General features: G+C 70.7%; 57 protein-coding genes and 1 pseudogene (2 of these 58 cut by a window edge). 38 read left to right on the forward strand and 20 right to left on the reverse strand.

Annotation, left to right across the window (positions count from 1 at the left end):
• Together AB0M73_RS17970 and AB0M73_RS17975 are read right to left on the reverse strand one after the other, a co-directional pair.
• Nucleotides 1-599 carry the 5' portion of a glutamate ABC transporter substrate-binding protein gene (locus AB0M73_RS17970; protein ID WP_052395844.1) on the reverse strand. The gene continues 253 nt to the left of window position 1, outside the view, so 599 of the gene's 852 nt are visible here — the first part of the coding sequence; it begins with the start codon at nt 597-599; its stop codon lies off the left edge, out of view.
• A gap of 29 nt (nt 600-628) precedes the next feature.
• Complete coding sequence (locus tag AB0M73_RS17975; protein ID WP_198047845.1) at nt 629-1,357, reverse strand: amino acid ABC transporter ATP-binding protein; 729 nt, start codon at nt 1,355-1,357, stop codon at nt 629-631.
• 405 nt (nt 1,358-1,762) lie between these two features.
• Between AB0M73_RS17975 and AB0M73_RS17980 the strand changes: the two genes are divergently transcribed.
• Both AB0M73_RS17980 and AB0M73_RS17985 read left to right on the forward strand, forming a co-directional pair.
• Entirely contained in the window at nt 1,763-2,455 is a 693-nt protein-coding gene (locus tag AB0M73_RS17980) for a response regulator transcription factor (RefSeq protein WP_363891725.1), read from the forward strand.
• Between the two features lies 1 nt (nt 2,456).
• The gene (locus tag AB0M73_RS17985) at nt 2,457-3,860 is read left to right on the forward strand and encodes a HAMP domain-containing sensor histidine kinase (protein WP_363891726.1); all 1,404 of its coding nucleotides are present in this window, start codon (nt 2,457-2,459) and stop codon (nt 3,858-3,860) included.
• A 47-nt stretch (nt 3,861-3,907) separates the two neighbouring features.
• On the opposite strand, the gene AB0M73_RS17990 is transcribed toward AB0M73_RS17985, so the two are convergent.
• The gene (locus AB0M73_RS17990; RefSeq protein WP_363891727.1) at nt 3,908-4,879 is read right to left on the reverse strand and encodes a TAXI family TRAP transporter solute-binding subunit; all 972 of its coding nucleotides are present in this window, start codon (nt 4,877-4,879) and stop codon (nt 3,908-3,910) included.
• A 66-nt stretch (nt 4,880-4,945) separates the two neighbouring features.
• On the opposite strand from AB0M73_RS17990, the gene miaB reads away from it, so the two are divergent.
• Nucleotides 4,946-6,409: a tRNA (N6-isopentenyl adenosine(37)-C2)-methylthiotransferase MiaB gene (miaB, locus tag AB0M73_RS17995; RefSeq protein ID WP_363891728.1), complete on the forward strand. Its 1,464-nt coding sequence runs from the start codon at nt 4,946-4,948 to the stop codon at nt 6,407-6,409.
• Nucleotides 6,406-6,879, forward strand: a complete 474-nt coding sequence (locus AB0M73_RS18000) for a hypothetical protein (RefSeq protein ID WP_157495040.1) — start codon at nt 6,406-6,408, stop codon at nt 6,877-6,879. Before miaB ends, AB0M73_RS18000 begins: the two co-directional genes overlap by 4 nt.
• A 131-nt stretch (nt 6,880-7,010) precedes the next feature.
• Here the strand turns inward: AB0M73_RS18000 and AB0M73_RS18005 are convergent, their stop codons facing one another.
• Nucleotides 7,011-8,417: a DUF349 domain-containing protein gene (locus AB0M73_RS18005; RefSeq protein WP_363891729.1), complete on the reverse strand. Its 1,407-nt coding sequence runs from the start codon at nt 8,415-8,417 to the stop codon at nt 7,011-7,013.
• 177 nt (nt 8,418-8,594) lie between these two features.
• Between AB0M73_RS18005 and AB0M73_RS18010 the strand changes: the two genes are divergently transcribed.
• From AB0M73_RS18010 to AB0M73_RS18030, 5 genes are read left to right on the forward strand one after another with little or no spacing between them, the layout of a single operon-like run.
• Nucleotides 8,595-9,302 (forward strand): hypothetical protein, encoded by a 708-nt coding sequence (locus tag AB0M73_RS18010; protein WP_363891730.1) that lies wholly within the window; start codon nt 8,595-8,597, stop codon nt 9,300-9,302.
• A gap of 2 nt (nt 9,303-9,304) precedes the next feature.
• Nucleotides 9,305-10,198 carry a tRNA (adenosine(37)-N6)-dimethylallyltransferase MiaA gene (gene miaA, locus AB0M73_RS18015; RefSeq protein ID WP_363891807.1) on the forward strand — a complete coding sequence of 298 codons (894 nt, stop codon included), beginning with the start codon at nt 9,305-9,307 and terminating at the stop codon, nt 10,196-10,198.
• Between the two features lie 4 nt (nt 10,199-10,202).
• Nucleotides 10,203-11,018: a diaminopimelate epimerase gene (gene dapF, locus AB0M73_RS18020; protein WP_363891731.1), complete on the forward strand. Its 816-nt coding sequence runs from the start codon at nt 10,203-10,205 to the stop codon at nt 11,016-11,018.
• Nucleotides 11,019-11,045: 27 nt separating this feature from the next.
• The gene (locus AB0M73_RS18025; protein WP_363891732.1) at nt 11,046-12,047 is read left to right on the forward strand and encodes a hypothetical protein; all 1,002 of its coding nucleotides are present in this window, start codon (nt 11,046-11,048) and stop codon (nt 12,045-12,047) included.
• 53 nt (nt 12,048-12,100) lie between these two features.
• Entirely contained in the window at nt 12,101-12,982 is an 882-nt protein-coding gene (locus AB0M73_RS18030) for a hypothetical protein (RefSeq protein WP_363891733.1), read from the forward strand.
• Nucleotides 12,983-13,042: 60 nt separating this feature from the next.
• On the opposite strand, the gene AB0M73_RS18035 is transcribed toward AB0M73_RS18030, so the two are convergent.
• Nucleotides 13,043-14,281: an MFS transporter gene (locus AB0M73_RS18035; RefSeq protein WP_363891808.1), complete on the reverse strand. Its 1,239-nt coding sequence runs from the start codon at nt 14,279-14,281 to the stop codon at nt 13,043-13,045.
• Nucleotides 14,282-14,325: 44 nt separating this feature from the next.
• Here AB0M73_RS18035 and AB0M73_RS18040 point away from each other — a divergent pair, with 44 nt between their 5' ends.
• The 3 genes from AB0M73_RS18040 (at nt 14,326) to tatA (ending at nt 16,675) form a co-directional block, all read left to right on the forward strand.
• A complete protein-coding gene (locus AB0M73_RS18040) occupies nt 14,326-14,841 on the forward strand; it encodes a winged helix-turn-helix domain-containing protein (RefSeq protein WP_363891734.1) in 516 nt (171 codons plus the stop codon).
• Nucleotides 14,842-14,884: 43 nt separating this feature from the next.
• Nucleotides 14,885-16,330 (forward strand): GTPase HflX, encoded by a 1,446-nt coding sequence (gene hflX / locus AB0M73_RS18045; protein WP_363891735.1) that lies wholly within the window; start codon nt 14,885-14,887, stop codon nt 16,328-16,330.
• Nucleotides 16,331-16,396: 66 nt separating this feature from the next.
• The gene (gene tatA / locus AB0M73_RS18050; RefSeq protein WP_363891736.1) at nt 16,397-16,675 is read left to right on the forward strand and encodes a Sec-independent protein translocase subunit TatA; all 279 of its coding nucleotides are present in this window, start codon (nt 16,397-16,399) and stop codon (nt 16,673-16,675) included.
• Between the two features lie 73 nt (nt 16,676-16,748).
• Here the strand turns inward: tatA and lexA are convergent, their stop codons facing one another.
• Nucleotides 16,749-17,408 carry a transcriptional repressor LexA gene (gene lexA / locus AB0M73_RS18055; protein WP_363891809.1) on the reverse strand — a complete coding sequence of 220 codons (660 nt, stop codon included), beginning with the start codon at nt 17,406-17,408 and terminating at the stop codon, nt 16,749-16,751.
• Nucleotides 17,409-17,663: 255 nt separating this feature from the next.
• Between lexA and AB0M73_RS18060 the strand changes: the two genes are divergently transcribed.
• From AB0M73_RS18060 to AB0M73_RS18075, 4 genes are all read left to right on the forward strand, one after another.
• A complete protein-coding gene (locus tag AB0M73_RS18060; RefSeq protein WP_363891737.1) occupies nt 17,664-18,089 on the forward strand; it encodes a LysM peptidoglycan-binding domain-containing protein in 426 nt (141 codons plus the stop codon).
• A 232-nt stretch (nt 18,090-18,321) separates the two neighbouring features.
• Entirely contained in the window at nt 18,322-18,816 is a 495-nt protein-coding gene (gene nrdR, locus AB0M73_RS18065) for a transcriptional regulator NrdR (protein ID WP_363891738.1), read from the forward strand.
• A 42-nt stretch (nt 18,817-18,858) separates the two neighbouring features.
• Nucleotides 18,859-21,672 (forward strand): vitamin B12-dependent ribonucleotide reductase, encoded by a 2,814-nt coding sequence (locus tag AB0M73_RS18070; protein WP_363891810.1) that lies wholly within the window; start codon nt 18,859-18,861, stop codon nt 21,670-21,672.
• Between the two features lie 249 nt (nt 21,673-21,921).
• The gene (locus AB0M73_RS18075) at nt 21,922-22,893 is read left to right on the forward strand and encodes a Fic family protein (RefSeq protein ID WP_363891739.1); all 972 of its coding nucleotides are present in this window, start codon (nt 21,922-21,924) and stop codon (nt 22,891-22,893) included.
• A 39-nt stretch (nt 22,894-22,932) separates the two neighbouring features.
• Here AB0M73_RS18075 and AB0M73_RS18080 read toward each other — a convergent pair whose 3' ends face one another.
• Nucleotides 22,933-23,661, reverse strand: coding sequence for a GNAT family N-acetyltransferase (locus tag AB0M73_RS18080; protein ID WP_363891740.1), 729 nt, complete (start codon nt 23,659-23,661; stop codon nt 22,933-22,935).
• Between the two features lie 10 nt (nt 23,662-23,671).
• A complete protein-coding gene (locus tag AB0M73_RS18085) occupies nt 23,672-24,136 on the reverse strand; it encodes a cupin domain-containing protein (protein ID WP_363891741.1) in 465 nt (154 codons plus the stop codon).
• Nucleotides 24,137-24,204: 68 nt separating this feature from the next.
• Between AB0M73_RS18085 and AB0M73_RS18090 the strand changes: the two genes are divergently transcribed.
• From AB0M73_RS18090 to AB0M73_RS18100, 3 genes are read left to right on the forward strand one after another with little or no spacing between them, the layout of a single operon-like run.
• Complete coding sequence (locus tag AB0M73_RS18090) at nt 24,205-24,687, forward strand: MarR family transcriptional regulator (protein ID WP_043723714.1); 483 nt, start codon at nt 24,205-24,207, stop codon at nt 24,685-24,687.
• A 39-nt stretch (nt 24,688-24,726) separates the two neighbouring features.
• Nucleotides 24,727-25,713, forward strand: coding sequence for an ADP-ribosylglycohydrolase family protein (locus AB0M73_RS18095; protein ID WP_363891742.1), 987 nt, complete (start codon nt 24,727-24,729; stop codon nt 25,711-25,713).
• Between the two features lie 4 nt (nt 25,714-25,717).
• The gene (locus tag AB0M73_RS18100; protein ID WP_363891743.1) at nt 25,718-26,833 is read left to right on the forward strand and encodes an aminoglycoside phosphotransferase family protein; all 1,116 of its coding nucleotides are present in this window, start codon (nt 25,718-25,720) and stop codon (nt 26,831-26,833) included.
• On the opposite strand, the gene AB0M73_RS18105 is transcribed toward AB0M73_RS18100, so the two are convergent.
• Both AB0M73_RS18105 and AB0M73_RS18110 read right to left on the reverse strand, forming a co-directional pair.
• Nucleotides 26,830-27,552 carry an oxidoreductase gene (locus AB0M73_RS18105; protein ID WP_363891744.1) on the reverse strand — a complete coding sequence of 241 codons (723 nt, stop codon included), beginning with the start codon at nt 27,550-27,552 and terminating at the stop codon, nt 26,830-26,832. The two genes, AB0M73_RS18100 and AB0M73_RS18105, sit on opposite strands and share 4 nt — an antisense overlap.
• 69 nt (nt 27,553-27,621) lie before the next feature.
• Nucleotides 27,622-28,476: a LysR family transcriptional regulator gene (locus tag AB0M73_RS18110; protein WP_363891745.1), complete on the reverse strand. Its 855-nt coding sequence runs from the start codon at nt 28,474-28,476 to the stop codon at nt 27,622-27,624.
• Between the two features lie 51 nt (nt 28,477-28,527).
• On the opposite strand from AB0M73_RS18110, the gene AB0M73_RS18115 reads away from it, so the two are divergent.
• Nucleotides 28,528-28,962 carry an Rrf2 family transcriptional regulator gene (locus AB0M73_RS18115; RefSeq protein WP_363891746.1) on the forward strand — a complete coding sequence of 145 codons (435 nt, stop codon included), beginning with the start codon at nt 28,528-28,530 and terminating at the stop codon, nt 28,960-28,962.
• 59 nt (nt 28,963-29,021) lie between these two features.
• Here AB0M73_RS18115 and AB0M73_RS18120 read toward each other — a convergent pair whose 3' ends face one another.
• Entirely contained in the window at nt 29,022-30,014 is a 993-nt protein-coding gene (locus tag AB0M73_RS18120) for a glutathione S-transferase C-terminal domain-containing protein (RefSeq protein WP_363891747.1), read from the reverse strand.
• Between the two features lie 73 nt (nt 30,015-30,087).
• Complete coding sequence (locus AB0M73_RS18125; RefSeq protein WP_363891748.1) at nt 30,088-31,068, reverse strand: aldo/keto reductase; 981 nt, start codon at nt 31,066-31,068, stop codon at nt 30,088-30,090.
• 133 nt (nt 31,069-31,201) lie between these two features.
• Here AB0M73_RS18125 and AB0M73_RS18130 point away from each other — a divergent pair.
• From AB0M73_RS18130 to AB0M73_RS18140, 3 genes and pseudogenes are all read left to right on the forward strand, one after another.
• Nucleotides 31,202-31,393, forward strand: a pseudogene (locus tag AB0M73_RS18130) (LysR substrate-binding domain-containing protein); the annotation flags it as partial.
• A gap of 158 nt (nt 31,394-31,551) precedes the next feature.
• Entirely contained in the window at nt 31,552-32,202 is a 651-nt protein-coding gene (locus AB0M73_RS18135) for an aldehyde dehydrogenase family protein (protein ID WP_363891749.1), read from the forward strand.
• Nucleotides 32,166-32,303, forward strand: a complete 138-nt coding sequence (locus AB0M73_RS18140; protein WP_363891750.1) for a hypothetical protein — start codon at nt 32,166-32,168, stop codon at nt 32,301-32,303. Before AB0M73_RS18135 ends, AB0M73_RS18140 begins: the two co-directional genes overlap by 37 nt.
• On the opposite strand, the gene AB0M73_RS18145 is transcribed toward AB0M73_RS18140, so the two are convergent.
• The gene (locus AB0M73_RS18145; protein ID WP_363891751.1) at nt 32,289-32,663 is read right to left on the reverse strand and encodes a DUF4267 domain-containing protein; all 375 of its coding nucleotides are present in this window, start codon (nt 32,661-32,663) and stop codon (nt 32,289-32,291) included. The two genes, AB0M73_RS18140 and AB0M73_RS18145, sit on opposite strands and share 15 nt — an antisense overlap.
• A 95-nt stretch (nt 32,664-32,758) precedes the next feature.
• On the opposite strand from AB0M73_RS18145, the gene AB0M73_RS18150 reads away from it, so the two are divergent.
• The 7 genes from AB0M73_RS18150 to AB0M73_RS18180 all read left to right on the forward strand — a co-directional run bounded on the left by AB0M73_RS18150 (nt 32,759) and on the right by AB0M73_RS18180 (nt 37,932).
• Nucleotides 32,759-33,337 carry a TetR/AcrR family transcriptional regulator gene (locus AB0M73_RS18150; protein WP_363891752.1) on the forward strand — a complete coding sequence of 193 codons (579 nt, stop codon included), beginning with the start codon at nt 32,759-32,761 and terminating at the stop codon, nt 33,335-33,337.
• A gap of 167 nt (nt 33,338-33,504) precedes the next feature.
• Complete coding sequence (locus tag AB0M73_RS18155) at nt 33,505-34,257, forward strand: NAD(P)H-binding protein (protein WP_363891753.1); 753 nt, start codon at nt 33,505-33,507, stop codon at nt 34,255-34,257.
• A gap of 111 nt (nt 34,258-34,368) precedes the next feature.
• Entirely contained in the window at nt 34,369-34,581 is a 213-nt protein-coding gene (locus tag AB0M73_RS18160; RefSeq protein WP_043723743.1) for a hypothetical protein, read from the forward strand.
• Nucleotides 34,578-35,441, forward strand: coding sequence for an ADP-ribosylglycohydrolase family protein (locus AB0M73_RS18165; RefSeq protein WP_363891754.1), 864 nt, complete (start codon nt 34,578-34,580; stop codon nt 35,439-35,441). Before AB0M73_RS18160 ends, AB0M73_RS18165 begins: the two co-directional genes overlap by 4 nt.
• Nucleotides 35,442-35,564: 123 nt before the next feature.
• A complete protein-coding gene (locus tag AB0M73_RS18170; RefSeq protein ID WP_363891755.1) occupies nt 35,565-36,635 on the forward strand; it encodes a macrolide family glycosyltransferase in 1,071 nt (356 codons plus the stop codon).
• Nucleotides 36,636-37,124, forward strand: a complete 489-nt coding sequence (locus tag AB0M73_RS18175; RefSeq protein WP_363891756.1) for a GNAT family N-acetyltransferase — start codon at nt 36,636-36,638, stop codon at nt 37,122-37,124.
• Between the two features lie 10 nt (nt 37,125-37,134).
• Nucleotides 37,135-37,932, forward strand: a complete 798-nt coding sequence (locus tag AB0M73_RS18180; protein ID WP_363891757.1) for a helix-turn-helix transcriptional regulator — start codon at nt 37,135-37,137, stop codon at nt 37,930-37,932.
• Here the strand turns inward: AB0M73_RS18180 and AB0M73_RS18185 are convergent.
• The gene (locus AB0M73_RS18185) at nt 37,916-38,920 is read right to left on the reverse strand and encodes a DUF2293 domain-containing protein (protein WP_363891758.1); all 1,005 of its coding nucleotides are present in this window, start codon (nt 38,918-38,920) and stop codon (nt 37,916-37,918) included. The genes AB0M73_RS18180 and AB0M73_RS18185 overlap by 17 nt on opposite strands.
• A 24-nt stretch (nt 38,921-38,944) precedes the next feature.
• Here AB0M73_RS18185 and nudC point away from each other — a divergent pair, with 24 nt between their 5' ends.
• Together nudC and AB0M73_RS18195 are read left to right on the forward strand one after the other, a co-directional pair.
• Nucleotides 38,945-39,739, forward strand: coding sequence for an NAD(+) diphosphatase (gene nudC, locus AB0M73_RS18190; protein ID WP_363891759.1), 795 nt, complete (start codon nt 38,945-38,947; stop codon nt 39,737-39,739).
• Between the two features lie 58 nt (nt 39,740-39,797).
• Nucleotides 39,798-40,226, forward strand: coding sequence for a CBS domain-containing protein (locus AB0M73_RS18195; protein WP_043723748.1), 429 nt, complete (start codon nt 39,798-39,800; stop codon nt 40,224-40,226).
• A gap of 81 nt (nt 40,227-40,307) precedes the next feature.
• On the opposite strand, the gene AB0M73_RS18200 is transcribed toward AB0M73_RS18195, so the two are convergent.
• Nucleotides 40,308-42,521, reverse strand: a complete 2,214-nt coding sequence (locus AB0M73_RS18200) for a hypothetical protein (protein ID WP_363891760.1) — start codon at nt 42,519-42,521, stop codon at nt 40,308-40,310.
• Between the two features lie 55 nt (nt 42,522-42,576).
• Nucleotides 42,577-43,134, reverse strand: coding sequence for a TetR/AcrR family transcriptional regulator (locus AB0M73_RS18205; RefSeq protein ID WP_363891761.1), 558 nt, complete (start codon nt 43,132-43,134; stop codon nt 42,577-42,579).
• A 91-nt stretch (nt 43,135-43,225) separates the two neighbouring features.
• On the opposite strand from AB0M73_RS18205, the gene AB0M73_RS18210 reads away from it, so the two are divergent.
• From AB0M73_RS18210 to AB0M73_RS18225, 4 genes are read left to right on the forward strand one after another with little or no spacing between them, the layout of a single operon-like run.
• Entirely contained in the window at nt 43,226-44,269 is a 1,044-nt protein-coding gene (locus AB0M73_RS18210) for an aldo/keto reductase (protein ID WP_363891762.1), read from the forward strand.
• A 37-nt stretch (nt 44,270-44,306) separates the two neighbouring features.
• The gene (locus tag AB0M73_RS18215; RefSeq protein WP_363891763.1) at nt 44,307-45,362 is read left to right on the forward strand and encodes a DUF917 domain-containing protein; all 1,056 of its coding nucleotides are present in this window, start codon (nt 44,307-44,309) and stop codon (nt 45,360-45,362) included.
• Nucleotides 45,359-46,822, forward strand: coding sequence for a hypothetical protein (locus tag AB0M73_RS18220; protein WP_363891764.1), 1,464 nt, complete (start codon nt 45,359-45,361; stop codon nt 46,820-46,822). Before AB0M73_RS18215 ends, AB0M73_RS18220 begins: the two co-directional genes overlap by 4 nt.
• A gap of 34 nt (nt 46,823-46,856) precedes the next feature.
• Nucleotides 46,857-48,059 (forward strand): serine hydrolase, encoded by a 1,203-nt coding sequence (locus AB0M73_RS18225; protein WP_363891765.1) that lies wholly within the window; start codon nt 46,857-46,859, stop codon nt 48,057-48,059.
• A gap of 119 nt (nt 48,060-48,178) precedes the next feature.
• On the opposite strand, the gene AB0M73_RS18230 is transcribed toward AB0M73_RS18225, so the two are convergent.
• Nucleotides 48,179-49,720, reverse strand: coding sequence for a PP2C family protein-serine/threonine phosphatase (locus AB0M73_RS18230; RefSeq protein ID WP_363891766.1), 1,542 nt, complete (start codon nt 49,718-49,720; stop codon nt 48,179-48,181).
• Between the two features lie 219 nt (nt 49,721-49,939).
• Between AB0M73_RS18230 and AB0M73_RS18235 the strand changes: the two genes are divergently transcribed.
• Entirely contained in the window at nt 49,940-54,031 is a 4,092-nt protein-coding gene (locus AB0M73_RS18235; protein WP_363891767.1) for a HAMP domain-containing protein, read from the forward strand.
• A 31-nt stretch (nt 54,032-54,062) separates the two neighbouring features.
• Nucleotides 54,063-54,593, forward strand: a complete 531-nt coding sequence (locus AB0M73_RS18240; protein WP_043723764.1) for a hypothetical protein — start codon at nt 54,063-54,065, stop codon at nt 54,591-54,593.
• A gap of 81 nt (nt 54,594-54,674) precedes the next feature.
• Here the strand turns inward: AB0M73_RS18240 and AB0M73_RS18245 are convergent, their stop codons facing one another.
• The 3 genes from AB0M73_RS18245 to AB0M73_RS18255 all read right to left on the reverse strand — a co-directional run.
• Nucleotides 54,675-55,049, reverse strand: a complete 375-nt coding sequence (locus AB0M73_RS18245) for an FKBP-type peptidyl-prolyl cis-trans isomerase (RefSeq protein ID WP_363891768.1) — start codon at nt 55,047-55,049, stop codon at nt 54,675-54,677.
• A 45-nt stretch (nt 55,050-55,094) separates the two neighbouring features.
• Nucleotides 55,095-55,496 carry a hypothetical protein gene (locus AB0M73_RS18250; RefSeq protein WP_363891769.1) on the reverse strand — a complete coding sequence of 134 codons (402 nt, stop codon included), beginning with the start codon at nt 55,494-55,496 and terminating at the stop codon, nt 55,095-55,097.
• A 76-nt stretch (nt 55,497-55,572) separates the two neighbouring features.
• On the reverse strand, nt 55,573-55,863 hold the final stretch of the coding sequence (locus tag AB0M73_RS18255; protein WP_043723768.1) for a response regulator transcription factor. It continues 339 nt past the right edge of the window; 291 of the gene's 630 nt are visible here — the last part of the coding sequence; the start codon falls outside the window, past its right edge; its stop codon occupies nt 55,573-55,575.

The following is a 55,863-nucleotide window of genomic DNA, read 5'->3' on the forward strand; positions in this document are numbered from 1 at the left end:
AGGGCGTCGATGGCCCCGTTGAGCAGGCCCGTGACGCACTCCGAGTAGCCGCCGTACTGCTGCAGCGCCACCTTGTTGGCGAACTTGGTCTGGATGTTCTGCGCCGAGGTGGAGCCGGTCACCGAGCAGAGCTTCTTGCCGTTGAGGGTCTCCGGGCCGGTGATGTCCGTGTTCTCGGTCTTCACCAGCAGGTCCTGGCCGGCCACGAAGTACGGGCCGGCGAAGGAGACCTTCTGCTTGCGCTTGTCGTTGATCGTGTACGTGGCGATCACCAGGTCCACGTCGCCCTGGGCGATGAGGTCCTCGCGCTGGGCGGAGGGGGCCTGCTTGAAGACGATGTTCTTCTCGTCCACGCCCAGCTTCTTGGCGATGTACTTGGCCACGTCGACGTCGAAGCCGGTGTAGCCGTCGCCGGTCTTGAGGCCGAGGCCGGGCTGGTCGAACTTGATGCCGACGGTCAGCTTGTTGTCCGCCTTGGCCCGGTCGACCAGCGAGTCGCTGCCTCCGGCCGCCTGCTGGCTCTTCCCACCGCAGGCGGTCACGGCCAGCGCGAGCGTGGCCACCAGCGCGCCTGCGCGCAGAACCGGACTCAACCGCATGATGTCGTTCCTCTCGGACTGTCGATACTTCAGTGGCTGAGGATCTTGCCGAGGAAGTCGCGCGCCCGCTCGGACCTGGGGGCGGTGAAGAACTCCTCGGTGGCGGCGTCCTCGACGATCTCGCCGTCGGCCATGAACACCACGCGGTCGGACGCGCGGCGGGCGAAGCCCATCTCGTGCGTGACCACGAGCATCGTCATGCCGTCGCGGGCCAGCGACGTCATCACGTCCAGCACCTCGTTGACCACCTCGGGGTCCAGCGCCGAGGTCGGCTCGTCGAACAGCATCACCTTGGGCTTCATGTTCAGCGCGCGGGCGATGGCCGCCCGCTGCTGCTGCCCGCCGGACAGCTGCGCCGGGTACTTGTCGGCCTGGTTGGCGATGCCGACCCGCTCCAGCAGCTCCATGCCGTTCTGGCGCGCCTGGGCCGAGGCCACGCCGCGCACCTTCACCGGAGCCAGCATGACGTTCTCGACGATCGTCTTGTGCGCGAACAGGTTGAAAGACTGGAAGACCATGCCCACATCGGCACGCAGCCGGGCCAGCGCCTTGCCCTCGGCGGGGACCGGCTGGCCGTCCACCTCGATCGTGCCGCTGTCGATCGGCTCCAGGCGGTTGATCGTGCGGCACAGCGTGGACTTGCCCGAGCCCGACGGCCCGAGCACCACGACGACCTGGCCCTTGGGCACCTCGAGGTCGATGCCCTTGAGCACGTGCAGCGGACCGAAGAACTTGTCCACGCCCGCCATCCTGATCATCGGCGGCACGTCGCCGGCAGCAGACATCGATCCTCCACGACGACAAAGGGGGGCGGGTGTTGGCGGAAACCTAGGGTCCTCCGACAACACCAGTCCAGGCGGCTTGACCAAGACTTAGGGTTGCAGCTCAGTCACGCAGCCTAGCGGCGTCCGGCGGACCGTCCGCCTCGGGTGTGACGGACGCTCGACATCGACCGGCGTGTCCACAGTGGAGGAACGGGCCCGTCGGCTGTCAAGAAGGCGAGTGTAAAGACTTGGCAAACAATTGGCCGTCGAATCGATCGGCTTCACTCGTTCGGAGCAACGGGCCCGGGTACCGCCCCGTCGGCGTGTGACCCCAGCCACCTAGAGTTGCCGTCGACCCCGCCGCACCGGCCGGGGAGGACACGCGGGGAGGTGCCACTGGTGCGGGTACTGCTCGTCGAGGACGACGACCGGGTCGCCGAGGCGCTGCTGCCGGCCCTGGCCAGGCGGGGGCTGACGGTGGAGCGGCTGGCCACCGGGCGCGGCGTGCTCGATCGGCTCACCGGCGTCGACGTCGTGCTGCTCGACCTCGGCCTGCCCGACATCGACGGCATCACGCTGTGCCGGCAGATCAGGGCGGCCAGCGACGTGGCGATCATCGTGGTGTCGGCGCGCGGCGAGGTGGACGACCGGATCCTCGGTCTGCACGCGGGCGCCGACGACTACCTGGTCAAGCCGTACGACGTGGGCGAGCTGGTGGCCCGGGTGCACGCGGTGCGGCGCCGGCGCGGCGACGCGGTCCCCGGCGCCGGCGGCGGCACCGCGGGCGTGGTGGAGGTCGGCGACGTGCACATCGACCTCGTGCGGCATCAGGTGATCGTGGCCGAGGAGCCGATCACCCTGTCCCGCAAGGAGTTCCAGGTGCTGGCGCTGGTGGTGGGCGCTGGTGGCGCGGTGTGCACGCGGGAGCGGATCATCGCCGAGGTGTGGGGCCGCAGCTGGGCCGGCGCCAACCGGACGCTGGACGTGCACGTGGCCACCCTGCGGACCAAGCTGGGCCGGCCGGCGCTGGTGGAGACCGTGCGCGGCGTCGGCTACCGGCTGACCGCCGACGGCCAGGCCGGGGCCGGCTGAGGTGCGCACGCGGCTGCTCGGCAGCTTTGTCATCGTCGTCGCGATCCTGGTGCTGGGCCTGGGGATTCCGCTGGCGCTGACGTTCGCGCAGAACTTCCAGAGCGTGCTGTTCGTCGACCGGGCGGCCGACACCAGCCGGTACGCCTCGCTGTCGCAGCGGCAGCTGGTCAACGGCGGCGAGGACCAGAGCCTGCGGGACCAGCTGACCAGTTACCACGACGCCTACGACATCGCGGTGGCCGTGTTCGACCGGGGCGACCAGGCCCCCGACGGCTCGTTCCAGGTGCTCAGCCAGGCCGGGTCGCGCATCGACCCGACCGACGCCGCCGTGCACGACGACCTGGTCAACGCCCGCGCCGGCCGCGGCACCCAGCAGGGCGCCCTGCTGATGCCGTGGAACAGCGCGCCGATGGTCGTCGCCGAGCCCGTGCTGATCAACGGCGAGGTGCGCGGCGTTGTCGTCACGTCCTCGCCGACCGACCACACCCGGACGCTGATCTGGTTGTCCTGGGCGGCAATCCTGGTCGGCGGCGCGCTGTCGGTGGGGTTGGCCGTGCTGGTGGCGCTGCCGCTGGTGCGCTGGATGCTGCGGCCGGTTCTGTTGCTGGACAGCGCGACCGCCGGGCTGCTGCCGTCGATCGTCAACGGGCGCAAGGTGGATCCGGTCGGCAGCGACATCGGGCCGCCCGAGCTGCGGCGGCTCACCCGGTCCTTCGACCAGATGGCCGTCAGCGTCAGCGATGTGCTCGCCGCGCAGCGGGCCTTCGTCGCCGACGCGTCGCACCAGCTGCGCAATCCCTTGACCGCGCTGCGAATCCGTCTGTCCAATCTGGAGGGTCACGTCGATCCCGACGTGCAGGAGCAGCAGGCCGCCGCGCTGGAGGAGGCCGACCGGCTCAACCGGATCCTGGACGAGCTGCTGGCCATGGCCCGCGCGGAATCCTCTTCCGTGGACCCGGTTCCCGTCGATGTGGACCAGGCCGTGAGCGCGCGTCTGCGGGCCTGGCAGGCCGTGGCCACCGCCAAGGGCGTCGCGCTCGTGCTGGACGGCGAGCCCGGCGGCACCGCCCTGGTTCCGCCCCGGGGCCTCGAGACCGTGCTCGATGCGTTGCTGGACAACGCTTTGAAGTTCACCGGCGACGACACCCTGGTGACGGTCGAGGTGCGCCGCGTCGACGGCCGCGTGCGGCTGACCGTGCGTGATCACGGGCCGGGGCTGGAACCCGACGAGCTGGAGCGGGCCACCGACCGCTTCTGGCGCAGCGCCGCCCACCAGAACGTGCGGGGCTCGGGCCTCGGGCTGGCGATCGTGCGGCTGCTGGTGGAGCGGGTCGGCGGCACCGTCGAGCTGACCCTGCCCGAAGGCGGCGGCCTCCGCGTCTCCTTCGACGTGCCGGCGCTTTGAGGTTCGGAAGGGACCATTCCTCCACTCGGAGTGGAGGAATGGTCCCTTCACACCTTCGCTGAGCGGTAGTACTCCAGCGCGCCGTCGTGCAGCTGGATCGGCCGGGTCTCGATGGCCGAGCGGCGGTCGATCAGCTGGGCGGCCAGCGCCACCACCTGGTCCCGGTCCGTGGCGAGATCGGGTTGGGCGTCGAACAGCGAGCGCACCAGCGCCTGGGCCTCGTCGGCCGGCATGTCCTCGCGGACCATGAGCAGGTTGTGCACGGCCAGCGTGCTCACCGGCTTGTCGCCCTGCTTCAGCTGCGGATAGGCGGTCGCGGGCACCGTCTCCACGTTGTAGTAGGTCAGGTTCTTCAGCCTCAGCGTGGACAGGTCGAGCATGCGCAGCTGGTCGCGGTGGTCCTTCATGGTGGCGGTGATGTCCGGCGTGGGCAGGCCGCCGGACCAGAACAGCGCGTCACGCTGCCCGGCGACCAGCCGGTCCAGCGACTCGTGCAGGGTGTCGAGGTGGTAGTCCGGGCTCGTCTCGGGCAGCCCGGCCACGGCCAGCAGGTTCGTGGACACGACCTTGACGCCGGAGTTCGCGCTGCCGATCGACACCGATCGTCCGCGCAGGTCGGACAGCTCCTGGATCGGCGAGTCGTCGCGGACCAGGACCTGGATGTAGTCGTCGTAGATGCGGGCCAGCGCCCGTAGCCCGTCCGCGGCGGGCCGGCCCGTGGCGGCGTCCCGGCTCGCGGCCGCGTCGGCGGCCACGAAGCCGACATCGGCCTGGTTGTTCCGCAGCTGGGTCAGGTTGTCCACCGAGCCGTTGGTCTGGTGCACCTTCCTGGCCACACCGAGCTGCTCCTGCCACACGTCGGCCAGGCGGGACCCCAGCGTGAAGTAGACGCCGCCGGGGCCGCCCGTCGCGATGCGCAGCTGCACGCCGGACAGGCTGGAACCGCAGGCCGCTAGCGTCGGGCCGGCGAGCGTCGCAGCGGCCCCTAGCATGATCAGGGCCCGTCGTGTCAGTGGCACCTGTCCATCCTGCCAGCACGGGGTTCTACCCTGGGACCGAGCGGTCGTCGGGAAGAGGTAGATGCAGTGACACGGAGTTACGAGATTCGCACGTTCGGTTGCCAGATGAACGTGCACGACTCCGAGCGGCTGGCCGGCATGCTCGAAGACGCCGGCTACACGCCCGCGAGCGAGGGCGGCGCGCCCGACCTGGTCGTGTTCAACACGTGCGCGGTCCGCGAGAACGCCGACAACAAGCTGTACGGCACCCTGGGGCACATGCGGCCGATGAAGACCGCCAACCCCGACATGCAGGTGGCCGTCGGCGGCTGCCTCGCGCAGAAGGACCGCGGCGCCATCGTCGAGCGGGCCCCGTGGGTGGACGTCGTGTTCGGCACCCACAACATCGGCTCGCTGCCCACGCTGCTGGAGCGCGCCCGGCACAACAACGAGGCCCAGGTCGAGATCCTGGAGTCGCTGGAGACCTTCCCGTCCACGCTGCCGGCCCGCCGCGACTCCGCCTACTCGGGCTGGGTGTCGATCTCCGTGGGCTGCAACAACACCTGCACCTTCTGCATCGTGCCGTCCTTGCGCGGCAAGGAGAAGGACCGCCGGCCGGGCGACGTGCTGGCCGAGGTGCAGGCCCTGGTCGACGAGGGCGTGCTGGAGGTGACGCTGCTGGGCCAGAACGTCAACTCCTACGGCGTCGAGTTCGGCGACCGGCTGGCCTTCGGCAAGCTGCTGCGGGCGGCCGGGGAGATCGACGGGCTGGAGCGGATCCGCTTCACCTCCCCGCACCCCAAGGACTTCACCGACGACGTGATCGCCGCCATGGCCGAGACGCCCGCGGTCTGCCACCAGCTGCACATGCCGCTGCAGTCCGGCTCGGACCGGCTGCTCAAGGAGATGCGACGGTCCTACCGGACCGAGAAGTACCTGGGCATCCTGGACAAGGTGCGGGCCGCCATGCCCGACGCCGCGATCACCACCGACATCATCGTCGGCTTCCCCGGTGAGACCGAGGAGGACTTCCAGGGCACCCTGGACGTGGTGGCGCGGGCCGGCTTCGCCAGCGCCTTCACGTTCCAGTACTCCAAGCGTCCCGGCACGCCCGCGGCCGAGATGGACGGGCAGCTGCCCAAGGAGGTCGTGCAGGAGCGGTTCGACCGGCTGATCGCCTTGCAGGAGGCCAACTCCCTGGCCGGCAACCAGGCGCAGGTCGGCCGGGAGATCGAGGTGCTCGTCGCGCAGGGCGAGGGCCGTCGCGACGGGGAGACCCAGCGGCTGAGCGGCCGGGCCCGTGACGGCCGGCTCGTGCACTTCGCCGCCACGCCCGGCGTCCGCGCCGGCGACGTCGTGCACACCGTCGTCACCTACGCCGCCCCGCACTACCTGGTCGCCGACGGGGCCATCGTCGCCCACCGGCGGACCAGGGCCGGGGACAACACCGAGGCCGGTTTGCGGCCCAAGACCTCGGGGGTAAGCCTGGGGCTGCCCTCGTTCGGCACGCCGGCCCCACTCGCGCCGGCGGGAGGATGTGCGATCCAGTGACTGACGACTTGTCCGACCTTCAGGTAGAGGTGCCCAAGGCCCCTCGCCGCGCGTTCCGCCAGATCGACCCCGGTGCCCGCGCCATGGTCATCGCCGTCTGCGTGATGCTCATGATCGTGTCCGCCCTGCTGCCCTGGGTCGAGGGCGCCAGCGGCTGGCAGGTCCTGTTCGGCCTGTCGCCCAAGGGAACCGTGGTCGGCCTGGTGCCGATCCTGTTCGCCGTCTGCTCGATGCTGTTCGGCGTGCTGCTGTCCGGCGCCGCCCTGGTGACCCGCCTGTGGGCGCTGGCCTTCGTCTCCGCCGCCGGCTGCGGCTTCAGCCTGCTGACATCCCTGCTGGCCATCTGGTCCCAGCAGTCGACCTCCAGCCACGAGCCGGGGCCCGGCCCGGGCATCGGCATCATCCTGGGGCTGCTGACCCTGGTCGTGCTGACCTTCCAGTGGGTGAAACTCACCTTCAGCCGCGACTGAGCTGTGTTTTTGGCGCCGCCTTCGGCGTCGCGGCTCGGCCGAGCGCTCTCCTGCGTCGGCGGGTTTGCCCGAACACAGAACTGAGGCCCCGCCGATCAATCTGGCGGGGCCTCAGTTCGTGTCCTACTAACTCACCGCGTGGCGACGGCTTGCTCGGCGGCGGCGAGCCACTCGCGCCACTGGGCGGCCTGGGCCTCGGCCTGCTCGGCGCGGCGCTTGTCGCCGGCCGACCGGGCCTTCTCGGCCTGGGCCTCGAACTGGCTGACGCGCTCACGGAACTGCGCCACCCGGGCCTCGGCCTCCGGGTCGGTGCGGCGCCACTGGGCGTCGACCGCGCCGCGGACCCGCTCCTCGATGGTCCGCAGCCGGCCCTCCAGCTCGCGCACCCGCTCGCGCGGCACCTTGCCGACCTGGTCCCAGCGCTCCTGCAGCTTGTACAGGGCGTTGCGGGCCGCCTCGAGGCCGTTGGCCGGGTCGATGGCCTCGGCCTCGGCCAGCAGCTCCTCCTTGAGCTTGGCGTTCGTGCCGAACTCGGCGTCCCGCTCGTCGAAGGCCGCGGACCGGCGCGCGAAGAACTTGTCCTGCGCGGCCCGGAACGCCTGCCACAGGGCGTCGTCGGACTCCTTGGGAGCGCGGCCGGCGGCCTTCCACTCGATCATGAGGTCCTTGTAGCGCCCGGCGGTGACGCCCCAGTCGTCCGAACCGGCCAACTGCTCGGCCTCGTCGACCAGCTCCTGCTTGCGGGTCTTGGCCGTCGACCGCTGCCGGTCGAGGTCGGCGAAGTGCGCGCCCCGGCGCCGGTTGAAGGCGTCCCGGGCCTTGGAGAACCGCCGCCACAGCTGCTCGTCGGTCTTGCGGTCGACGCCGCGGATGGTCTTCCACTCGTCGAGGATGGCCCGCAGCCGGTCGCCGGCCGACTTCCACTGGGTCGACTCGTTGGCCAGCGTCTCCGCCTCTTCGACCAGCGTCTGCTTGCGCTGCGCCGACTCGGCGCGGGCCGCGTCGCGGGCCACCTTCGCCTTGTCCACGGCCACGCCGGCGCTGGCGATCACGAAGTCCACCCGGGCCCGCAGCGCCACCAGGTCGCCGACCACGGCCGCGTCGGCCAGGCCGTCGCGCACGTGCTTGGCGCTGGTCAGCGCCTGCTTCGGGTCGCCGGCGCCGGACTTGAGCCGGGCCTCCAGCAACTCGACCTCGGTGCGCATGTCGTCGAAGCGGCGGGCGAAGTGGGCCAGCCCCTCGGCGGGCTCCCCGGCCTGCCACGAGCCGACCTCGCGCTCACCGGCCCCGGAGGGGTCCTCGGGGACCTTGACGTAGACCTTGCCGGCCTCGTCCACCCGGCCCCACCGGGTCGGATCGTCCGAGGCGACCGGCACCGGCGGCGGAGTGGACCCTGCCGTCCCGGCGCCGCCCGAACTGGCCCCAGTGGGGTTGACCCGCCCCGCCTCGTCCTGCGCCACCGGCGCCACTTCCGTGGCCACCTGGCCCGCAGTCGCCTGCTCAACCCCGTCCACCGGGGCCGTGTCCTGGTCCGTCATCGCCGGCTTCCTCCTCGCCTGCCACCATGAGCCCGTGCCGGGGCACGAGCGCCCCGCACACCGGCGAGGCCCAAACGACCGGGTACTTCGAACGCGTGGTCCGAATACCTTCGCCGGGCATTCAAACAGGTCAGGGCTCGACTGTGTACTCCGAGTCGGCAGGTAGCGTGCCGTATCGTGATCGTAGGCGTTGCCGTGGTGCCCCATCCGCCCCTGCTGGTACCCGAACTGGTGGCCGGCGCGGTGGCCGAGACGGAGGCCGTCAGACGCGCCTGTGTGGCCGCGGGCAAGCGGCTTGCCGCACTCGGCCGGGACTGGCTGGCGATCGCCGCCGATTCCCGTTTTTGCGGTCTGACCAGCGCGGATGCCGTCGGCACCTTTCGCGGCTACGGCGTCGACAAGATCGTTTCGCTGGCCGAGGGCAACGACGTCGACGACGTCGAGCCGGGATTGCCGCTGCCCGTTCTGGTCGCCGGCTGGCTGCGGGAGCAGGCCGGGGCGGAGCGCGTCGTCGTCCAGACGATCAATCCTGTGGATTCGGTGAACGACAGTCGGCGAGTGGGTGAACGGCTCGCCCGACAGGACCGTCCGGTCGGCCTGCTGGTGCTGGGGGACGGGTCGAGCCGGCATCCTGGGCCCTCGGGTCACCCCGATGAGCGATCGGTCGACTACGACCGGCGAGTGCGGGACGCCCTGGCTTCCGCCGACCTGGACGCGCTGCTCGGTCTCGACGTGGAGCTGGCGACCGAGCTGGACGTGTCAGGTCGGGCGGCTTGGCAGGCGTTGGCCGGGGCCGCCGCCGGCCGGTCGTGGCGGGCCGAGCTGTTGTACTCCGATGCCCCGTTCGGCGTCGGGTACCACGTGGCGTGCTGGGAGCCGGCGTGAATGTGAGCGCCATCGCGGTGGTCGGTCCGACCGCCGCCGGCAAGTCCGACCTGGGTGTGGAGCTGGCCCGGCGGTTCGGCGGCGAGGTGATCAACGCCGACGCCCTGCAGTTGTACCGGGGCATGGACATCGGCACCGCCAAGTTGTCCCTGGTCGAGCGCCGTGGCGTGCCCCATCACATGTTGGACGTGCTCGACGTGACCGAGACCGCCTCCGTCGCCGCCTATCAGCGGCAGACCCGGGAGCTGGTGGAGCGGCTGATCGCCTCCGGCGTGACGCCCGTCCTCGTCGGCGGCTCCGGGCTCTACATCCAGGCCGTGCTCGACGAACTGGAGTTCCCCGGCACCGATGCCGCCACCCGTGCCCGCCTTGAGGTCGACCTAGCGGCGCTAGGTTCCGAAGCGATGCACGCAAAGCTAGCAACGCTAGATCCCCTGGCGGCGACCGCGATCCTGCCGTCCAACGGCCGCCGCGTGGTCCGGGCCCTTGAGGTCATCGAGCTCACCGGTCGCCCGTTCTCCGCCACCATGCCCAAGCGTGGCGAGCCCCGTTACGGCACGGTGCAGATCGGCATCGACCGCGACGTCGCCGAGTTGGACGCCCGCGTCGACCTCCGCGTCGAGCTCATGTTCTCCGCCGGCCTCGTCGACGAGGTCCGCTCCCTCGAACCACTCGGCCTCCGCTCCGGCCTCACCGCCTCCCGTGCGCTGGGCTACCAGCAGGCGTTGGCTTACCTGGACGGCTCGTGCGACCTCGACACCGCCCGCTCCGACACCGCCCGCGCCACCCGCCGCTTCGTCCGTCGCCAGCGCTCCTGGTTCCGCCGCGACCAGCGCATCACCTGGTTCGACGGCACCCGCCCCGACCTGGCCGACGCCGTCAGCGCGCTACTCTGATCGGGTGGGTATCGAGTTCGTCAAGGGGCACGGCACCGAGAACGACTTCGTCGTGCTGCCCGACCCCGACGGCACCTTGGAGCTGACCGAGGCACGCGTCCAGGCGCTGTGCGACCGCCAGCGCGGGCTCGGCGCCGACGGCGTGCTTCGCGTCGTGCCCAACAAGGTCTTCGCCGGCGCCGGTGACGGCTGGTTCATGGACTACCGCAACGCCGACGGCTCCATCGCCGAGATGTGCGGCAACGGCGTCCGGGTCTTCGCCGCCTACCTCGTCGACGCCGGCCTGGCCTCGCCCGGCGAGTTCGTCGTCGGCACCCGCGCCGGCGACCGGCCCGTCGTCGTGCACCCCGACGGCTCCGTCACCGTGCAGATGGGCCCCGCCCGCGTCACCGGCCGGTCCACCGCCACCCTCGGCGGCGTCTCCTTCCCCGGCGTCGCCGTCGACGTCGGCAACCCGCACCTCGTCTGCGTCACCGACGTCCCCGTCGCCTCCCTCGACCTCTCCACCGCCCCCGGCCGCGACCAGTCCTTCTTCCCCCACGGCGTCAACGTCGAGTTCGTCAATCGCCTCGCCCCCGACGCCCTCGCCATGCGCGTCCACGAGCGTGGCGTCGGCGAGACCCGCTCCTGCGGCACCGGCACCGTCGCGACCGTCGCCGCCCACCTCCACCTCGCCGGCCTCTCCACCGGCTCCGCCACCGTCTCCATCCTCGGCGGCCAGGTCGCCGTCACCATCGACGACACCGACAGCACCCTCACCGGCCCCGCCGTCCTCGTCGCCCGCGGCGAGCTCAGCGACGCCTGGTGGTCCTCGCTCTGAGTCGGCCCGGCAGGGAAGACTGGAACCGTGCGTGAGGTTCATCGGGACGTGATCGCCGTGGCGGGGGCGAAGACGCTGGCCTGGATCGACGGGACGCTCTACGACGTGGCGGCGGGGTGGCGATCGTTCCCGCTCGACGGGTCCGCGGGCAAGGCGAGGTTCAGCGGCTACGGCGAGCAGTTCGACGCCGTGACGGTGTCCCCCGGTGACGACGTGGTGGCGCTGGTCGCCAGCACGGGAACGAAGGGCCTGCTGCTGGCGGCGGACGGCAGTCGGATCCGCGAGGTGAACCGGAGCTTCTACCGGGCGTCCAACTACCGATACCCGTTGGCGCTGTGCACGTTGCCGGACGGCCGGACGGGCGTTGTGCACTGTCCGGACGAGTACAACCGGCTGGAGGTCGAGGTCGTCGAGACCGGCGAGGGGCTCACCGCCGGCGCCGACCGCGATCCGGTGGACTTCTTCCATTCGCGGTTGGCGGTCTCGCCGAGCGGCCGATATCTGCTCAGTGCCGGCTGGGTCTGGCATCCATGGGACAGCCTGTACGTCTACGACCTGGCGGGGGCGTTGGCCGACCCGGCGGCCCTCGATTCCTTCGGCGACGTGTTCGATCTGCGGGGACTTGTCCAGGCAGAGGTCGCCGGCGCCTGTTTCCTCGGCGATGACGTCGTGGTGAGCACGTCCGAGGAGGAGAACGACCCGGAGGGGCCCGACGATCTGGGGCCGAACATGCTGGTGCGGTGGTCGCCCGTGACCAGGACGTTCACCTGGCGCCGGCAGCTCGACGCGACGCCCGGCGATCTCGTCGCGATGGCCGGCGACATTCTGGCCTTGTACGGGCATCCCCGGCTGTACGACGCCGCGACCGGCGACCTGGTCGCGGAGTGGCCGGACCTCTCGACCGGCAACGCTATGAGCGCCATCGTGCGCGACGCCGTCACGGGGCCGGCTCGGGTGGCGGTCGACGATGCCAACCGCCGCTTCGCGGTCACCGACGGAGAGCGGATCACCGTCGTTCACCTCGGCTGACCTGTGTCCGTTCCGTTCAAGACGTCGGCACGACCACCAGTCATGCTGGGGCCATGGACGTTGACCTGGAGCGGGCGGCGGGGTTTCTGGCCGGGCACGGGCGGGTGCTGGACCGGCGGAGGTTCGATCTGCTGGTGGGGGAGGGGAATCCCGAGGCGGTGCTGGCGGCGGTGGACGGGTATCGGAACGCCGACGGGGGATACGGCTGGGGGCTGGAGCCGGACCTGAGGGCGGGGGAGAGCCAACCAGGCGGAGCGCTGCACGCGTTTGAGGTGTTCGAAGAGCTAGCGCCGCTAACCACCCCGAGGGCGGTGGAGCTGTGCGACTGGCTGGAGACGGTGACGCTGGCCGACGGGGGCCTGCCGATGGCGGTGGGGGTGAAGGACCCGACCGGGTGTGCGCCGTTCTGGGCGGAGGCGGATCCGACGGTGTCGACGTTGCAGAGCACGGCGTTCGCGGCGGGGGCGGCGCGGCGGGTGGCGAAGCACGACCCGGCGGTGGCGGGGCATCCATGGCTGGAGAAGGCGACGAAGTACTGCCTGGGCGCCATAAAAGGGCTCCACGAAAGGCCGCACGCGATTGTGCTGGGGTTTGCGGTGAGGTTTCTCGACGCGCTGGAGGGCCCGGAGGCGGCGGAGCTGCTGACACGGCTGGGGAGGTTCGTGCCGAGGAGTGGACTGGCGCCGGTGGACGGGGGAAGCGAGGGGGAAACGTTGCGGGCGCTGGACTTCGCCCCGGTGCCGGGCAGCCCGGCCAGTGCGCTGCTGGACGACGGCGTGATCGAGGCGGAGCTGGAAAGGCTTGCGCGGCAACAACAAGAAGACGGTGGCTGGACGGTGGACTTCGCCAGCTACTCGCCGGCGGCGGCGCTGGAATGGCGCGGATACGCGACGGTGCGAGCGGTGGCGACGCTGAGGCGAGCGGGCAGGCTGTGAGCCACGTGCGGGTTCCGTCGTGTGCTAGGACAACGGAACCCGCACGGGCGCCCGCGCAGGTCAGACGGCCTGCGAGGTCGGGAGGTCGCGCATGGTGCGCAACGGGGAGGCGAGCAGCCAGACCACGGCGAGCATCTCGCCGACGGAGCCCACCCAGAGGGCGCCGCGAGGGGTGAGCCAGGCGGCCAGGGCGCCGCCGATGAGGCCGCCGATGGGGATGGTGCCCCAGACGATGAACCGCACGGAGGCGTTCATGCGCCCCAACAGGTGATCGGGGCAGATGGCCTGCCGGTAGCTGACCTGGGCGACGTTGTAGACGACGGCGCCGAAACCGAAGCCCAGCCCGGCGACGGCGAACAGGGACAGTGCCCAACCGGTTTGGGTCAGCGGCATGAGCAGCGCGAACGGGCCGCTGACGAGCATGCTGAGCCAGATGATCCGGGCCTGCCCGAACCGCCGGCTCCACCGGGTGGCGGTGACGCTGCCGATGAACGCCCCGACGCCGCTGGCGGTCATGACCAGACCGGCGATGCCGGTGCTGACGCCGAGTTGGCGGATCAGGAACAGCAGCGTGGCGGCGCCGGAGACGGCGCTGAACAGGTTGGACGTGCCGGTGCAGAAGGTGATGGCCCGCAGCGTCGGCTGATGGAGGACGAACCGCAGCCCCTCGGCGATGTCGGCCCGCATGCCCCGCCGCTCGGTCCGTACGGGCTCGGGCTCGTCGGACCGGATCCGCAGCAGGAACAACGCGGAGGCGAGGAAACCCAACGACGTCGACAGCACGGACGTCGCGGCGCCGACGGCCTGCACGAGCAGACCGGCCAGCGCGGGCCCGGAGACCTGCGCCGCGGACTGGCTGACCTGGAGCTTCGCGTTGCCCTCGACGATGTGCTCACGGCCGACGAGCGACGGCAGGTAGGACTGGTACGCCACGTCGAAGAACACCGTTAGCAGGCCGACCAGCAGGGCCACGACGATGAGCTGGGCGACGGTCAGCACGTGCAGCCACCACGCGGCGGGAATGGTCGCCAGCAACAGGAAGCGCCCGAGATCGGCCCGCAACATGAGCGGTCTTCGCCGCAGCCGGTCGACCCAGACGCCGGCGGGCAGCCCGACGAGCAGGAACGCGGCGGTCTCGGCGGCGGACAGCACGCCGACCTCGAACGGGGTGGCGGCGAGCTGCGTGACGGCGAGGGCGGGCACGGCGAACTGGCCGATGGCGGCGCCGAACTGGCTGAGTGTGTCGCCGGCCCATAACCGGCGGAAGTCACGGTGCTGCCACAGGGACATGCGCGCCAGCCTCGACGACTGATTGGAAACTGTCAATCAGTTACCCTGGAGGCGTGCCGCTCGCCGTCAAGAAACGCCCCGCGACCAGGGTCGAAGCCGCCGCCCTCGCCTCGGACGTGAGGCTGCGCATCATTCGCCTCACGCAGGGCCGGGCGCTGACCAACAAGGAGCTCGCGGCGGCGCTGGGCAAGGACCCGGCGACCACGCTGCACCACGTGCGCAAACTCGTGGACACGGGCTTCCTGGTCGAGCAGCCGCCCCGCCGCGGCACCCGGGGTTCCCGCGAGAAGCCGTACCTGGGCACGAATCTGTCGATCACCCTCAGCTTCGACGAGCACGAGGAGCGGGCGGCGGTCAGCGAGGCGGCGCTGGGCGCCTTCCTCGGCGAGATCGCCGACCTCGGCGTGGCCGCCGCCGACCTCACCCGGGTGGTCTACCAGCTGCCGGCCGAGCAGACCGCGGAGCTGCTGTCCCGGCTGCACGCGGTGCTCGCCGACTACGTCGACCTGCCCTACGACCCGGCCGCCGACCGGGTGGCGATCTTCCTGGCCAGCTACCACGGCGGATGAGGCGGTAACGGAGTGGACAGCACGTGGGAGAATAGATGTCAAGATGACGGAAACCTACGCATTCGATCCTGACGACACCGCCGACGACGAGCTGGTGTCGACCGGCGAGCTCGAGCTCGCCGACCGCGCGGCGCTGCGCCGCATTGTGGGGCTGTCCACCGAACTCGAGGACATCACCGAGGTCGAGTACCGCCGGCTCCGGCTGGAGCGGGTCGTGCTCGTCGGGGTGTGGACCGAGGGCAACGCCGCGGACGCCGAGGCCTCGCTGGCCGAGCTGGCTCGACTCGCCGAGACGGCGGGCTCGCACGTGCTGCAGGGCCTGGTCCAGCGCCGCGACCGCCCCGACCCGGCGACCTACGTCGGCTCGGGCAAGGTGATCGAGGTGCGGGACGTGGTCGTGGCCACCGGCGCCGACACGGTCATCTGCGACGGCGAGCTCTCGTCCGGCCAGCTGCGCAACCTGGAGGACCGGCTCAAGGTCAAGGTGGTCGACCGGACCGCCCTGATCCTGGACATCTTCGCCCAGCACGCCCAGTCCAAGGAGGGCAAGGCGCAGGTGGAGCTGGCTCAGCTCCAGTACCTGCTGCCGCGCCTGCGCGGCTGGGGCTCGGCGATGTCCCGGCAGGCCGGCGGCCGGGCCGGCGGCGCGACCGGCGGTGTGGGTCTGCGTGGTCCCGGTGAGACCAAGCTCGAGACCGACCGCCGCCGCATCCACAAGCGGATCTCCAAGCTGCGCAACGAGATCAAGGCGATGAGCGTGGTGCGCGACACCAAGCGCGGCCGGCGCGTGGCCAACGACGTGCCCAACGTGGCGATCGTCGGCTACACCAACGCCGGCAAGTCCAGCCTGCTCAACGCCATCACGTCGGCCGGCGTGCTGGTGGAGGACGCGCTGTTCGCCACCCTCGACCCGACCACCCGCCGCTCGCTGACCCCGGACGGCATGCAGTACACGCTGACCGACACGGTCGGCTTCGTCCGGCACCTGCCGCACCAGATCGTCGAGGCGTTCCGCTCCACCCTGGAGGAGGCCGCCGACGCCGACCTGCTGCTGCACGTGGTCGACGGCTCCGACCCGCGCCCCGAGTGGCAGGTCAGCGCCGTGCGCGAGGTGCTCAGCGAGATCGGCGGCGAGCTCAACCGGTCCATGCCGGCCGAACTGGTGGTGGTCAACAAGACCGACGCCGCCGACGAGGTCGCGCTGGCCCGGCTGCGCAACCTGCTGCCGGGGGCCGTGTTCGTCTCGGCCCGCACCGGCGACGGCATCGCCGCGCTGCGTGACGAGGTCCAGGGCCGGCTGCCCACGCCGAACCTGCTGGTCGAGGTCGTGGTGCCGTACACGCGGGGCGAGCTGGTGTCCCGGGTGCACACCGAGGGCGAGGTGCTGGCCGAGGAGCACACCGCGGAGGGCACGGCGCTCAAGGCCCGGGTCCGGGGCGACCTCGCGGGCGCTCTGGAGGCGTTCGCGGTGAACGGCACGCCCGCTTAGGTACCCCTGGTCCGCAACGGCGGTTACTGTAGGGGGACGAGGTTCATGCGGTGAGGAGGAACGGCTATGGGCGAGTTCAGCCCCTGGCACATTGCCATCGTGGCGCTGGTGTTCGTCGTGCTGTTCGGCGCACGGAAGCTGCCTGACGCGGCTCGCGGCATCGGACAGTCCCTGCGCATCTTCAAGGCGGAGATGAAGGCGGGCATCGACGGCGAGCCCAAGCCGGCCGAGACCCCGGCCCAGCCGGCGTCCACGGCCCAGTTCGCCGAGCCGCTGCCGGCCACGCCGGTGACGCCGCCCACCGTGGCGACCAGCCCCGTGCAGCAGCCGACCACCACGGCCTGAGACGGCGCCAGACGCGATCGGGCCCTTCCTGACGTGTTGTCAGGAAGGGCCCGATCGGCGTTTCCGGTGTTTCTCAGAGGCGGCGCAGCACGGCCACGACCTTGCCCAGGATCTCCGCCTCGTCGCCGAGGATCGGCTGGTAGGCCTCGTTGTGCGGCATCAGCCAGACGTGGTCGTCGCGCCGCTTGAACGTCTTCACGGTGGCCTCGCCGTCGATCATCGCGGCCACCACGTCGCCGTTCTCCGCGGTCGGCTGCTGGCGCACGGCCACGAAGTCGCCGTCGGTGATGGCGGCGTCGACCATCGAGTCGCCGACCACCTTGAGCAGGAACAGCGAGCCCTCGCCGACGATCTCCCTCGGCAGCGGGAACACGTCCTCGAACGACTGCTCGGCCAGGATCGGCCCACCGGCGGCGATCCGGCCGACCAACGGCACGTAGACCGGCTGGACCGTGGGCGTGGCCATGCCGCCCGACATCGTGGCGCCCTCGCCGGTCAGCATGCCGACCGCGCGGGGCCGGTTGGCGTCCCGGTGCAGGTAGCCCTTGCGCTGGAGCATCTTGAGCTGGTGCGACACCGACGAGGTCGAGGTCAGCCCGACCGCGTCGCCGATCTCGCGGATGCTCGGCGGGTAGCCCCGCCGCTCCACCGACTCCTGGATGACGCGCAGCACCTTGCGCTGACGCGGGGTCAGCCGCGGGTCCTGGGACGGCGAGTCCTCCCCCTCGTCCATCACCTCAACCACGGGACCTCCTACGTCGCTGTCGGCGCCCTTGCGTGCCATCACGCTGCCCTCCTCCTCGACGCCACCCTCCCCGGCGGCGCCCCATGCCCAGTGATCTTCAGGGTCCAACGGTAGCCCGCCGCGCCGATTCGATCAAACACCTGTTCGAAGGACACGCCGTCGAACACTCGACCCGGCTGGCTCCGTGTGGTACATCTTCGCACGGACGTTCGATAGAACGCCTGTTCGATCATGGGAGGCGAGATGGCGACCCAGGAGCTGCTGATCAGGCCGGGAACCCGCCGGACGCGAGTGCTGCGCACCGGCTCGGGCGACTTCCGCCGCCCTCCGGGCCGTCCCCGCCCCGTCATCGCCCCCGGTGTCGCCACCGCGGCCGCCTGCCGGCCGAGGCGGATGTCCGGTGGCGTGCAGCTGGCCCTGGTCGGCCTGCTGACCTTCGTCGCCTGCCTCGGTCTCGCCGCCGTGAACGGCCTGTCCTCGGCCGGCTCCGAACCCGTGCCGACCGGTGTCGCCACCGTGCAGGCGCAGGACGGCGAGACCCTGCCCCAGCTGGCCCACCGGGTCGTTCCGAACAGCTCCGTGGACGAGGTCGTCGAGCGCATCGTCAGGCTCAACCACCTCGGCGACCGGGCCCTGCACGCCGGGCAGCCGCTCCAGGTCCCCGCGTAGCACATCACTCGATCGGTGTTTCACCCGAGTGCCCGAGTGACATTTGGCGCACCATCTCTCTCAACACGTGGTCGGACGGCGTGTCGCGGTTTGCGTAGCGGCCCGGCGAGGCATACCTTCTACCCCTACATCTAGTGGTTCGCGGCGCTGAAGCTGTCCACAGATTGTGGGTAACCGCCCCCAACCTGTGGATGACTTGAGCCGTTGCAGGTCGGGGAGGAGTTGGGTCGCCGTGCGATGCCCGTTCTGTCGGCACCCGGACTCACGGGTGGTGGACTCCCGGGAGGTGGAGGAGGGCCAGGCGATCCGCCGGCGCCGCTCCTGCTCCCAGTGCAGCCGCCGCTTCACCACCGTCGAAGAGGCGGTGCTCGCCGTCGTCAAGCGCTCCGGCGTGACGGAGCCGTTCAGCCGGGACAAGGTCGTCACCGGTGTCCGCCGGGCCTGCCAGGGCCGCCCCGTGGACGAGGACGCCCTCCAGCAGCTGGCCCAGCGGGTCGAGGAGTCGATCCGCTCGACCGGCTGCGCCGAGATCCCCAGTCACGAGGTCGGGCTGGCCATCCTCGGCCCGCTGCGCGACCTCGACGGGGTCGCCTACCTGCGCTTCGCCAGCGTCTACCGCTCGTTCTCCTCGGTCGAGGACTTCGAGAAGGAGATCGCCGAGCTCAAGCGCGCCGAACACGACGCCGCCGGACAGCTGTCGCCTGAGCAGGAGCACGCGACCGAATAGATGACCAGACGAAGGCTTCGCCGTCCCGTGCTCGGGACGGCCATGTTGACGCGCACGAAAACAGAACGAGAGGGAACGGTCATGACGAAGGCCGTCAGCAAGACGGGGTTGAACGTGCAGCGGGTCTACACGACCGAGGGCGTGCATCCCTACGACGAGGTGACCTGGGAGCACCGCGACGTCGTCATGACGAACTGGCGCGACGGCTCGGTCAACTTCGAGCAGCGTGGCGTCGAGTTCCCCGACTTCTGGTCGGTCAACGCCACGAACATCGTGACCAGCAAGTACTTCCGCGGCGCCGTCGGCTCCGACGTGCGCGAGCGCAGCCTGCGCCAGCTCATCGACCGAGTGGTGCTCACGTACGTGAAGGCCGGCGTCGAGCACGGCTACTTCGCCGACGGCAAGGCCGCCGAGATCTTCGAGCACGAGCTGACCTGGATGCTGCTGCACCAGGTGTTCAGCTTCAACTCGCCGGTGTGGTTCAACGTCGGCACCGCCTCGCCGCAGCAGGTCAGCGCCTGCTTCATCCTGGCCGTGGACGACACCATGGAGTCGATCCTCAACTGGTACCGGGAAGAGGGTCTGATCTTCAAGGGCGGCTCGGGCGCCGGCCTGAACCTGTCTCGCATCCGGTCCTCCAAGGAGCTGCTGTCCTCGGGCGGCACCGCCTCGGGCCCGGTCTCCTTCATGCGCGGCGCCGACGCGTCCGCCGGCACCATCAAGTCGGGCGGCGCCACCCGCCGCGCCGCCAAGATGGTCGTGCTCGACGTCGACCACCCCGACGTCGAGGAGTTCATCGAGACCAAGGCGCGCGAGGAGAACAAGGTCCGCGCGCTGCGCGACGCCGGCTTCGACATGGACCTGGGCGGCAAGGACATCGTGTCCGTGCAGTACCAGAACGCCAACAACTCGGTGCGCGTCTCCGACGAGTTCATGCACGCCGTCGAGTCCGGCGGCCAGTTCGGGCTGCGCTCGCGGCAGACCGGCGAGGTCATCGAGAGCGTCGACGCCAAGTCGCTGTTCGGCAAGCTGTCGCAGGCCGCCTGGTCGTGCGCCGACCCGGGCATCCAGTACGACGGCACCATCAACGACTGGCACACCTGCCCCGAGTCGGGCCGGATCACCGCGTCCAACCCGTGCAGCGAGTACATGCACCTGGACAACTCCAGCTGCAACCTGGCGTCGCTGAACCTGATGAAGTTCCTGCGCGAGGACGGCGCCTTCGACGCGCCGCTGTTCGCCAAGGCCGTCGAGGTCGTCATCACCGCGATGGACATCTCCATCTGCTTCGCGGACTTCCCGACCGAGCCGATCGCCGACACCACCCGCAAGTTCCGCCAGCTGGGCATCGGCTACGCCAACCTGGGCGCGCTGCTGATGGCCACCGGCCACGCCTACGACTCCGAAGGCGGCCGCGCGCTGGCCGCCGCCATCACCTCGCTGATGAGCGGCACCGCCTACCGCCGCTCCGCCGAGCTGGCCGGCGTCGTCGGCGCGTACGAGGGGTACAAGCAGAACGCCGAGGCGCACCAGCGGGTCATGCGCAAGCACGCCGCCGCCAACGACCTCGTCCGCACGTACCACGCCAACGACATCGCCGTCCAGAAGCTGGCCACCACCGAGTGGCAGCGCGGCCTCGAGATCGGCGCCCGCAACGGCTGGCGCAACGCGCAGGCCAGCGTGCTCGCGCCCACCGGCACCATCGGCCTGATGATGGACTGCGACACCACCGGCATCGAGCCCGACCTCGCCCTGGTCAAGTTCAAGAAGCTGGTCGGCGGCGGCTCCATGCAGATCGTCAACCAGACCGTGCCGCGCGCGCTCAAGGCCCTGGGCTACCAGCAGGAGCAGATCGAGGCCATCGTCGAGTTCATCGGCGAGCACGGGCACGTCATCGACGCCCCCGGCCTGCGCCAGGAGCACTACGAGGTCTTCGACTGCGCCATGGGCGAGCGCTCCATCGCGCCCATGGGCCACGTCCGCATGATGGCCGCCGTGCAGCCGTTCATCTCCGGCGCCATCTCCAAGACCGTCAACATGCCCGAGACCGCGACCGTCGAAGAGGTCGAGGAGATCTACTTCCAGGGTTGGAAGCTCGGTCTCAAGGCCCTGGCCATCTACCGCGACAACTGCAAGGTCGGGCAGCCCCTGTCCGCCGGCAAGGGCGGCTCCTCGTCCTCCGACGCCAAGGCCACGGAGACGGTGATCGAGTACCGCCCCGTGCGCAAGCGCCTGCCCAAGAAGCGCCCGTCGCAGACCGTGTCGTTCACCGTCGGCGGCGCCGAGGGCTACCTGCACGCCGGCTCCTACCCCGACGACGGCCTCGGCGAGATCTTCATCAAGCTGGGCAAGCAGGGCTCCACCCTGGCCGGTGTCATGGACGCCTTCTCCATGTCCATCTCCGTCGGCCTGCAGTACGGGATCCCGCTGGAGTTCTACGTCTCCAAGTTCCAGAACCAGCGCTTCGAGCCCAACGGCATGACCGACGACCCCGACGTGCGCATCGCCACCAGCGTCGTCGACTACCTGTTCCGTCGTCTCGCCCTGGACTACCTGCCGTACGAGAAGCGGTCCGAGCTCGGCATCTTCACCGCCGACGAGCGCACCGCCCAGGTCAGCGCCGACTACGGCCAGGTCGACCTGGAGGCCCTCCAGGTCGGCGTCGAGGCCCCGACCACCGCCGCGGTCGAGCCCGCCAAGCCCCGCGGCGAGGCCCACAGCTCCACCGAGCTCGTCGAGCTCACCCTCGGCAAGGCCGCCGACGCCCCCCTGTGCATGACCTGCGGCACCAAGATGCGCCCCGCCGGCTCCTGCTACGTCTGCGAGGGCTGCGGCAGCACCTCCGGCTGCAGCTGAGTAGAACAACCCGCAGGTCGGGGCGTGGGTGGCGAGCGATTGTGCCACCCACGCCCCGGCCGCGGTGACGACCGGTGACCATCACGTCATCCACCTCATCGGGTGGATGACGTGATGGCAGGTACTGCACGCTCCGCAAAGTTGATAAGTTCAATTAGGTATTCATTGGATGTATCAACTTTGGGGTGTGTTGTGGTTGGCAGGGGGCGTCCTAGCCGCGCCAGCGTCTATGAGCGGCTTGACCGGGCGATGGCTGAGCTCAACCAACGTTACGGCGGACTGCCGAACCCCAAGGAAGCCCAGGCCATCTGGGACGACATCTGGCACCAGGAAGCCCACCACTCGACCGCGCTTGAGGGCAACACGCTTGTCCTGCGTGAAGTCGAGGCGCTGCTCGACTCCGGCCGTGCTGTCGGAGCCAAGTCGCTGCGGGAGTACAACGAGGTCCGCGGTTACGCGGACGCGGCCAAGTGGGTCTACGGCCAGGCTCTGGAGCCGGCGGAGTGGCACGACGGCAGGCTGTTGACGATCGGTGAGGTCCGGCAGGTCCATCACACGGCGATGACCCCGGTGTGGGACATCGCTCCGCATCAGGATGCGACCGGCCGTGAAGGGCCCGGCAACTTTCGAGAGCACGACATCCAGCCGTTCTCGGCGGGTATGAAGCCACCGTCGTGGCCGCTTGTCGCGGCGCAGAGCCAGCAGTGGGTCGACGACGTGTGCGTCGCGGGCCGACGGATTCACTCGGGTGAAGACCTCGGTCGTCCGCTGGTGGAGGAGCTTGCCCGACTGCACAACACCTTCGAACGGATACACCCGTTCATCGACGGCAACGGCCGTGCGGGACGGTTGATCCTGAATCTCGTCCTGGTCAGGCTGGGTTACCCGCCAGTGGTCATCTTCAAGCGCCAGCGTGACATGTACCTGACGGCGATGCAGCGTGCTGACGCCGGCGACTACGGTGCGCTGGGGGAATTGATCGCCCGTGCGATGTACGACAATCTCAACCGTTTCATCGTGCCCAATGTTGCCGGCCCTGCGCGGTTGGTGCCGCTGGCGGCGTTGGTGGACGAGGAGTTCTCGTTGGCGGCACTGCGGCAAGCGGCACAGCGAGGCCGGCTGGACGCGGTTCAGGGAGTGGACGGCGTCTGGCGCAGTTCACGCAAGGCCGTCGACGCCTATCGACTGAACAAGCACCAACGACGTCGAGGGCGCGAATAGAAGCGACGTCCACCGCCTGCCCTCGGCGCGGCGGTCGGCTCAGTGGTGCTGCATCCAGAGGTTGGTTTCCTCGTAGTGGCCCCGGTCGAGCGTGCGGTCGATGTGGACGAGGTCCAGGGCGCCGGGGACGACGTAGGAGCTGGTCTGAGGGAAGGCCATGGCGGTCCACTTCTCCCATTCGGCAACGGTTCCCGTGACGACCATGGAGCGGGGCGCGGGGGCGAGGATGGTGGCGCCGAGGCGTTGGTGGGTGCGGATCCACGGGTCGAGGTGGAGGCCGTCGGGGCGGAGCCAGGTGAGGAAGTCGGCCATGGGGGTCAAGGGGTAGCCGGCCTTGAGGGTGGGGCGCACGGGGACGATCACGCGGGGGAGGCCGGCCTGGGCGGCGCGGTCGCGTAGGGCGGTAAGGGCCATGGCGGCGAGGCCCCGGCCGAGGTGGGACGGGTGGACGGTGGCGGACATGATGCACAGGGTGTCGGCGGGGACGCCGGCGTGGTGCTCGGTGACGGACTGGACGACGGCGCCGTCGTAGCCGGCGGGGAGGGTGGCGACGGAGCCGTTCCAGCGGAGGGCGACGGCGGCGGCGTTGGCGAGGACCTGGTCGTTGTCGACGAGAAGCACGTCGTACTGCGGGAAGCACGCCTCGAAGGCGTCGCGGTACTCGATGGAGACGGGATCGTGCAGGGCGAAGGTGGGCCAGGCCGCGCGGAGAGGGGCCATGGCGTCGCCGGTGAGGTCGAGACGGTCGCGGGTGGTGACGATCTGCACCGAGGGGAGTCTAGGCGCGGACCTGTTGCCAGAGCGGGCTTTCGACGAAGTGGTTGTCGAAGCGGTCCTGGGTGGCCAGGAGTTCACGGGGGTCGGCCTGTCCTTTGAGGACACGGTCGCCGAGGCGGAAGTAGTCGAGCCGGTCGAGCATGCCGGGGGCGAAGAGGATCAGCACGTCGGCGGACGAGGCGACGGCGCCGAAGGCATGGGGCATGAGTCGGGGCACGACAAGGAAGTCGCCGGTGTCGAGGGTGACGACGCGGTCGCCGGCCAACGCCTGGAGGGAGCCGGAGAGCATGAAGAAGATCTCGGCGGAGCCGCGGTGGAAGTGCGGCGGCGGACCGTCGACGCCGGCGGCGAGGGTGGTGCGGCTGGCGCTGACGGCGCCGTCGGTGTCCCGGCCGTCGGCGAGCAGGCGGATCATCGCGTGGTCGGTGCCCAGCACCTCGGCTTCAGCGCCGCGAACGAGTGTCATGCGGTCAGGATAGTTCGCCGGAGGATAATTCGCCAGAGAACTATCGTCTGGTGAACTAGGATGGCCGGGTGGACGACGCGATCGACGGGATCCTGGAGCAGTGGCGGCGCGAGCGGCCGGACCTGGACCTCTCGGCGCTCGGGGTGTTCGGCCGGATCATGCAGCTCTCGGCCGGCCTGACGGCGTTCATGGAGCGGTGGTGCGCGGCCCACGGCATGCGAGCGGGCGAGTTCGACGTGCTGACGGCGCTGCGCCGCGCGGGCCCGGCGATGCCGTCGGATCTGGCCGACGCGCTGATGATGTCCCGCTCCGGCATGACCAAGCGCCTGGACGGCCTGGAGGCCACCGGCCTGGTGGAGCGCACGCTGGATCCGGCCGACCGCCGCAGTTTTGTCGTGGCGCTGACCGAACGCGGGCGGGAGTTGATCGACGAGGCCCTGACCGAGCATGCCGCCAACATGCAGCGGATGGCCGCCGTCCTGTCGGTCAGGGAACGGGCGGCGATGGAGAAGTCGCTCCGCGCGCTGCTCGCCGCCGACGACGCCGGGTGACGAGGAAATACCGGTTGGCCGGGGTGTGAGAATCAGGGTGTGAAAGCGACGGGAAGCCTGTTCGGCCTGGCCTACGGGGACGCGATGGGGGCGCCGACGGAGTTTCTGTCGGTGGCGGAGATCGTGCGGAGGTACGGGGAGCGGGGCCCGCTGGAGCTGGTGGGGGATCCGGCGCTGATCACGGACGACACCCAGATGACGCTGGCGGTGGCGAGGGCGATGCCGGCGAAAGGCCCGCTGGAGCCGGGAGCGCTGGAGAAGGCGCTGCGGGAGCAGTTCGTGGAGTGGGTGGACAGCCCGGAGAACAACCGAGCGCCGGGCATGACGTGCCTGCGGGCGTGCGAACTCCTGGCCTCGGGCCTGGCGTGGCGCAAGGCGACGGGGGAGACGTCGAAGGGCTGCGGCGCGAACATGAGGGTGGCGCCGATGGGGCTGATGCCGGGCCTCGGCGAGGTGGAGAGAGCGGCCGCGGCGCAGTTCCAGGCGGCGCTGACGCACGGGCATCCGACGGCGTTGGCGGCGAGTGATCTGACGGCCTTCGCGATTCACTGGCTGCGTAACGGAATGCGGCCGGCGGAGCTGCCGGATGCGTTGCGGGAGCGGTGTTTCGAGCAGCGGACGGTGTATCACGGGGACTGGCTGGCCGACCTGTGGGCGCGGCCGGGGGTGGACAGCCCGACGGACTTCATCGCCCGCGGATGGGATGAGTGCCTGGAGGCGGTGGACGCACTGAAGGCCGCCCTTGCAGCGCCGGACCGTGACGAGGATCCGTGCCTGCGCACGGGAGAGGGCTGGATCGCCGAGGAGGCGCTGGCGACGGCGGTGCACTGCTTCCTGCTGTTCCCGGACGAGCCGGTGGACATGCTGGCCCGGGCGGCGACGACTGCGGGCGACTCGGACTCGATCGCCTGCCTGGCCGGGGCGTTCATGGGTGCCGCGCACGGCTTCGAGTGCTGGCCGGCGGAATGGTCGCAGCGCATCGAGCACGCGGACGAGCCGGCCCGCTTCGGCCGGGATTGGGACTGATCTGATGGGACGCACGGTCACGCTGGCGCTGGTGACGCCGGACGGGACGCCGCTGGGGACGACGCGGCCGTACGAGGTGGAACCGCAGTGGTGGCAAGAAGTGGCGCCGGTGGTGGCGGGGGCCCGTAAGGAGTTCGGCATCGAGGTGACGGTGCTGAGGCTGGTGGCGGCGGAAAGGCCGCAGCCGCACGGGGGAGCGGTGACGTACCTGGCGGAGTACGACGGCCCGCTGCTGGAATTGGGGCCGCTACAGGAAAACTGGTTGACGCCGCATCCGCTGCGGATGACGTGGGCGCAACCCGGTGGGCCGGCGGCGTCGCTGCGTTGGGCGGGAGTGGGAACCGGTGTGCAGCAACGGACCTGGAACCTGTCGTCGGTGTGGCGACTGGACGGGGCGTGGCTGAAGGAAGTGCCGCCGTTCCTGCGGCAGGAGCCGATCGTGCTGGCCTGGCTGGGGAAACGGGTGCCGACGCTGGTGCCGGGCCTGCTCAAGGCGGACGCCGGCCGGATGCTGCTGGCGGACGTGCCGGGCACGGATCGCTACGACGCGGAGCCGGAGGAAATCGCCGCCATGATGGAGGATCTGTTCGAGATCCAGTCGATGGCGGTCGAGCATGTGGACGAGCTGGCCGGTCTGGGAGTGCCGGACTGGCGGACGGATCCGTTCATCGAGCGCGTGACGCAAGCAGCCGACAAGTACGCGGATCAGTTGACCACGCACGAGCGGGACGAGCTGGGCAAGCTGGTGGCGGGCCTGCCGGAGCGGTTCGGGAACCTGGCCGACTGCGGCATTCCGGACAGCCTGGTGCACGGCGACTTCCACCCGGGCAACGTCCGATCGGACGGCGTGCGCAGGGTGATCCTGGACTGGACCGACAGCGTCATCGGCCACCCGGCGCTGGACGCCCGCGACGAGCCGAAGCTCAACGCGCGCTGGTGTTCCCTGTGGCGCCAACGGATTCCGGGCTGTGAGCCGGAGCGGGCGCTCGAACTCAAGCGCCCGCTCGGAAGCCTGCGCGGGGCGGCGGTGTACGACGCGTTCCTGCAAGGCATCGAGCCTTCGGAACGGCCGTACCACGCCGCCGATCCGCTCGACTGCCTGCGCGCGGCCATCGGCTAGCGGTACGGGAACTCGCCGCCGTCCACGGTGAAGCGCTGGCCGGTGATCCACTCGGCCCGCTCGGACACCAGGAACGTCACCAGGTTGGCGATGTCGGCCGGCGCGCCGGTGCGCCCGACGGGGGCGATCGAGCCGCCGGCCGACATCTCGTCGCGGGCGCGGTCGCCGCCGGGGGTGGCGATATTGCCGGGTGAAATGGCGTTGACGGTGATGCCGAAGGGCGCGACCTCGATGGCCAGGCCCCGGCTGTAGGTGTCCAAGGCGCCCTTGGCGGCGGCGTAATGGAGCAGCGGGCCGATCGGCGCGAAGGCGACGACCGACGAGATGTGCACGATGGAACCCGATCGCTGTTCCTTCATCTGCGGCAGAACCAGGGAATTCAGCCGAACCGATGAAAGGAAGTTGATGTCGAGCGAATCCTGCCATTCCTCGTCGGGGATGGTGGTCGCGCCCCCGGGAAACGCCCGGCCGGCGCCGGCGTTGTTGATCAGGATGTCGATGCCGCCGAGCTCCTGGTTGGCCGCCGCCACCAGGGCGGCCGCACCCTGCTGGGTGCGCACGTCGGCCTCGACGAAGGCGGCTCCCTCCGGCACGGTCGCGGTGGCCGACCGGGCCGTGGTGAGCACCTTCGCGCCGGCGTCGAGTAGTTGACGGACAATGTCCGCGCCGATGCCACGGCTGCCGCCGGTAACGAGTGCGCGCTTTCCTTGGATTGTCATGTCATCGACGTTAGGAGCCGTTTGATGGCGGGTCAAAGACGGGAAGTTGCTGCCTCCTATAGGTGTTGGCTATACCGCGAGAAGATGCCTGAGCAATGCCGCCTCGGCGGGCCCGGGATTCGCGCGAACGGTGGCGAAAAGCGGTCGGGAGAGCGCCGGGTCCAGGGGCCGCGTCAGGTGCCGGCAGGCCTCCGGCACGGCGGCCTCGGGCACGATCGCCACCCCGAGGCCCCAAGCGGCCAGGCGCAGCGCGGAGTCGACGCTGGGCGCCCTTGCGGCAGTCGTGACGGTGACGCCGGCGTCTTTGATCGCCCGGGTGACGATCTCGTCCATGGTGCTGCCGTGCGCGTACTGCACCCACGGGTCGCCGGCGAGGTCGGCCATGCGCAGGCGTGAGGACGCCAGCAGCGGGTGACTGTGTCCGAGGGCGACCACGAGCCGTTCTTCGTCGACCAGGTGCGGCACGCACGGGCAGTTCGGCGCGGTGTGGCTGACCAGCCCGAGGTCGAGGGTGCCGGCACGGGCCAGGCGTTCGATGTCGGCCTCGTCGTGCACGGTGACCTCGACGCCGGGGAATTCCCGCCGGAAAGCGGCGAGCGCCCGGGGCATGCGGTCGAACCCCAGCCCGAGTTCGACGGCGACCGTCAGCTCGCCGGTGAGCTCCGCCGCGCCGGCCAGGGCCGCCGCGCGGGCGCGCCGCGAAGCCGTGACGGCGATCTCGGCCTCGCGGAGGAAGGCCCGCCCGACCACCGTCGGCACCAGCCCCTGCGGCGTGCGGGCGAACAGGTCCACGCCCAGTTCGCGCTCCAGGCTGCGGATCTGTTGGGACACCGACGGTTGGGCCACCCGCAGGCGCTCGGCCGCCGCCGTCACCGAGCCCTCCTCGGCGATGGCGAGTGCGTACTCGTACTGGCGCAGGCTCATCGGGTCCTCCAGGGTTTGCCCGCGCCAAATGTAACAGATATGGTTACGACTGTGACCGCCAACAGCAGGCTGACCATCGCCGCGCACGCGCTGGTCTGGATGGATCTCCACCAGCGGCTCGGGGCCACGCTGTCCACGTCCGAGCAGGTCGCGGAAAGCGTCAACACCAACCCGGTGGTCATCCGCCGCCTGGTCAGCCAGCTCCGCGCCGCCGGCCTGGTCGAGTCCCGGCGCGGCGCCGGCGCGGGCTGGCGCCTGGCCCGGCCGCTGGCGGAGATCACCCTGCTGGACGTCTACACGGCGATCGAGCCGGGACCGCTGTTCGCCCTGCACAAGGCCACGCCGAACCAGGGCTGCCCGGTCGGCGCGGGCATCCGGCCGGCCATGGAGCGGGTGTACGGCGGCGTCGAGGAGACGCTCCGTCGGGAACTGGCCGCGACGACGCTGGCTGACGTCTCCCGCGACGTCCTGGCCGACCGGTTTTGAAGCCGTGAAGGGGGCTTTCCCACACTCCGAGTGGAGGAAAGCCCCCTTCCCAACCACAATCAGGCCGCTGCGGGACCGTTGGCCGGGGGCACGACCTCGGCGGGCAGGGGCGGGCCGGGAGGGGTGCCGTCGCCGAAGGGGCGGCCGCCGAGGTCGGCGCGGCCGTGCGGGGTGAGCCAGTTGCGGAGGTCGGGGCCGGCGGGGACGATGCCGGTGGGGTTGATGTTGCGGTGCACTTCGTAGTAGTGCTGCTTGATCTGCACGAAGTCGATGGTGTCGCCGAAACCGGGGGTCTGGAACAGGTCCCGGGTGTAGGCCCACAGCACGGGCATCTCGTCGAGCTTGCTGCGGTTGCACTTGAAGTGCCCGTGGTAGACGGCGTCGAAGCGGACCAGGGTGGTGAACAGGCGGACGTCGGCCTCGGTGATGGTGTCGCCGACGAGGTAGCGCTGCCCGGCCAGGCGGTCGCTGAGCCAGTCGAGGCGGTCGAACAGCCGCCGGTAGGCCTTGTCGTACGCGTCCTGGTCGCTGGAGAAGCCGGCCCGGTAGACGCCGTTGTTGACGTCCCGGTAGACGACGTCGTTGACCTCGTCGATCTCGGCCCGCAGCTCGGCCGGGTACAGCACCGGCGCGCCGGCGCGGTGGAAAGCCGTCCACTCCAGGGAGAGGTCGATGCTCATCTGGGCGAAGTCGTTGGTGACGACCTCGCCGGTGGGCACGTCCACGATGGCCGGCACGGTGATGCCGCGCTCGTAGCCGGGGAACCGCTTGAAGTAGGCGTCCTGGATCCGCTCGATGCCCAGCACGGGATCCACGCCACCGGGATCGAGGTCGAACGTCCAGCTGCGCTCGTCGTGCACGGGCCCGCAGATGCCCATGGACAGCACGTCCTCCAGCCCGAGCAGGCGGCGCACGATGATCAGGCGATTGGCCCACGGGCAGGCCCGTGCGACCACGAGCCGGTAACGCCCCGGCTCGACGGGGTAGCCGTCCCGGCCGTCGGCGGTGATCCGGGTGGTGATGTACCGCGAGTCGCGGCTGAACTCGGCCATGGATCCATTATGGGTTGCCCGGAAGGCCAGGTGCTGGGACCTGGCCGTCCGAGCCGACACAGTCGGGCAGCGGTCAGAACCCCGAAGCGGGGCGGGCGGTGTAGTGCTCCTCCAGCCGCTGCACCTCGTCGGCGCTGAGCTTGAGGTCGACGGCGGCGACGGCGTCGGTGAGGTGGTGCGGCTTGGTGGTGCCGACGATCGGCGCGGTGACGGCGGGCTTGCCCATCATCCACGCCAGCGCCACCTGGGCCCGGTTCACGCCGCGCTCCTCGGCGATGGCCCCGACCGCGTCGATGATGGCCTTGTCGGCCTCGGCGGTCTTGTCGTAGAGGATCTTGGTGAAGCCGTCGGTGTCGCTGCGGGCGGTGCCGTCGGCGTCGGCCGGCCTGGTCAGCCGGCCGCGGGCCAGCGGGCTCCAGGGGATGACGCCGACGCCCTGGTCCAGGCAGTACGGCAACATCTCCCGCTCCTCCTCGCGCTGGAGCAGGTTGTACTGGTTCTGCATCGACACGAACCGGGTCCAGCCGTGGAGATCGGCGGCGTGCTGCATCTGCGCGAACTGCCAGGTCCACATCGAGGACGCGCCGAGGTAGCGGGCCTTGCCGGCCTTCACCACGTCGTGCAGCGCCTCCATGGTCTCCTCGATCGGCACGTCGGCGTCGTACCGGTGGATCTGGTAGAGGTCGATGTACTCGGTGCCCAGACGGCGCAGGCTGGCGTCGACCTGGGCGAAGATCGCGGCGCGGGACAGGCCGACGCCCTTGGGGCCGGGGCCCATCATCCCGCGGACCTTGGTGGCGATGACCACCTCGTCCCGCTTCGCGAACTCCTTGAGCAGCTGTCCGGTGATCTCCTCGCTGGCGCCCAGGCTGTAGACGTTGGCGGTGTCGAAGGTGGTCACGCCGGACTCGATGGCCTGCTTGAAGTACGGCCGCGACTCGTCGACGCCGAATGACCACCTGTGGGTGCCGGCGCCCGGATCGCCGAAGCTCATGCAGCCCAGCACGACCTTGGACACCGACAGCCCGCTCTTGCCCAACCGGAGGTATTCCATGCCGGCGACGCTACTCCCCTGGAGTAGCACCAGGACCCGGTCACACGCCACGCTGAGCCGTGCTGTTGCGTCAGTTGGAATACCTGGTCGCGCTCGCCCGTGAGCGCACTTCGCCCGGGCGGCCGCGCTGACCGTGGCGCCGCTGCCGACCACGTCGTTCCGTCGACGGCACCCGCATGCCCGGATCACGCTGGAGTCGTTGCCGTCACGGGAGATCACGCGCCGGCCGGCGGAGTTCGAGCTGGACATCGCGATGACCTATGTGGACAGTGGCGAACCCGGAAACATGGCGATTCCCCTTTACCGGGAACGATATCTGCTGCTGACGTCCAATGACGGCAAGCGTACGCGCTGTGGCTTCGTGCCAGTGGTCCAGTGTGATCTTCCACGCGTGGCTGTACATGTCCGGCGTGCCGCAAGGGATGCCGGCCCGGGCCGTGGTGGAGATCGCCCGGGAACGTTCCACCGGATACCCGAGCGCCGATGCAGGGACGACCTGCCGCTGGCGTCCGGACCGTCTTCGAGGCGTACGCCGACATGGCCGCCATGTTCCCGTTCGTCGAGCACGACGTGCCCCGTCCGACCGGTGGCGGCGGGGTGGGGGCCTGCTTGCAGGAGGCGGTGGGTGTGGTCGCGGCGATCGTGCCGTGGAACGGCCCGGGCCTGACCGGCGCGTATAAGACGAGCCCGGCCCTGCTGGCCGGCTGCACCGTGGTGCTCAAGATGCCGCGCTGGTCCGCGATCCGCGGGTGGACAACGTCAGCTTCACCGGCTCCAACGCCATCGGCCGCGTGGACCGGCCGCGGCAGGAGGAGCTGGTCGGGGTGCTGGCCTGGTCACCGGCGGCGGCCGGCCGGGCTGGACCGGGGCTTCTACTTTGATCCGACGGTGTTCGCCGACGTCGACAACCGCTCGGTGATCGCCCAGGAGGAGATCTTCGGGCCCGTGCTGTGCGTGATTCCCGCCGACGGCGAGGACGACGCCGTGGCCAAGGCCAACCGTGTACGGGCTCAACGCCTCCGTCTACACCAACGACGTGGACCGGGCCTACGCCGTCGCGCGGCGGCTGCGCTCCGGCAACCGTCGGTCACAACGGCGTGCGCACCGACGCCACGATCTCCTTCGGCGAGGTGAAGCAGTCCGGCATCGGCCGCGAAGGCGGCACCGAATGGCTGCGGCCGTTCCTGGAGAGCAAGACGGTTTTGCTCGACGCCGCACCCTCAGCCGAGCAGTAACAGCGCGGCGGCCACGGCGGCGACCACCACGGCGGTGGAGAAGTGCACGCTGAACGCCACGGCCTTGGATCCCTTGTGGCGCAGGATGATGAGCCAGTCCCCGAGGGGCACGATGGCCGAGACCAGCAGATACCAGCCCATGACGTGCGGGCCGGCGGTGGCCAGCAGGACCAGGATCGCGACGCCCATGCCCACGTCCCGGATGCCCTTGATGTTCAGCCACGCGGCGAGCGTGCCCTCGGGCCATTCCGGCAGGCCGAAGCCCTTGGCGTTGGTCACCGGGGCAAGCAGGTAGCCGGCGCCCATGCCGATGACGGCGACACCGAGGACTGCGGCCAGCACGACGATTGCGGTGTACATAGGGGTGATCCTCTCGGGAATCTAGCGTTGCTAGGTTTCGTAGCAACGCTAGCAGGAGCTGCGCTAGGAAAGCTAGCGGTGCTAGAATTTCTAGCGTGACTAGCGAACCGGGCAGGCGTGAGCGGGTGAAGGCCGAGCGGCGGGAGCTGATCCTGCGCGTGGCCAGGGAGATGGCCGAGGCCGAAGGCTGGGACGCGGTGACCACGCGTCGGCTGTCGGAGCGGATCGAGTACAGCCAGCCGGTGCTGTACAGCCACTTCGCCAACAAGGACGCCATCATCGCCGCCGTCGCCGAGCAGGGCGTCGCCGAGCTGTCCGTGGCCATCGAGAAGGCCCGCCGCGCCCATGTCGAGCCGTACCCGCTGCTCCGCGCCGTCGCCGACGCCTATCTCGGCTTCGCCGAGGCCAACCCGGCGCTCTACGACGCCATGTTCACCCTCGATGTCGGCCTTCGTTTCGCCCGCCCCGACTCGCCACCCGTGCTGCGCGAGGCCTTCGGCCAGTTCGTCGCGGCCTTCGAGGCGGTGATCGAGGACCCGGCCGTGATCGGCACCTTCACCGAGGTCGGCTGGGCCGCCCTGCACGGCCTGGCCACCCTGACCCGCGCCGGCCGCCTCGCCGACGGCCAGCACGACGCCCGCGTCGACCTGCTGGTCCAGCGGCTGCTGGCCTGAACGGGGCCGGATGCGTTGTCCCGGCGGGGCCGGTGGCTCTGGCCTGCATCGATCGTCTGTCCGACGGCTCCGCTCGATGCGTGGGGCCGGGGTGCTGTGCCCGTGCGGCCGGGCGCTGGCAGGCTGGGGCGGTCGGTGAGGCAGCCGGGTGTCAGGGAGCCGTGGTCATGAGAGGCAAGATCGTCGTCACGGGCGGCACGGGGCGGCTGGGGCAGGTGGTGGTCGAGCGGCTGGCGGAGCGGGGCGCGGAGGTGCAGTCGATCAGCCGGCGCAACACGACGGTGTCGGTGGACCTGCGCAAGGGCACGAACATCGACCAGGCGGTCGCGGGGGCGAGGGCGATCGTGCACTGCGCGACCACGAACGGCCGGGGCGACGTGGAGGCCACGCGGAACCTGATCGAGGCGGCGAAGCGGGCGGGTGGGCCGCACCTGGTGTACATCTCGATCGTGGGCGTCGAGGGCGTGCCGATGCCGTACTACCGGGCGAAGCTGGCGGCGGAGCGGGAGATCGCGGAATCGGGACTGCCGTGGACGACCCTGCGCGCGACGCAGTTCCACGACCTGGTGGCGCAGATCCTGGGCCTGGCCGCGCGGCTGCCGGTGATGCCGCTGCCGACGGGCTTCCGGTTCCAGCCGATCGACACGGGCGACGTCGCGGATCGGCTAGCGGCGCTAGCGGCGGGGCCGCCGCGGGGGCGGGTGGCGGACATGGGTGGCCCGCAGATCCTGGACGTGCGGCAGTTGGCCGGTCTCTACCTGATGCGCGCGGGCAAGCGTCGGCCGCTGGTCTCGGTGCCGGTGCCGGGGGCCGTCGCCCGGGGTTATCGGGAGGGCCGCCACCTGGCTCCGGACCACGCGGTGGGCCGACGCACGTTCGAGGAGTTCCTCGCCGGCTGGGCGCCCGGCCCGGTGGGATGAAAACCAGGTGCCGCGGAGCGGTTTCGGCTGGTACCGTCAACGGCATGATCTTCTGAGCGCGCTATCGCGACTTCTGCCCTAGCTTCGTGACGAACCCTCAGGAGGACACTCATGCCCGAGCAGCATGCCGACCAGAACCCGACGGCCGAGCCGGCCGTCGACGCAGCCGCCGACGACCAGGCCGACGCGCGCCCCAACCGGGCGGAGCGCCGCAGCAAGGGCAAGGCGGCGAACAAGACGAACGGCGTCTCGTACAACCCGCACATCAAGACGGCGAGCACCGGCCACCAGCGCCAGTACTCCAACCGCCGCAGCGGGGGATGAGCAGGCTCGATCTCGCCCGTGACGCCCTGGCCGGCCTGTCGGTCGGGGACGCCCTGGGCGCGCAGTACTTCGTTCCCGGCAACGCCCTGCCGCGCATACCGGCAGGGCGCTGGGAGTGGACCGACGACACCGAGATGGCCTGCACGGTGTTCACGGAACTGCGGGATCGCGGCGAGATCGACCAGGACGAGCTGGCAGGCCTGTTCGCGGACCGGTGCGAGCCGTACCGGGGCTACGGCCCGGGCGCGGTGGTGATCCTGCACCGGATCCGCGACGGCGTGCCGTGGCCGACGGCGGCCGGGGCGGCCTTCGGCGGCACGGGATCCTGCGGCAACGGCGGGGCGATGCGGATCGCCCCGCTGGGCGCCTTCTACGCGGACGATCCGGACCGGGTGGTCGAGCAGGCCACGAGGGCGTGCCAGGTGACGCACATGCACCCGGAAGGGGTCGCGGGCGGCGTCGCGGTGGCCCTGGCGTCGGCCTATACGGGCGCGTGCCGGCTGTCCGAGGTGCGGCCGACGGCGCCGGAGCTGTTCGACTCCGTGCTGGATCGCCTGCCGGACAGCGAGGTTCGCCGCCGGGTGGAGCGGGCCCGGCAGCTGCTGGGCCGGTCGGCGGCCGAGGTGGCGTTCGAACTCGGCAACGGCTCGCGCGTGCTGGCCCAGGACACCGTGCCGTTCACGCTGTGGGCGGCGGCGACCCATGTCCACGACTACCGCCGGGCCGTGTTGACGTGTGTCGAGGTCGGCGGCGACATCGACACGACCAGCGCCATCGTCGGCGGCATCGTCGCCCTGGTCGCGGACGTGCCCGAGGAGTGGCTGGCGGCGCGAGAGCCGTTGCCGGACTGGGTGTCCTGAAAATCGCTGGCGTCGACGGCTAGGCTGGGGCCATGTACTGCTTCGGAACCCTGCCGCTCTACCACTGAGTGCCGAGTGGATCTCGTCCGCCCACTCGTCTGACAACTCAGCAGGAGTTCTGCCGTGCACATCTCGTTCATGGCCGTGCCCGAACACGGCCACATCAACCCGGGCCTGCCGCTGGTGACCGAACTGGTCGCGCGCGGGCACCGGGTCAGCTACGCCACCACCGACCAGTTCGCCGACGCCGTCAAGCAGGCGGGGGCGACGCCGCTGCTGCACACCACGACGTTCCCGGAGCGCATGCCGGAGGACGGCGACGCCGGCACGCGCATGTTCGTCACCGAGTACCACGCCGTCACGCCGCAGATCGAGCGGCTCTACGCCGACGACCGGCCGGACGTCATCGTGTGCGACATCGGCGCCTTCCAGGGGCCGGTGCTGGCCGACCGCTGGGGCATCCCGGTGGTGCAGCTGTCGGCCAGCTACATCGCGATTCCCGGCTCCAAGGCCGACGACTTCGCCGCGTACGTCAAGGAGTACGGGTTTCCGGAGGAGTTGCTGACGCCGAGGCCGTGCCTGGTGGCGATGCCGCGGTCGTTCCAGTTCGACGCGCCGACGGTCGACGGCGCCTTCACGTTCGTGGGGCCGATGGGCTCGCCGGAGATGTGGTCGAAGCCGGACGACCGGCCGGTGCTGTTGATCTCGCTGGGGTCGGCCTACACCGACCGGCCGGACTTCTTCCGTGACTGCCTGACCGCGTTCGCGGACAACGGCTGGCACGTGGAGATGTCCGTCGGGCGGTTCACCGACCCGGCCGATCTCGGCCCGCTGCCGGAGAATTTCGTTGTGCGGCAATGGGTTCCGCAGGCGTCGATTCTCACGGCGGCCAGTGCCTTCATCACGCACGCCGGCATGGGCGGTGTCATGGAGGCGCTCGCTCACGGGGTGCCGCTGATCGCCGTGCCCCAGGCGGTCGACCAGTTGCTGACCGGGCCGCGGATAGAGGAACTTGGGCTGGGGCGGCACATTCCGCGTGATGAGGTGACCGTCGACCAGCTCCGGCAGGCGTTGCACGAGGTCAGCACGGACAGTGGAATTGCCGCCAACCTGGAGAAGATCCAACGGGAAATCGTTGACAGCGGTGGAGTCCACCGGGCCGCGGATCTCGTGGAGTCCCAAGTGGAGGGTTAAGTGATCGAGGTGCGGGTGGCCGAGGCCGGCGAGCTGGCCGGTCTCGTGGCCGTCGAGGACGCGGCCGACCAGCTGTTCCAGGCCTACGGGATCACCTTCCCGCCGAGCCCGGACATCGACCAGGTCGCCGCGCCCGAGGACGTGCTGGTCATCGGCCGGCCCGCGCGGGGCTTCGCCTACGTGGGCCCGGTCGACGACGGCCTCCACCTGCACCAACTGGCCGTGCACCCGGATCACGGGTGGCGAGGCCTGGGTACCGCCCTGCTGGCGGCCGTCATGCGACGCGCCGCCGGCAGGGCGGTCACGCTCACCACGTTCCGCCACATCCCCTGGAACGAGCCCTGGTACCGCGACCGCGGCTTCACCGAGGTCACCAACCCGGGTCCGGAGCTCCAACGCATCGTCGAAGAGGAGCAGTGGCTGTCCGACCTGGGGGAACGCGTGACCCTTACGTGCAAGGTAATGGTCTCGCCGACCTCGCCTGGGTAACGTCGCCGGCATGACGACGGCGGAGATCAGGCAACGGCCGGTCGGCGAGCTGCTGCGGCAGTGGCGGGAGCAGCGCCGGCTGAGCCAGCTGGAGCTGTCGAACCAGGCCGAGGTGTCGACCCGGCACCTCAGCTTCCTGGAGACCGGCCGCTCGACGCCGAGCCGGGATATGGTGCTGCATCTGGCCGACCGCCTGGACGTGCCGCTGCGGGAGCGGAACACGCTGCTGGTGGCGGCCGGCTATGCCCCGGTGTACACGAGGACGTCGCTGGACGCGCCGGAGCTGGCCCAGGTCAAACTGGCGATCCGACAGATCCTGACCGGCCACGACCCGTACCCGGCGGTGGTGGTCGACCGCTACTGGAACCTGTTGGACGGCAACAGCAGCGGGGCGGTGCTGACGGCCGGCGCGGCGCCGCACCTGATGGGGCCGGCGACGAACGTGCTGAAGCTGGCGCTGCACCCCGACGGCATGGCGCCGCGCATCGTGAATCTCGGCGAGTGGCGGGCGCACCTGCTCGGCCAGCTGCGCCGTCAGCTCGACGCGGTCGCGGATCCGGAGCTGATCGCGCTGTACCAGGAGCTGAAGTCGTATCCGTGCGACGACGAGGAGCCGGACATCGAGCTGATGCCCGGCCCGAACAACCTGATCGTGCCACTGCGCATTCGCCACGGGGACCAGGTGCTGTCCTTCTTCAGCACCATCGCCACCTTCGGCACGCCGCTGGACGTGACGGTGGCCGAGCTGGTGATCGAGTCGTTCTTCCCGGCCGACGAGCTGACCAGGGCGGTCATGACCAGCTTGTGAGCACCGCGTCGATGCGTTCCCAGATCCGGTCGCGGGCCTCCTGGCGCGGCACGCCCTTCATCAGCAGGGCGTCGTAGTCGGTGTCCAGGTGGCGTACGGAAGCGACGACGGCGTGCCGGACGGCCCGCTCGTCGAGGGCGCGCCCGGCGGCCGAGCGCCCGACCCGGCCGCTGCCCCGCACGGCGGCGTGCCGGGCGACGGCCTCGGCCCGCTCGGCCGGGATCTTCGGGAACAGCAGCCGGATCTCGACGGCGAACTGCCCCATGAACTTCTCGTCCAGCACCTCGCGGCGCTCCGCGTCCTTGACCCGCCGCCGGGCCCGCAGCTCCTCGTCGTCGAAGCACTGCTGCTCGGCCCGGTCGAGCGCGTCCGGCTCGACGAGGATGCCCAGCCGCCAGATCCGGTTGCGGCGCTTGGCATCCGGCCGGACCACGATCGCCGCCAGGCCGCTCTCCTTGCGGGCCCGGCGGCTCAGTGTCGCGTTGCCGGCCTTGAGGAACACCAGGTGGTCCAGGTCGGCGCAGCCCATGCAGATCGCCGACTGGCTGTCCATCATCATGAACCGGTCGTGCGCGCGGCACTCCTCGCACTCGAACTCGTCCTTGGCCTCCAGCACAACAAGGTCCGGCACCTTCTCGTCGGCCGCCGGCCGCGCGTCGGCGCGCGCGAACTGGAGGTGCACCCACGTGATGTCGCGGTCGGCGGTGAAGCGCAGCGGGCGGCGGTCGCGGGTGGCCGAGACGTGCGGGGTGGTGGTCCGGCGGAACCGCAGACGGTCCCAGAGATTGAAGGCCTCGGCGGCTTCGAGCACCTTGTCGTCGGTCACGGACATGGCCTTGGTCAACGGGTCGAGCTCGCCCCGTCGCCAGCTGTCCACGTTCTTCTGGTGCACCCAGCCGAGTTCGACCAGCACCTCCACGAAGGACACCCGGCCCTTGCGGCCGATGACCGTCTCCGCGATGGTGCCCACTCGCGTGCTCAACTCCATGGCACTGACCATACGATCGGCCCCGTGATCCCTTACAGCGGGCTGCGTCTCGACCGCGCCCACGACCGCCGCGCCGACCCGGACTGGATCGCCGCGCGGCGGGAAGACGCCCGGTTGCTGCCGTTCTGGCGGGACAGGTACGCGCCCGACAGCGAGCCCCACGGCGAGGAGGTGTTCCTCGGCCTCGACGGCGAGCGGGGCGTGTTCGCGGTGGAGCTGGCCGAGGAGCCCGCGTCCACGGTGGACGTGCGGTCGCTGTTCGGGGAGCTCGCCGCCCAGGAGTCGGCGATGCTTGTGTACGCCAAGGCGCTGCTGCACTGGAGCCGCAACCAGCGGTTCTGCGGCGCGTGCGGCGGCGAGACCCGGCCCCGGCACGGCGGCAACGTCCGAGACTGCCTCGGTTGCGGCAAGGAGCTGTTCCCCCGCCTGGAGCCGGCGGTGATCGTGCTTGTCGAGCACGAGGGCCGCGCGCTGTTCGGGCGGCACCAGCGATCGGACCGGTTCTCCACCTTGGCCGGCTTCGTCGACCTCGGCGAGAGCCTGGAGGACGCCGTGCGCCGCGAGGTGGCCGAGGAGGCGGGTGTGGCCGTCGGCGATGTCCGGTATGTCGGCTCGCAGCCGTGGCCGTTCCCGGCCGGGCTGATGATCGCCTTCCGGGCCGAGGCGCTGTCCGAAGCCATCGACGTCGACGGGGACGAGCTGGCCGAGGCCCGCTGGCTCACCCGTGAGCAGGTGCGGGAGGAGCACATGCCCCGGATGAAGGACTCGATCGGAGCCCACTTGATCGAAACATGGCTCTCGACCCCGCGCGCTTTGTGACCTGTCCCACTAACCTGGGCGATTCAGGCAGCCCCTGCGCCGAACGGAGGCGAGCACGATGCGGATCGCGGACGTCCTGCGGAGCAAAGGGTCGAGCGTGGCAACCGTGCCACCGTGGACCACGGTCACCGAGCTGGTGGCCGAACTGGCCAAACACAACATCGGCGCGGTGGTCGTGCTGACGCCCGAGGGGGTGGCCGGCATCGTCTCCGAACGCGACGTGGTCCGGCAGCTCGCCGAGCGTGGCGCGGCCGTGCTGGACCGCCCGGTGTCGGAGATCATGACCACCTCGGTGTTCTCCTGCACCTCGGAGGACACCGTCGAGACCCTGTCGGTGCTCATGACCGAGCGCCGCATCCGGCACGTGCCGGTGGTGGACAACGGGAAGCTGGCCGGCATCGTCAGCATCGGCGACGTGGTCAAGCGCCAGATCAGCAAGCTCCAGGAGGAACAGGCCCAGCTGGAGCAGTACATCATCCAGGGCTGACGCCCCCGGCTTGATGCAGGGAAGGACGCCTTACCCTCGTTGAACGAGGGTAAGGCGTCCTTCCCTGCATGGGGGTGGCCGTCAGCGCTGGCGGGCGAAGGTCTGGGTGTCGCTGCCGGTCAGGGCGGTGATCGAGTTGAGGCCGGGGACCTGCGCGGGGGTGTCGGCCTCGCCGCCGACGGTGCCGTTGCCGAGCTGGCCGAAGGTGTTGTCGCCCCAGGTCCAGGCGGTGTCGTCGCCGCGAACCGTGCCCGGAACGTGGGTGGCGAGCGTGAAGGCCGGGCCGATGGTGGCCGGCACGGGCGTGGCCTGGAGCTCGAAGCCGTGAGTGCCGTTGCCGAGCTGGCCGGCATCGTTGCGACCCCACGACAACAACCCGCCGTTGCTGGCCATCAGCGCATGTGTGCCCGAGATCGAGCCGATGTTGGTCAGGCCGGGGATCGCCACGGGCTCGTAGGCGGGACCGTCCGTGGCAACGCCGGTGTGGTAGGCCTTGGCGTCCGGGCCCCACGCGGACACCGAGAAGTCGGCCAGCAGCGCGAAGGCGGTGTCGCCGGAGCCGGTGGCGTCCATGGGGGCGACGGAGATCTGCCGGATACCGGACAGGCCGTGCACCTGCACCGGGGTCGTGGCGGGAACGTCGTTGGCGGTGCCGATACCCAGCTCGCCGCCGAGGTTGCTGCCCCACGCCCATACGGTGCCGTCGTTGCGCAGGGCGTAGTGCGTGGCGTCGCCGCCGGCGATTGCGGTGATGCCGCTCAGGCCCGGCACCTGCCGCAGCGACGTGCCGATCTGCCACACGGTGCCGTCGAAGCGGAGCGCGAAGCCGCCGTGCCGGCCGGCGACCACGGCTTCGACGTTGCTCAGGCCCGGCACCCGCACCGGCACATCCGAGTAGCAGTCGACATCGGCCGCCGGGCCGCTCAGCGAGCAGCTGGCGCCGTTGCCGAGCTGGCCGAAGCCGTTGCCGCCCCACGCCCACACGGTGCCGTCGCCGCGCAGCGCCAGGGTCGAGCCGCCGTTGCTGTCGATGGCGGTGACGTGGTCCAGGCCGAAGACCGGCGCGGGTGTCGGGGACGGCGCCGTGATGTTGCGGCGGGTGCCGAGGTAGCCGGAACCCCAGCCGTAGACGCAACCCTGGGTGCAGGTGAACGGCGGCGCGAAGTAGGCGAAGACGTCCACGATCACGTCGGCGGTGCCCCACGCGTTGTACAGGTCGACCTGACCGTCGGCGCTGACGGCCACGGTGGCCGAGTTGGAGACCGTCTGCCCGGGGTTGAGGTTGAGGGTGGAGGCGTTGGGCTTGGGCGTGCCGTGCGGCGCGACGGTGACGAAGGTGCCGCTGGAAGCGTTGGTGCCGGTCAGGTTGAGCACCACGGCGGTCGCGGTCGGCGGGATGACGCCGGACAGGTCGACGGTGCGCGCGCCGGAGCCGACCGGGGTCGAGGTGCGGGTGTCGACGGCGCGGGAGGGGATGACCGTGCTGAACGTGGCGGTCGAGGTCGGGGCGTAGTAGCCGGCGAGGTCGGCGACCAGGTCCACGGAGCCGTTCTTGTTGTACAGGTCGACTTTCCGGTCGGAACTGAGCTGCACGGTGACGCCGTTGGGCGTGTCGAGGCCGGGCACCAGGTTGAGGCTGGAGGTGTTGGGCCTCGGCGCGCCGTGCGGCCACGCGGTGACGAAGGTGCCGGTGGTGGCGTTGGTGCCGGTCAGGTTGAGCACGACCGCCGTGGCGTTGGCCGGCACGCTGTTCGACAGGTCCAGCGTGTACGTCGAGTCGGCGCGGATGGCCCCGATGCCGTTGCGGGTGTCGAGCACCCGGGAGGGGTTCTGCGCGGTGAGGCCGGTCGTCGCGGACGGCGAGTAGTAGCCCTCCAGGTCGACGATGAGCTGCACGGAGCCGAACTTGTTGAACAGGTCGATCTTGTGCCCGGGCCGCAGCTCCACGGTGACGGCGTTGGGGATCGCCCGCCCCGGCACCACGTTCACGTTCGAGGTGATCGGCACCGGCGCACCGTCCGGGTACACGGCGACGAAGGTGTTGCCGGTGGCGTCGACCGCCGTGACGTTCAACAGCACCGCCGTGGCATCGGACGGCACCGCCGCCGACAGGTCCAGCAGCTTCGCCGCGCCGGCCCCCACCGGGCCGCCGCTGTCCCGCGTGTCGAGCACCCGGGTCGGCGTGACGGCCGTGAAACCGTTGCCGGATCCGGCGGTCGCGGCCGAGGCCGTCACCGGTAACGCCAAGCTCGCGCCCACCAACAGCGCGCACGCGAAAGCTGCAGAGATCCGCACGTAGAGCCCCCTAGACGTGAAACGTCCCCGACCTGCGTGCACTGTACGGCGGCGGTCACATTCCGCGCAGCCCACCGACCAAGGTCGAGGTCACGAGCGCGGCCAGGGTGTCGGGCGAGTTGCCGGTGACGGCGCGGCGCTCGATCGCCTCGTGCAGCAGCGCGAAGAACACGCGGACGGCCCACTCGAGGTCGGTGTCCGGGGCGATGGTGCCGGTGTCGGCCAGCCGTTGGAACAGAGCGCGGTTGCGGGCCTTGATCCGCTCGATCGCCTCGCCGTGCTCGAATTCGGTCGGATGCACGTCGGTCAGCCGCCAGCGGCCCTTGACGGTGATGTAGCCGGCGCTCAGCTCGTGCAGCGCGACCAGCGGCGGCGCGGTCTCCGGCCGGCTGTCGTCGATCACCGCCTCCAGCTGCGCCAGCATGTCCAGCGCGAGCGCCTCCATCAGCGCCTCGCGGCTGGCGAAGCGCCGGTGCACGGTGGTGCGCGCCACCCCCGCGGCGTCGGCGATCTGCTGGAGCGTGGCGGCGGGATTCTCGGCCAGCACCTGGTTGGCGGCGTCCAGGATGGCGCGCATCGTCCGTTCGGAGTCGGCGCGCAGCGGTCGGGTCACGTGACCATGGTAGGCCGCGACACAGGGTTGCATCTTCGGTCAAACTCGCTACATTGGTGTTGCAACTCAGATCGCAAAGGGGACGTGAGAGATGCAGATGCGTGTACTGGGTGGGACCGGCATCAAGGTCAGCCCGTACTGCTTCGGCGCCATGAACTTCGGCAGCTGGGCCAACACCGACCCCGAGGACGCCTCGCGGATCATCAACGCCGCGCTGGACGCGGGCATCAACTTCATCGACACCGCCGACCGCTATTCGGAGGGTCAGTCGGAGCAGATCGTCGGCCGGGCGATCAAGGGCCGGCGCGACGACGTCGTGCTGGCCACCAAGTTCCACGGCCCGATGGGCGAGGACGCCAACCGGCAGGGCAACTCGCGCCGCTGGATGGTGCGCGCGGTCGAGGACAGCCTGCGCCGCCTGGACACCGACCACATCGACCTCTACCAGATGCACCGGCCGGACCCGGACACCGACATCGAGGAGTCCCTGTCCGGGCTGACCGACCTGGTCCGGGCCGGCAAGATCCGGGCCTTCGGCTCCTCGACCTTCCCGGCCGAGATGCTCGTCGAGGCGCACTGGGCCTCGCAGCGGCGAGGCTTCGAGCGGCTGCGCACCGAGCAGCCGCCGTACTCCATCCTCAACCGCGCCATCGAGTCCGCGGTGCTGCCCACGACCCAGCGCTACGGCATGGGCGTGCTGGTGTGGAGCCCGCTGGCCATGGGCTGGCTGACCGGCAAGTACCGCAACGGCGTCGACATGAGCAGCGGCCGGGCCGCGGTGGTGCCGCACATGTACGACCCGTCGGTGCCGGGCAACGCGCGCAAGGCCGAGGCCGTCGAGGAGCTGGCCAAGATCGCCGCCGACGTCGGTGTCTCGCTGACCCACCTGGCGATGGCGTTCTCGATCGCGCATCCGGGCGTCACGTCGGCGATCATCGGCCCACGCACGCGGGAACAGCTCGACGACCTGTTGGCCGGCGCCGATCTCGTGCTCGACGACGAGACGCTGGACCGGATCGACGCGGTCGTCGCGCCGGGCACCGCCATCAACGCCGCGGACTCCTTCTACACGCCGCGGGAGATCAGCGAGACCGCGCTGCGGCGGAGGCCCGCCGCAACCCGTTCGGCCGCCTGACACTGGCGCAGCGTCGCGAGGTGATTACCATCGCGACATGCACCTGTCCGGGGGACGTCTGCGCGACTTCGCGCGGGGCTGCGACGTGCTCGGTGGCGGGGGCGGGGGACAGGGCCGCTACGCGCTGCCGCTGACCGCCCACGCCGTCGAGCTGAACGGCCCGGTCCAGGTGGTGCAGCCGGACGAACTGCCGCCGGACGGCCTGGTCATGCCGTGCACCTTCCTCGGCGCGCCGGCCATCGGGGCCGAGCGCATCGGCACGTGCAGGGAAGCCGCCACCATTCGTGTGCACGTGGAGCGGCACTTCGGCCAGCCGGTCGTGGCCATGCTGTGCAACGAGATCGGCGGCTTCCACGGCGCCGCCTCGGTCGCGCTGGCCGCCCACGCGGGGCTGCCCATGCTCGACGCCGACGGCATGGGGCGAGCGTTCCCGGGCATGTCCCGGGTGTCCATGCACCTGGCCGGCGTCACGCCCGATCCCGTTGTCCTGGCCGACGAGCACGACCGCGTCGTCGCCGTGCACGCCGGCGACGGCTGGGCCGAGCGGATGGCCCGATCGGTGGTCGTCGGGTTCGGCGACCGCGGCATCAGCAGCGAGTACGTGATGACGGTCGACCAGGTCGCCGACGCGGTCATCATGGGCTCGGTCAGCAAGGCGCTGCGCATCGGTGAGCTGATCGGCGCGGCGGTGTCCGTGCCGGACGCGGCGCGGGCGATCGTGGCCGAGTACGACGGCGTGATCATCGCCGAGGGGCGCGTGGCGGCGGCGCTGTCCGAGCCGGGGCAGCGCACGCCGGCGACGATCGAGGGCACCGGCGCGGACAGCGGCCGAACCCTGCGGCTGGACGTGGGGCACGAGTACCTGGCGGTGATCGAGGACGGCCAGGTGCTGGCCACGGTGCCGGACATCATCACCGTCTTCGACACGTACACCGGGGAGACGCTCAGCGCCGGCGAACTGCGCTATGGCCAGCGCGTGGTGGTGCTGGCGCTGCCGTGCCCGGACGTGTGGCGCACGCCGGCCGGGCTGGACCTGGTCGGGCCGGCGGCGTTCGGCCTCGACCTGCCGTACCGGCCGGTGGTGGCGTCATGACTCCCGACCGGAGCTGCCGGCTCGGCATCTCGATGCAGCGCGACCGGTTCTCGGCGGCCGTGGTCGAGAACGACGGCACCGTGCTCGCCTCGATCGAGCGGCCGCTGCCGACCGCGGCCGTCACGGCCGCGCTGCCGCTGCTCGTCGAGGAGCTCATGGCCCAGGCGGGGCCGCGCGGTGTCGACCTGGAGCACATCCAGCAGGTGATGGTCGGCGTCAGCGAGATCGACGGCCTGGCCGGCCTGCCCGGGGCGGCCCCGGGCTGGCGGCGGTGGCCGGGGCAGCTGGGACCGGTGGCGGTCGTGCGGCTGGGCGCGGCCACGACGTCGTTGCCGCCGCTGGCCGCGTGGCCGTCGTCGCTGCGGTCCACAGTGTCCATCACCGAGGCGTGCGTCGCCGGCGGGGCGCGGCTGGACGGCACGGACTTCGAGCCGCTGGACACCGCCGCGCTGGTGGCGTTCGCGCGGGAGATCGCCGGCCGGGTCAACGCGGTCGCGGTCAGCAGCGTGTTCGCCGCCGTGGCCCCGGGGCACGAGCTGGCGGCGGCCGGGCTGTTGCGAGCGGAGCTCGGTGATTCCGTGCCGATCCTGCTGTCGCACGAGATGGGCGGTTCCGGCTTGCTGGAGCGGGAGAACGCGACCGTGTTGCAGGCGGCGCTGATCCGGCGGGCGTGGGGCGCGGCGCACCGGCTACGTCGGTCGCTGGTCGATGTGGGCCTGTCGCACGCGGAGCCGTTCCTCGCCCGTAACGACGGCTCGATCATGACCGTCGACTACGCGCTCACGCGGCCGCTGCTGATGCATGGCGCCGCCGCGGCGGTCGGCGCCCGAGGTGCGGCGCTGCTGGCCGGTGAGTCGGAAGCGTTGGTGGCCTTCACCAACGTGGAAGGCGAGCCGACGGCCGTGTGCTCCGTGACCGCCGGTTCGGCCGAGCTGGCCGCCGGTTCCACGGTGATTGCCGGCGTGCAGACAGGTTTGCGGACCGTGGCGCTCGTGCCGACGACGCCGCCCATCGGCGGGACCGGGTGTGGTCTGGCGCAGCTGTCCGAGGCCGTCGACCGGGCCAAGAGCTCGCCGCGCGACCTGCCGCTGCTCGTGATCGGTCCGGGCGCGGAGAAGCTCGTGGACACGTTGCCGGGGCCGTTGCCGGGCACCACGCTCGTGTGCTGCCCGCCGCGCGCGGATGCCGCCGCGGCGGTGGGCGTGGCGGTCGCGCCGGTCAGCGGCGAGGCCGTACGCATGTTCAGCGCCAACAGCCCGCACGGCGACGACATCCGTCACCGCGTGATGGAGCAGGCCCGTGCCGCGGCCGTGCACGCGGGGGCGGATCCGGCCACGGTGGCGGTCACCGACGTCGAGGAATCGACGGTGCCGTACGTGAGTGAGCCCACGGTGTCGCTGCGCGCACGCGCGGAGGGACCGCCACGAGTTGGCTGGCGCCGCACGTACGAGCGCAGTTGACCCGGCGCGACCGGAAATCCGGCTAGGCTGCCCTGTGCCTCGACGACTGCTGCGTTTGCTGGTTGCCCTTTTCGTGCTGATCTGCACGGTTGCGGCGCCGACAGCGGCTGCCGACCCGGCGGGCTGCGCTTACCGGAACGCTCCGCCCCCGCCCGTCGACTCGTCGGAGAACCCGGCCCCCGGCCAGCAGCCGCCGACCCCGCTGGCGCTGCCGTCGCAGCCCGTCGGCGGCTCTCGGATGGCCGAGTGCGGGCCGGTGATCCCGCCCGGCGCCGCCGGTGCGCCGGCCAACCAGTTCGAGTCGTGGGTGCTGGCCGACCTCGACACCGGGCAGGTGCTCGCCGCCCAGGACCCCCACGCCCGCCAGCGTCCCGCGTCGCTGATCAAGGTGCTGCTGGCCCTGGTCGTGATGCGTGAGCTGAAGATGGACACCCCCGTCACCGGCACCTGGGACGACGCCAACCAGGACGGCACCCGCGTCGGCATGGGGCCCGAGGGCAAGTACACCAACGACCAGATCTTCCACGCGCTGCTCATGCACTCCGGCAACGACTGCGCGTACGCCTTCGCCACGCAGCTCGGCGGGGCCGACAAGGCCGTGGCCAAGATGAACGCCCTCGCCCACAGCGTCGGCGCCCTGGACACCCGCACCGCCACGCCGTCCGGTCTCGACGGCCCCGGCATGGTGTCCTCGGCCTACGACCTGGCCCTGCTGTTCCGTCTGGCCATGCAGGACAAGCGTTTCGCCGACGCCGTGTCCACCCAGCAGATCCAGTTCCCCGGCTGGCAGGACAAGCCCGGCTTCGTCGTCGGCAACGACAACCCCTTGCTGTACAACTACGACGGCGACCTCGGCGGCAAGACCGGCTACACCGACGACGCCCTGCACACCTACATCAACGCCGCCCAGCGCGGCGGCACCCGCATCGTCTTCGTCGGCATGCGCGGCACCATGAGCCCGGTGACGGCCATGTACTCCCAGTCCGTGCCGATGATGAACTACGGCTTCGACCTCAAGTCGTCCAAGGCCCAGCCCGTCGGCCAGCTCGTCGACGCCGACCCCACCGCGCGGCCGGCCGTCACCACCGCCACCCCGCCGCCCGGCGCGGCGCAGACCCTGAAGACCCTGCCGGAGACCACTCAGTTCGGCCTCTCCACCGCCTTGGCCGTGATAGCGCTGCTGCTGGTGATCGCCGGCGTCATCTACCTAGGCCTCCGCCGCCGCCGCACCGGCTGAACCCCCGCGAGTCACGCTCTCAGACACACCGAAATACGGTTTCGGGCAGAACAGCGCCTTCGGTCTCAGGTCTGCTCGAAACCGTATTTCGCACTGCCGGAGAGCGTGACTCGCGGGGGTTAAATGGCTTGTAGGGCAAGGAGGGCTACGTCGTCGTGGTCGCGGCCGGCTAGCCAGTCGTCGAGGCGGAGTTCGACATGGCGGGTGAGGTCGGCGGCGGGCATGCCGGCGCCGTCGCCGAGGGCCTCGGTGAGGCGGTGGGCGCCGTACTGCTCGCGGCCGTCGCTGCCGCCGCGGGCCTCGGTGACTCCGTCGCTGTAGAGCAGGCAGACGTCCCCGGCGGACAGGGTGACGATGGCCTCGCTGAAGTGGGGATCGGGCAGCACACCGACGAGGGTGCCGGGCACGGCGATCTCCTCGACGACGCCGGAGGCGCGCAGCACGAGCGGCGAGGGATGGCCGCCGGAGGCCAGGCGCACCCGGACGGCGCCGGAGTCGAGGCGTTCCAGCACGCCGACGACGAGGGTGGCGAAGCGGTTGTCGGAACTGGTGAGAATGGCCCGGTTCAACAGGTGCAGCAACTTCGTGGGCTCGGTCTCGACCAGCCGAAGCGCCTCGACGGTGTGCCGGATGCGGCCGGCCAGGGTCGCCGCCTCGACGCCGTTGCCGCAGACGTCGCCCAGCAGGAACAGGGCCCGGCCGTCGGAATCCGGGTACACGTCGTAGAAATCGCCGCCGACCCGGATGCCGCTGTGCGCCGGCCGGTAGCACGCCGACCACACGATGCCGGGCACCTCGGGCAGCGGCGAGGGCAGCAGGCTGGACTCCAGGGCCTCGGTGGCCCGGGCCTGCTCGCTGAACGAGTGCGCGGAACTCAGCGCGGCGGCGGCCCGTCCGGCGTAGTCGCGGACGACGTCCAGTTGTTCGTCACGGGAATCGTTGCTGGCCAACACCAACGCGCCGGCGTCGAGCCCCTCGTGCCGCAGCGGCACCACGACCACGCTGGCAGGATCGCCGAAATCGGGCTCCAGCAACCAGTCCAGCCGCGCCCCGGGCACGGGCCGCCCGGGCAGGGGCTTGGTCGCCGAACCCGAGAAAGCCTCGGCCAGCGACGTCACGGAGCGCAGCACGTGCTGGCCCATGCGACCGTGCTCGGTGTCGCCGCCGCGGCTGTAGCGCCACCACTCGACCCGGCCGCGCTTGGCCGGCAGCACCACGGCGCAGCAGTCGGCCAGCGTCGGCACGGCCAGCTGCACGATGCTGCGCAGAGTCTGGTCCCGGCGCAGGGAACTGCCCAGCAGCCGGCTGCTGTTGACCAGAAACCGTGCCTGCGCGCACTTTTCGCACCACGGCTCGTCCGGCTCGGCGGAATCACCCTGCCAGGCCACGTGGTCTTCGTCCAATCGGGTGGGAATCCACCGCCATGGCACGCCCTGGCAGGTCGTCTCGACCTCGTTCTGCTCCGAACCGGTGAATCCGGCCACACCGGCCAATTCGACGCCGGGCCGCAGATCGGGGAACAGCTCCGCCGCGCGGCGGCTCACCACCCGCACCAGGCGGCGGCCGTCGTGCACCACCACCGCCTTGTCGGCAGCGTCCAGCAGCGCCTGCCACACGGCGGCGTCGACGGTTTCCTGCCTGCTCAGGGGTATTCCGTCCACCCTCGTTCCGGTCGGTGCCGATCTGGTCGCGACCCATCTGGCCGGCTCGGGAATCCCGGGTGCGGAGTGTCGGTCGACCACCGCGCCACCTCCAGACTCCGGGCCGGTTTGCTTTCCAGACTAGCCCGGCGCACTCGCCTGCTCACCCTGGCTCGTCTCGTGGCAGGCTAGCGGTCACCGACACGCTAAACGATGGCAGCCGATTCGAGGGAGGCCGAGATGGACACCACCTCGCTGCCGGTCGGGACCAAGCAGTCCGCCGGCGAAGACGCGTTCCTTGACCGCCTGCTCAGCGCGATGCGCGACGTGCGGGACGGCAATTTCCGCCGACGGCTCACGCCGGTCGGCGACGGCACGGCCGCGCGCGTCGCCGAGGTCTTCAACGAGATCGTGGAACGCAACCAGGACCTGGTCGGGGAGCTTTCCACGCTGCGCGGCGGGGTGGGCGAGCGCCTGTCGACCGAGCCGTTCGCCGGCGGCTGGGCGGTGGCCCGCCAGTCGGTGAACCTGGTGCTGGAGGACCTGCTCTACCCGACCACGGAGCTCAGCCGCGTGCTCGCGGCCGTCGCCGAGGGCGACCTGTCGCAACGAATGTCCTCGCACCGCAACGGACAACCGCTGCGCGGCGAGGCCGCTCAGCTCTGCGGCACGGTCAACGGACTGCTCGAGCAACTTTCCGTGTTTGCCGAGCAGGTGACGCGGGTAGCCCGCCAGGTGGGCACCGAGGGCAAGCTCGGTGGCCAGGCCGTCGTGCCCGGAGTTGCCGGCATCTGGAGGGACCTCACCGACAACGTGAACCTGATGGCGGGCAACCTGACCGCCCAGGTTCGGGATATCGCCCAGGTGACGACGGCGGTGGCCGACGGCGACCTGAGCCGCAAGATCACGGTCGAGGTCTCCGGTGAGATGCTCGGCCTGAAGAACACCGTGAACACCATGGTGGACCAGCTTTCCGCGCTGGCCGACGAGGTCACTCGCGTCGCCCGCGAGGTCGGCACCGAGGGCATTCTCGGCGGCCAGGCCACGGTTCCCGGTGTCGCGGGCATCTGGCGCGACCTCACCGCGAACGTGAACTTCATGGCGGCCAACCTGACTTCGCAGGTGCGGTCCATCGCTCAGGTGACGACGGCGGTGGCCAAGGGCGATCTGTCGCAGAAGATCACCGTGGACGCGCAGGGCGAGATCCTGGAGCTGAAGAACACCGTCAACACGATGGTGGACCAGCTTTCCTCGTTCGCGGCGGAGGTCACGCTGGTGGCCCGCGAGGTCGGCGGCGAGGGCCGGCTGGGCGGTCAGGCGACGGTTCCTGGGGTCGCGGGAACCTGGCGCGACCTCACCGATTCGGTGAACTTCATGGCCGGCAACCTGACTTCGCAGGTGCGGTCCATCGCCCAGGTGACGACGGCGGTGGCCAAGGGCGATCTGTCGCAGAAGATCACCGTCGACGCGCGCGGCGAGATCCTGGAGCTGAAGAACACCATCAACACCATGGTGGACCAGCTGTCCGCCTTCGCCGACGAGGTCACCCGGGTGGCCCGCGAGGTCGGCACCGAGGGCAAGCTGGGCGGCCAGGCCACGGTGCGCGGCGTCGCCGGCACGTGGAAGGACCTGACCGACAACGTCAACGTCATGGCCCACAACCTGACCGGGCAGGTGCGCTCGATCGCCCGCGTGGCAACGGCCGTGGCCGACGGCGACCTGTCGAAGAAGATCGTCGTGGAAGCGGCCGGCGAGGTCGCGGCGCTGGCCGCCACCATCAACGGCATGGTGGACACGCTGCGGGCGTTCGCCGACGAGGTCACGCGTGTCGCCCGCGAGGTCGGCACGGAGGGGATGCTGGGCGGTCAGGCCCGGGTGCCCGGTGTCGCCGGCACGTGGAAGGACCTGACCGACAACGTCAACTTCATGGCCGACAACCTGACGTCCCAGGTCCGCAACATCGCCCAGGTCACCACCGCCGTCGCCCGCGGCGACCTGTCGAAGAAGATCGACGTCGACGCGCGCGGCGAGATCCTGGAGCTGAAGAACACCGTCAACACCATGGTGGACCAGCTGTCCGGCTTCGCCGACGAGGTCACCCGCGTGGCCCGCGAGGTCGGCACCGAGGGCCAGTTGGGCGGCCAGGCCGAGGTCGTCGGCGTGACCGGCGCGTGGAAGCGGCTCACCGAAAGTGTGAACGAGCTGGCCGGCAACCTGACCACGCAGGTGCGGGCCATCGCAGCGGTGGCCACGGCCGTGACGGCGGGCGACCTGACCCGGCAGATCACCGTGCAGGCCCGCGGCGAGATGGCCGACCTGAAGGACAACATCAACCGGATGATCGGCAACCTGATGGAGACCACCACGGCCAACCGGGAACAGGACTGGCTCAAGACCAACCTGGCCCGGCTGTCCGGTCTCATGCAGGGCCAGCGCGACGTCGTCGAGCTGGCGTCGCTGATGATGAGCGAGCTGGCGCCGCTGGTTTCCGCGCAGCAGGGCCTGTTTTTCCTGGTCGACGAGGACGAGCTGAGCCGCGCCGCCGGCTACGGCGTGTCGGCCGACGGCCGCCGGCCGCGGTTCGCGCTGGGCGAGTCGCTGGTCGGGCAGGCCGCCGTGGAGAAGAAGACGATCCGCATGTCGGCCGCCCCGCCCGGCTACATCCAGATCACCTCGGGCCTGGGCGCCGCGCCGCCGTCCGACGTGATCGTGCTGCCGGTGCTGTTCGAGGGCAAGGTGCTCGGCGTCATCGAGCTGGCCTCGGTCGGCCGGTTCACCGAGGTCCACCGCGACCTGCTGGAGCAGCTCAAGGAGACCATCGGCGTCACCGTCAACACGATCCAGGCCAGTTCCCGCACCGACGCCCTGCTGCTGGAGTCGCAGCGGCTGGCCCAGGAGCTGCGGGCCCGGTCCGAGCAGCTGCAGGCCCAGCAGGAGGAGCTCCAGCGGTCCAACGCCGAGCTGGCCGAGAAGGCCGCGCTGCTGGCCCGGCAGAACAGCGACATCGAGCTCAAGAACACCGAGATCGAGCAGGGCCGCCAGGAGCTGGAGGAACGCGCCCAGCAGCTGGCGCTGGCCTCGCGCTACAAGTCCGAGTTCATGGCCAACATGTCGCACGAGCTGCGGACGCCGCTCAACAGCCTGCTCATCCTGGCCAAGCTGATGGCCGACAACCTCGACCGCAACCTGTCCGACAAGCAGGTCGAGTTCGCCCGCACCATCCACGCCGCCGGCAGCGACCTGCTCCAGCTGATCAACGACATCCTGGACCTGGCCAAGGTCGAGGCCGGGCACCTCCAGCTGGAGCAGACCACGGTGTCGGTCATCGACCTCGTGGACTACGTCGAGAAGCTGTGCCGGCCGCTGACCGGGCAGAAGGGCCTCGACTTCTCGGTGGCCGTGGACACCGACGTGCCCGACGAGCTGCACACCGACGTGCAACGGCTCCAGCAGATCCTGCGCAACCTGCTGTCCAACGCGGTGAAGTTCACCCAGGAGGGCAGCATCCGGCTGACCATCAAGCAGATCCCGGCCACCCAGGTGCGGCGGTCCACGCTGCGCGGCGCCCCGGCCCGGATCGCCTTCGCCGTCGAGGACACCGGCATCGGCATCCCGGCCGACAAGCTCGGCGTCATCTTCGAGGCGTTCCAGCAGGCCGACGGCACCACCAGCCGCAAGTACGGCGGCACCGGCCTGGGCCTGTCGATCAGCCGGGAGCTCACCCACCTGCTCGGCGGCGAGCTCCAGGTGCGCAGCACGCCGGGCCAGGGCAGCGCCTTCGTGCTGTGCCTGCCGGTGACGCCGCCGCCCGCGCTGCTGGCCGCCGCCTCCGACCTGCCCGAGGTCGCCGAGCTGGAGGAGTCCGTGCTGCTCGACGACCCCATCCCGACCGTGACCACGCTGTCGTCGACCGCGCCGCGGTTCCACGGCGAGAAGGTGCTCATCGTCGACGACGACCTGCGCAACGTGTTCGCCCTGAGCACCGTGCTGGAGCTGCACGGGCTGCACGTGGTGTTCGCCGACAACGGCATCTCCGGCATCCGGGCGCTGGAGCAGTACGACGACATCGCGCTCGTGCTGATGGACATCATGATGCCCGAGCTGGACGGCAACGCGACCATGGCGGCGATCCGGGACATGTCCGCCCACGCCGACCTGCCGGTGATCGCCGTGACCGCCAAGGCCATGAAGGGGGACCGGGAGAAGAGCCTGGCCTCCGGGGCCAACGACTACGTGACCAAGCCGGTCGACACCGACCTGCTGCTCAACCTGATCGGGGCATATCTGGACTACGACGTCGACGAGTCCGAAGATCAGCAGCAGGACGCGTGACAGCCGCTGCCGCGGTGCCTAGGGTCGTGGCGTGGGCGCCAGCCGGCCGGTCTTGCTGCTGGACGTGGACGGGCCGCTGAACCCGTACATGGCCAAAGCCCATCGGCGGCCGGTCGGTTACACCACGTATCGGACCAAACCCAGAACGTGGATCGCCGCCAACCGGCACCGGCCCGAGGCCTTCGTGCGGCCGCTGCGGGTGTGGCTCAACGTCACGCACGGCGAGCGGCTGATGGGGCTGCCCTACGAGCTCGTGTGGGCCACGACCTGGAAGGACGAGGCCAACGAGTGGATCGGGCCGCCGCTGCACCTGCCCGAGCTGCCCTGGCTGGACTGGCCCCTTGAGCACTTCGAGGACCCCGCCGGCATCCACTGGAAGACCCGGCACATCGTCGACTGGGCCGCCGGACGGCCGTTCGCCTGGGTCGACGACGAGATCACCCCGGCCGACCGGGAATGGGTCGCCACGCACCACGAGGGCCAGGCCCTGCTGCACTGGGTCGACCCCCGCCTCGGCCTCCGCGACGAGGACTTCGAGGCGCTGCGCCAGTGGGCCGCCTGATGCAGTGGTTCTGATGCAGGGAAGGACGCCTTACCCTCGTTCAACGCGGGTAAGGCGTCCTTCCCTGCATACTGCCGGCGGTTAGTTCACGCCGAGCAGGTCCACCACGAAGATCAGGGTCTCGCCGCCCTTGATGACGCCGCCGGCGCCGCGGTCGCCGTAGCCCAGGTGCGGCGGGATGACCAGCTTGCGTCGGCCGCCGACCTTCATGCCGGCCACGCCGCGGTCCCAGCCGGCGATGACGCGGCCGCCGCCCAGCGGGAACTGGAACGCCTCGCCGCGGTCCCAGGACGCGTCGAACTGCTCACCGGTCGAGTGCGAGACGCCGACGTAGTGCACGTTCACCAGCTGGCCGGCCGTGGCCTCCGGACCCTCACCCACGGTGATGTCCTCGATGACCAGGTCGGCCGGGGCGTCGCCGTCGTACGGTTCGACAAGGGGCTTTTCCAGCGCCATGGCGGAGCTCTCCTCACATGTTTCAGGTGCGCTCCACCCTATCGGTCACCGGCTCAGCCACTGCACGTCCCGCAGCCAGGGCAGGGTGATGATCAGGATCACCATCAGCAGCACCACGGCCCCGACGACGCTCAGCTGGCGGCGCATCAGCAGCTCGCCCGAGCGGTGCGTGTTCCGCGCCGGCTCCTCGTCGCGGATCTCCACCGCCCGCTCCGGCCGGAGGCCCGTGGTCAGCCAGAACACCAGGCCCATGATCGCCGCGAGGCCCATCGCCAGGTCCCCGACGGGCCCGCCGAACGCCACGAAGGCGAGGCCCACGACCGGCACGGCCAGATAAGCCACCGCCAGCGGCTGTTTCGGCGGCGGCAGCGCCAGCCAGACCCGGATCGCCGCCCCGCCCCAGAGGACGACCGTGGCCACCGTGAGCATGAAGACCAGCGTTGGCATGGCGCCACCCCCTCGGTCGACCATACGACGATCCGCCGCCGGTCAGGAGTGGTCGGAAGCGGTATTGCCGGTCAGATCACCGCAGCAGCCCCCGGGCGAAGGCCGTGGCCACGGCCGCCGCGCGGTCGGAGACGCCGAGCTTGGCGTAGAGGTGCAGCAGGTGGGTCTTGACCGTGGCCTCGCTGATGAACAGCTTGGCTGCGGCCTCGCGGTTGGTCGCGCCCTTGGCGATCAGGCCCAGGACCTCCAGCTCACGCTTGCTGAGGTCGTCCTTGGCCGGGGCGCGGACCTGACCGAGGAGCTTGGTCGCCACGGTGGGGGACAGCACCGCCTCACCGCGGGCGGCGGCGCGCACCGCGCGGAGCAG

This window comes from Kutzneria sp. NPDC051319 (assembly GCF_040682195.1).
Lineage (GTDB): Bacteria > Actinomycetota > Actinomycetes > Mycobacteriales > Pseudonocardiaceae > Kutzneria.

Excerpts from the sequence above, each read along its gene's own strand:
- AB0M73_RS17975 (WP_198047845.1), bottom strand. The coding sequence starts at position 1,357 with ATGATCAGGATGGCGGGCGTGGACAAGTTCTTCGGTCCGCTGCACGTG.
- AB0M73_RS18005 (WP_363891729.1), bottom strand. The coding sequence starts at position 8,417 with ATGACGGACCAGGACACGGCCCCGGTGGACGGGGTTGAGCAGGCGACT.
- AB0M73_RS18030 (WP_363891733.1), top strand. The coding sequence starts at position 12,101 with ATGGACGTTGACCTGGAGCGGGCGGCGGGGTTTCTGGCCGGGCACGGG.
- hflX (WP_363891735.1), top strand. The coding sequence starts at position 14,885 with ATGACGGAAACCTACGCATTCGATCCTGACGACACCGCCGACGACGAG.
- tatA (WP_363891736.1), top strand. The coding sequence starts at position 16,397 with ATGGGCGAGTTCAGCCCCTGGCACATTGCCATCGTGGCGCTGGTGTTC.
- lexA (WP_363891809.1), bottom strand. The coding sequence starts at position 17,408 with ATGGACGAGGGGGAGGACTCGCCGTCCCAGGACCCGCGGCTGACCCCG.
- AB0M73_RS18060 (WP_363891737.1), top strand. The coding sequence starts at position 17,664 with ATGGCGACCCAGGAGCTGCTGATCAGGCCGGGAACCCGCCGGACGCGA.
- AB0M73_RS18070 (WP_363891810.1), top strand. The coding sequence starts at position 18,859 with ATGTTGACGCGCACGAAAACAGAACGAGAGGGAACGGTCATGACGAAG.
- AB0M73_RS18075 (WP_363891739.1), top strand. The coding sequence starts at position 21,922 with ATGGCTGAGCTCAACCAACGTTACGGCGGACTGCCGAACCCCAAGGAA.
- AB0M73_RS18085 (WP_363891741.1), bottom strand. The coding sequence starts at position 24,136 with ATGACACTCGTTCGCGGCGCTGAAGCCGAGGTGCTGGGCACCGACCAC.
- AB0M73_RS18100 (WP_363891743.1), top strand. The coding sequence starts at position 25,718 with ATGGGACGCACGGTCACGCTGGCGCTGGTGACGCCGGACGGGACGCCG.
- AB0M73_RS18105 (WP_363891744.1), bottom strand. The coding sequence starts at position 27,552 with ATGACAATCCAAGGAAAGCGCGCACTCGTTACCGGCGGCAGCCGTGGC.
- AB0M73_RS18110 (WP_363891745.1), bottom strand. The coding sequence starts at position 28,476 with ATGAGCCTGCGCCAGTACGAGTACGCACTCGCCATCGCCGAGGAGGGC.
- AB0M73_RS18120 (WP_363891747.1), bottom strand. The coding sequence starts at position 30,014 with ATGGCCGAGTTCAGCCGCGACTCGCGGTACATCACCACCCGGATCACC.
- AB0M73_RS18125 (WP_363891748.1), bottom strand. The coding sequence starts at position 31,068 with ATGGAATACCTCCGGTTGGGCAAGAGCGGGCTGTCGGTGTCCAAGGTC.
- AB0M73_RS18135 (WP_363891749.1), top strand. The coding sequence starts at position 31,552 with ATGCAGGGACGACCTGCCGCTGGCGTCCGGACCGTCTTCGAGGCGTAC.
- AB0M73_RS18145 (WP_363891751.1), bottom strand. The coding sequence starts at position 32,663 with ATGTACACCGCAATCGTCGTGCTGGCCGCAGTCCTCGGTGTCGCCGTC.
- AB0M73_RS18155 (WP_363891753.1), top strand. The coding sequence starts at position 33,505 with ATGAGAGGCAAGATCGTCGTCACGGGCGGCACGGGGCGGCTGGGGCAG.
- AB0M73_RS18160 (WP_043723743.1), top strand. The coding sequence starts at position 34,369 with ATGCCCGAGCAGCATGCCGACCAGAACCCGACGGCCGAGCCGGCCGTC.
- AB0M73_RS18165 (WP_363891754.1), top strand. The coding sequence starts at position 34,578 with ATGAGCAGGCTCGATCTCGCCCGTGACGCCCTGGCCGGCCTGTCGGTC.
- AB0M73_RS18180 (WP_363891757.1), top strand. The coding sequence starts at position 37,135 with ATGACGACGGCGGAGATCAGGCAACGGCCGGTCGGCGAGCTGCTGCGG.
- AB0M73_RS18185 (WP_363891758.1), bottom strand. The coding sequence starts at position 38,920 with ATGGAGTTGAGCACGCGAGTGGGCACCATCGCGGAGACGGTCATCGGC.
- AB0M73_RS18195 (WP_043723748.1), top strand. The coding sequence starts at position 39,798 with ATGCGGATCGCGGACGTCCTGCGGAGCAAAGGGTCGAGCGTGGCAACC.
- AB0M73_RS18210 (WP_363891762.1), top strand. The coding sequence starts at position 43,226 with ATGCAGATGCGTGTACTGGGTGGGACCGGCATCAAGGTCAGCCCGTAC.
- AB0M73_RS18215 (WP_363891763.1), top strand. The coding sequence starts at position 44,307 with ATGCACCTGTCCGGGGGACGTCTGCGCGACTTCGCGCGGGGCTGCGAC.
- AB0M73_RS18220 (WP_363891764.1), top strand. The coding sequence starts at position 45,359 with ATGACTCCCGACCGGAGCTGCCGGCTCGGCATCTCGATGCAGCGCGAC.
- AB0M73_RS18235 (WP_363891767.1), top strand. The coding sequence starts at position 49,940 with ATGGACACCACCTCGCTGCCGGTCGGGACCAAGCAGTCCGCCGGCGAA.
- AB0M73_RS18245 (WP_363891768.1), bottom strand. The coding sequence starts at position 55,049 with ATGGCGCTGGAAAAGCCCCTTGTCGAACCGTACGACGGCGACGCCCCG.
- AB0M73_RS18250 (WP_363891769.1), bottom strand. The coding sequence starts at position 55,496 with ATGCCAACGCTGGTCTTCATGCTCACGGTGGCCACGGTCGTCCTCTGG.